General features: G+C 59.0%; 14 protein-coding genes and 1 pseudogene. 2 read left to right on the forward strand and 13 right to left on the reverse strand.

Annotated features, from left to right (window positions below):
* On the reverse strand, positions 1-34,619 hold a 34,619-nt coding region (locus QQJ96_RS15425), incomplete at its 3' end, for a CARDB domain-containing protein (RefSeq protein ID WP_284332909.1).
* 172 nt (positions 34,620-34,791) lie between these two features.
* Complete coding sequence (locus QQJ96_RS15430) at positions 34,792-35,568, reverse strand: efflux RND transporter periplasmic adaptor subunit (RefSeq protein WP_284332910.1); 777 nt, start codon at positions 35,566-35,568, stop codon at positions 34,792-34,794.
* A gap of 654 nt (positions 35,569-36,222) precedes the next feature.
* Here QQJ96_RS15430 and QQJ96_RS15435 point away from each other — a divergent pair.
* Complete coding sequence (locus QQJ96_RS15435) at positions 36,223-36,462, forward strand: helix-turn-helix transcriptional regulator (protein ID WP_284332911.1); 240 nt, start codon at positions 36,223-36,225, stop codon at positions 36,460-36,462.
* A 479-nt stretch (positions 36,463-36,941) separates the two neighbouring features.
* Here the strand turns inward: QQJ96_RS15435 and QQJ96_RS15440 are convergent, their stop codons facing one another.
* From QQJ96_RS15440 to QQJ96_RS15460, 5 genes are all read right to left on the reverse strand, one after another.
* Positions 36,942-37,622: a hypothetical protein gene (locus tag QQJ96_RS15440; protein WP_284332912.1), complete on the reverse strand. Its 681-nt coding sequence runs from the start codon at positions 37,620-37,622 to the stop codon at positions 36,942-36,944.
* Between the two features lie 182 nt (positions 37,623-37,804).
* Positions 37,805-40,084, reverse strand: a complete 2,280-nt coding sequence (locus QQJ96_RS15445; protein ID WP_284332913.1) for an RCC1 domain-containing protein — start codon at positions 40,082-40,084, stop codon at positions 37,805-37,807.
* A 1,666-nt stretch (positions 40,085-41,750) separates the two neighbouring features.
* Positions 41,751-43,235 carry an RCC1 domain-containing protein gene (locus QQJ96_RS15450; RefSeq protein WP_284332914.1) on the reverse strand — a complete coding sequence of 495 codons (1,485 nt, stop codon included), beginning with the start codon at positions 43,233-43,235 and terminating at the stop codon, positions 41,751-41,753.
* Between the two features lie 317 nt (positions 43,236-43,552).
* A complete protein-coding gene (locus QQJ96_RS15455) occupies positions 43,553-44,347 on the reverse strand; it encodes a hypothetical protein (protein ID WP_284332915.1) in 795 nt (264 codons plus the stop codon).
* A gap of 242 nt (positions 44,348-44,589) precedes the next feature.
* Entirely contained in the window at positions 44,590-45,519 is a 930-nt protein-coding gene (locus tag QQJ96_RS15460; protein ID WP_284332916.1) for a hypothetical protein, read from the reverse strand.
* Between the two features lie 810 nt (positions 45,520-46,329).
* Between QQJ96_RS15460 and QQJ96_RS15465 the strand changes: the two genes are divergently transcribed.
* The gene (locus tag QQJ96_RS15465; protein WP_284332917.1) at positions 46,330-46,569 is read left to right on the forward strand and encodes a hypothetical protein; all 240 of its coding nucleotides are present in this window, start codon (positions 46,330-46,332) and stop codon (positions 46,567-46,569) included.
* 63 nt (positions 46,570-46,632) lie between these two features.
* Here the strand turns inward: QQJ96_RS15465 and QQJ96_RS15470 are convergent, their stop codons facing one another.
* The 6 genes and pseudogenes from QQJ96_RS15470 to QQJ96_RS15495 all read right to left on the reverse strand — a co-directional run.
* Positions 46,633-47,499, reverse strand: a complete 867-nt coding sequence (locus QQJ96_RS15470; RefSeq protein ID WP_284332922.1) for an Ig-like domain-containing protein — start codon at positions 47,497-47,499, stop codon at positions 46,633-46,635.
* Between the two features lie 15 nt (positions 47,500-47,514).
* Entirely contained in the window at positions 47,515-49,011 is a 1,497-nt protein-coding gene (locus QQJ96_RS15475; protein WP_284332918.1) for a cadherin-like domain-containing protein, read from the reverse strand.
* Positions 49,012-49,113: 102 nt separating this feature from the next.
* Positions 49,114-49,623 (reverse strand): hypothetical protein, encoded by a 510-nt coding sequence (locus QQJ96_RS15480; protein ID WP_284332919.1) that lies wholly within the window; start codon positions 49,621-49,623, stop codon positions 49,114-49,116.
* 193 nt (positions 49,624-49,816) lie between these two features.
* Positions 49,817-50,347: pseudogene (locus tag QQJ96_RS15485) on the reverse strand (Ig-like domain-containing protein); the annotation flags it as partial.
* Positions 50,348-50,588: 241 nt separating this feature from the next.
* Complete coding sequence (locus QQJ96_RS15490) at positions 50,589-51,092, reverse strand: hypothetical protein (protein WP_284332920.1); 504 nt, start codon at positions 51,090-51,092, stop codon at positions 50,589-50,591.
* A gap of 229 nt (positions 51,093-51,321) precedes the next feature.
* Positions 51,322-51,984, reverse strand: a 663-nt coding sequence (locus tag QQJ96_RS15495) for an Ig-like domain-containing protein (RefSeq protein ID WP_284332921.1), incomplete at its 5' end; no start/stop codon positions are given.

Raw genomic sequence — 51,984 nt, forward strand, 5'->3', positions numbered from 1 at the left:
CCGTCTTCGAGCAAGCTTAGCGATTGATTCTTCGCGGTCGGGGGCTGGTTGACGTAGGCGACGCTGAGATGGATGGTCGCGGTATTGGACTGCGCAGCACCATTGTCGAGCAGGTAGGTGAAGCTGTCGTCGCCGTAGAACAGATAGTTCGGCGTATAGACAAAGCTGCCGTCGGGATTGAGCGTGAGGGTGCCATGCGCGGGGCCGGTCACGAGCTTAGGTGCGGCACCAAAGAGGTCGGTGTCGTTGACCAGTACGTTACCGGTGATGGTGGTAGCCACGGCCCCGTTCTCCAGGCCATTGAAGGTGGCATCGTTGGCGTGCGGCACCGCGAAGGTGGCGACGTCGCTGATAGTCACATGGCTGCCCGAGGGCTCAAAGCCAATCAGGTCGAAGGACAGGTTCACCGCCGTGCCGGTGGGCACGTTGCGCAGGTCGACGATATACGTGCGGCTGCCGTCGGCGTTGTTGATGACGGTGATGCCTTGCGCCACATGCGAGCTGCCGTCGCCTTGCAGGTTGAGCAGCGCGTCGGTCTGGCTGAGGTCGAGAGCACCGGCCAAAGAGGTGCCGGTGGTGGCGTCGAGCAAGGCCACCTGGAAGGCGTCTTCAGGGCCATTGCCCGGATTTTGCAGGGCAATGCCGCTCACGGTGAAGCGCAGGAACTTGTCCAGGGCACCCAACTGGAATTGCTGATTGATGCGGGTCTGGCTGGCTGACGAGTCGCTCAAGGTGGCGGCTGTCGCGCTGGTCGACACGTTGCCCTCGGTACTCCAGGCGGCGGTATTGGAGAAATCGCCCACAAAGGCGGCCTGGCTGGTTGCAGGGGCCGCCTGGGCGACGACTTGTGTCGTCGACAATGCCTGAGTCAGGCCAGCGGACACCACGACATCGCCTGAAGCCGATGCGCCGCTGGTAGCCGTGGTGATGATGGTAGAGCCAAAAAGATCGGCAGCAGACGGCAACTTGCGCACACCGGGATCGAGCGTTGCATACATTACATCCTGCGGGTCGCTGCTATGTTCAAGACCCAAGGCGTGACCGAACTCGTGCAGCATCGCGGTGAACAGGTCCAGCTTTCCATAGGCGGGCGATTGGCTGGTGCAGGTCCATTCATTGCCATCACGCGGACCATCGAAAGCGGCGTTGCCTGTCGGATTGGGATCGACGAACCAGCCATGGCCGCCTCCGCTGGCATCCATCACGATCTGTTGACCGGTGGTATCGCCCACATCCCCGCCCTGCAAGTTGCCTACCGACACCGTCACATTGGCGAGCACCGATGGATCCGCACCGGCCGCTTGCCAGGCTGCACGCACCGCAGGCAGAAGCTGGTCGACATCGGCCTGCGTAATCGAACTGGTCGTGGACGGCGTAGCAGCATCGCTCACCTGTAGTGCGGCGGTCCCGACGAACTGCACGTTGTCTAGGTGCACGATGTCACCCAGCACAGCTGCCGATTCGCCAGCTCCCGGCTTCACGACAAACTCCAGGCGGCCCTGTTTGGTACCTTGGCTCGCTATCGCCGAGAGCGAGAAGTCATGGAAATTGCCATCAGCAAAATCCTTCAGCGAGATGCCGCCGCCACTGATGTCAATAGCGTTGGAATTGGGGTCGTTGGTATTAGCAATGCCGTCTCCGCCATTGACCTGAGGAATCCAGTAAACGAACAGTTTGGAATTGGCATCGGTCGCCGTCGTGGTGATTTCGAACGAAAGCGCAGTAGCCGTCGGCGGAATGGCCATGCGATTGTGCGTGACCGAGTAGTTATTACCCTGGCCCAGCGCATAGCTGAGGTCCCAGTCACCGTCGGAATTCAGCGCGAACAACGAGCGAATCAAGCTGAGGGTGATGGGCGTGGCTTGAGCCTCGTCGATCAACTGTTTTCCTACTTCCCCAGAGAGGCCTATCACTACCCACGAATTGTCACCCGTCAGGTCAATGCCGAGCCGGTCGCGTATGTCGCTCGTTGACATGCCGAGATTTTGGGTGATGGCTTTGAGCTGGCTTTCAAGTCCGGAAGATTCGAGAGTGGCGACAAGATTGGCGATCATTGTCGCGATGGATACATAGTTCGGCGTGCCGTGGGCAATGAACTGAATTGCCGAGTTGTTAAAGCCACGCTCGATGGGAGAACTGTCGATATCGGCGACAATGCTCGCGTAATTGCTGGCGACAGCCGCATTGAGCTGCGGTGAAATCTGCCCGGCAATCAGGTTGAACAGATTGTTGATGGCGGCGCTAACTTGCGGGTTGCCCGCATTGCCAAAAGCCTTGCCGAATTTGTAGACAAAGTCGCTTAGGTTCCAGTTTGTGCGCAGATCAAGGAATTGCGTCCGGCTGGCGCGGTCGTCATGGCTGCCGACATAGGTGCCCGTAAGCTGCTCGCCATTGTCGAGACTCCAACCGGGGACGTCGTATGACTCCAGGAAGCGATCAGTGAAGCCATTGCGGCTTTCCTCGAAGCTGCCGTTGAAAACCTGCAAACCGTTGTTGGTGATCTGCTGGCCGTTCTCGAAGCTTTGTAGGTTCGAGCCGCTTTGGGTATGCAGTATCTGGACGAGCGGTCGCTCCGAATTGTTGTAGTCATCGGGGATCTGCTGGGTCTGGGGACCGGTTAGCAAGGCTGGACGCAGCGACGAACCGCCACCGAGGATGGAATAGAACCAGCCCTCGCCACCGCCCTCCCATGAAACATCGGAATAGGGGTAAGGATTGGAGGTGTTGTAGTTGTTGCTGTTGTAGTCCATCACCTGCTGTGTGGTGTACATCACAGGTTGATTCGTTGCGCGAGCAATATTCTGCCGCTGCGAGATGTACCAAGGCAGGTAATTGGGGTTGAAGCCCGCGGCCGCGAAGGCAACGGACAAGGCGGAGGGTAGGTTATTCAGAATCGACGGATCCAGAACGTAGGCATCGTTGTAGGCCGTCGAATCGGAGAACTGCCGCCAGAATGGCAGCCCATCAGCGGTCTTGTCGTCTTTCATCACCACGGGTGCATTGAGATCAAGTGCGCCCGTACCTAGGTACCAGTCTTGCACTAGCCCGTGGGGGCCCGCCGTGAAGGCCTTCAAACCCTGCAGGAGGCCATTGGGAAAACCCGTGAAGCCGGGTAGCCCAGTGAGGTTGAAGTCTATGTTGGCATCGCTGATCAGGTACTTGAGGCCGCCTTGTAGCCAATCCTGGTAGCTGGGGTTTGACAGATCGTTGCGTACCTGCGGCTGCTCCGAGTTGTCGACGAGAGACCGACCGTTCGGATTGATATGGACCAATGCGCTCTCGTCGGCTTCCCGTTCGTAATAGTTGTCCAGGAAGTTGATGTTGTTCCAGTCCAGCACGTTGGGATCGGCAAAATCGGTGTTGTGAAGATGGCCAATGCTCAAGGAGGACTGGTAGAAATCATGCACGTCCAGATCTGTCATCTGCAGATTCTGGGGCTTGATACCCCACTGGCCGAGACGCTGGGCAATCAGGCTGTTGACCACCGTGCCGCGACTGTGCGCGAGCAGTTGGATGGGGCAGTTCTTTAGATCATCAATGCCGATCTGCAACAGGCTGGCGAAGATCGAGTCGGCAGCTGCTTCGGTAAAACCGGTAGTCGTCATGCCGGACTCGGAGTACCAATCCGAAATCAGGAAGATCGGCTTGCCCTCCGCCTTGTACTCCTGCATCGCCTTCTGATTGGCTAGTGCCGTGGCTTGAATGTCACCGGGTACCACGTGTAAGGGGTCGGCGAGATCGAGGTTGGCTTGATTGGCGTCGTATTCCATCCAGATGCCAGTAGCCGGGTCGTACATGAACAAGCCGCCCCCAGTACGTTGTGCCAGCTCTCTCCCGGTGTTGTAGCTCAGGGTTTGCTGCGCGCTGCCCTTTTCGATGGCGGGCTGATAGCCATGCGTGATCAGGGTGATCGACGCATATTGGCCCGCGGGTGCGCGGTAGGACGGCGTGGTGAACTTATAGGACTTGCTGATGGCCACACTGCCATCGGCCGGCGACCGGTACTGGATGCCCCAGTAATAGTCTTGCGAAGCCGTGAGCGCGAAGTTGGCGAGCGTGCTGGTATCCAGTGTGAACACCAGTTTGCCGTCAACATATTTTCCATCGACTTCGATCTGCAGCGTGCGACCTGCGTGGCTATCCACTTGGTTGGCATCGCCGTCAACGATCGGCATATGCGAGGTGATATCGGTGGGCAGCTGGGTGCTGCTCAGATTGCCCCACGGATCGTTGGGATTGGGGAACAAGCCGTTGTTCTCATCGAACACGCTGATATACATCGTGCACTTGATCGGCTGGCCGGGTTGATAGTCCTTGTCGTAGATGGACCAGGTGAAAGTAGGCTGGATCAGCTTGGTAGGATCGGTGTAGCTGTCGATGCCGCTGACATTGTGGTCCTGCAGCTCAGGCACATACGGCTGGCTGCCGAGGGCATTGGGGAAGCCGATGGGCAGCAGGGTGGCAGCCGGGCTCTGCGTCGACTGGGGCGGCACGTAGTCAATCGGCAGCTTCTGCGAGGTACCATTCGCGTACGCCTTTTCCGCCAACGAGATCAAGGTGTTGACGTCGTACTGCATCAGGCCGGGCGGGTTGTCGACATTGAACAGCTGCGCATACAGCGTCGTGCCATCCGGCGTGACGGTAAGGCCGCTTAGCGCGCCGCCGTCGATGGGGCTGGTCGCACCCAGGTAGACCGGGGTACCGAACGGGTCCCTGATCACACCGATCTTGCCGCCGATGTGGTCCAACGCGATGTTGTCGCCGAGGTCCATGCCATCGAGCTTCTGACTCTCCAGGTTGTAGTCGTCGACGAACGCATATTTGAGGTCCGGCGTGACGACGATGCCTTGGGCCTCGTTGATGTTCTGCCAATAGCTGTTGTAGGTCATGTTCGGGACCGACATGCTGATCAGCGGGTTCGCGCTTGCGCTTACCAGGTCACCCGTTTTGTCGTCCGTGCTCACCGAGAGGGTGAGAATGCCTTGGTTGAAGCTGCGGGAACAGGAGACGATGAATTTGTCCGGGTCCGAGGTGCCCTGGATGAACAGGGGTGTGACACCTTGGAAGCCGTCGCTTTGATCGACGACGAGGTAAGGCGTGGTCTTGGTCTTGCCGCTATCGTCTTTCGCCAGCAAGGTGCCGTTCTCATCGAGCGCCTGCAGGTCGATGATCAACACCTTGCCCGGTGAAGTGTCACCTCCCCGCGGGAATAGCGTGTACGCCTGGTTGGAGACCGTGGCGAGCAGGTAGCGTCCGCTACCGCCCACCGCCAGGCTATAGAAGCCCCATGGTGCTGGCGTCAGCGCATCGGTCTGGATCTTGATGATCCCGGAGGGCTGGTCATAGTCCAGCGATGACGGATCGACGTCGATCTGGTAAATGCCGTTCGAGTTCGTACCGGCATAGCGGCTGCCCAGTGCAACATAAAGCTTGTCATCCGCCACTACGAGCGAAGTGATGTCGGTGGAAGCGCCCGGCGTCGAAACTTGATAGGTATCGAAGACTTGCAAGGTCGTAGTATCGACCGCGTAGATGAGACCGTTGAAACCGGCAATGTAAGCACGCGCATTGTCGCCGGAGAAGGCGACAGCATTGGTGTGCCAGCCCAATACGTTAATGGGCTGGCCGTTTTGGTCGACGGTAAGGGTTTTGATGACCTGGTTGTTCTCCAGGATCAGGATCTTGTTGGCCTGAGCGGCAAAGGTGAGGTCATCGTGTGGAGCGAGCTTGGCCGTATTGCTGGCCAGGTCGGTCTCACTCAACTCGGAGTCGCCGCTAGGTGTCAGCGTCTGTTGCCAGACTTCACGCACCACGCTGATCTGCATCCCGCCCACCGGAGTGTTCGCAGGCGGTGCAATGACGATCTGATTGGCCGAATTCCCGGCCGGGACCTTGACGTCTTTGTAGGTACCGGTAGGTGATGTGAACCGAACGACCAGAGGCCCGTAAAGTACGCCAGGTACATCAGCGCCAAAATTCTGGCCGTCGATGGTGAGTTGGCCGCTGGTTGGATCGACGCTGAGATCGGTGATGGTCGGTTGCGCTGCTTGCAGCCCTTCGGGTACGTCCGGGATGAGATTGTCGAGGCTGAGAACCGGCGTGCTTGGATCGTGTGTCGGAATGGTTGCCTGGGTTACGTAGGTGGCGCCCGAAGCAAAGGTATAGCAGGAGATGGCCTGGGTGGCCATGATGGCAATGGAATCAAGTGCGATGGTGGTGCCGGCCAGGCCACTGGCCATCATGCCGACCATGCCGGCTGGGTTGAACAGCAATTCCGGCTTGATGCCCAGTGCAACCTGGCGGCTGCCATCCTCCGGATTGATCTTCACCGCGGCGACGTAATAGCCCGAGTCGGCGACGCCGGCATAAGGCGGCGAACTGGTATGGATGAAGCCATCGCTGCCCACTACGCCATCTTCGACAGCTAGCCACATGGGCTGGCTTACGCCCTTGTCGTTGAGGAAGGTGGTGTACTTGTAGATGTAAACCTTCATGCCCGCCGTGGCGTTGGCCGGGGCGGGTATGGCGAGCTGCACCGGTACCTTCAATTCCGTGCTGCCGAGCTGCAGATTGAAGCCGCCGGCATAGATGAAGTCCGAGCTTGGCAGGTTGGGAGGCGGAATCGGCAGGTCCGTGGCTTGCACCGCGGTGATCGAAACGCTGGTGCTGGTGCTCAGCGAGCCGGGAGCGATCTGGGCGAGCAGTCCGTTGCCGCCGCTCACGACACCGCCCGTAGCCGGATCGATGGTTTGTGCACCGGCTGCAGGTGCTACAACGACACGAACCTCGATATCACGCTGCAGGCCACCGGTAATCACGCTCACGATGGTGTCGCCGGCTTGCTTGGCCATGATCAGGCCATCTGCTGTGACCGTGGCAACGTTCGGGTTCTGCACGTAATAGACCACGCCGCTGCTGGCACCGGACTGGTCGCCATCCACGGTGGCATTGATGCGGATCTGACGTGTTCCCTGGTTTTCCACCAGGCTGACAGCACCTGGGTACACGTTGTAGTCCTGGTCCATGCTCACTTGGTAGAGGTCTTGGGCCGTGCTGTCCGACGATGACGTCAACGCCATATAGGCGCTCAGTCCGCCACCGCTGGCGGAGATCACCGCATTGCCGCCGCCATGCACGTACAGGAAGCCATTGGCATCCACCGTGGCGACCGCGGGGTTGCTGGAACTGAAATTCAGATAGCTTGCCGGCAGCGCGACCCCGGTCTGATCGGCAAAATCGCCGATCAGTTGCAGTTGCTCGCCGGTGCCTGGCGCCACGAAACCCAGCGTGGATGCGTCGATCTTGAGCAGCGGCGCAGCGCTGACGTTGATGTTGACGGTAATCGGTGCCGAGGTGTTGAAACCGTCATCGGCCGCCAGCGTGACGCTTGCGGTGCCGGAAAATCCTGCCGCGGGAATGAAAATGACCGATTTGCCGTCCGCGCTCAACTTGGCGCTGCCGTTGGTGCTACCCGTTACACGCCAGTAGATGGCATCACCTGTGTAACTGGTCGCGAGCTGATCCAACGCGATGGTGGTGCTCAAGCCGGTGTGGGTCAGCGGAGTCGGTAGATTCGCAGCAGCCTGCGGCGGAAGCGCGGCTTGGAAGTCGTAGTTGGCGTACAGAATCTGACGGTCGGCTTGATCGACGACGCCATCGCCATCGATATCGCCAGCAAGATTCGCCGAGACGAGATCCTGTTCGAATGCCGCGCTGTCGTTGCCGTCGACCTTGCCATCATGGTTGAGGTCACCGGCAATGGTGACACTGATCGTTGCAGTGCCAGTGCCCGTGAGGCGCAGCAGTTTCAGGCCGGCATCGGTAACGCGAGCCAGGATGGTGTGTACACCGTTGACGACGGTGTTGCCGAGCACGTCGCCCCCGACTACCTGCAGCGTGCTGTTCGGATCGCTGAAGCTGGCGCTGATGGCGACGATCAACGCACCGCTAGTGCCGGGCACCTTGATGGTCGAAGCCAGTTCGCTATCGCGGATGGTGAAGGCGAGGCTGGTGGTCTGGTTGGCCTGTAGCGCGCCGCTCCAGGTGTTGGCGGTGCTGTTGCCCATCCAATTGGCGGCAGTGCCCAGATTGGCGGTGATGGTGTCGGTCAGTAGCTGACCGTTGCTGTCGTAGCCATAAGGCGTGCCCATGGTGCTGCCGTCGAGGGCACGCGCCAGGACCAAGCGGTTTTGGCTGTCGTAGGCATACACCATGTTGCGGGTGTCGCCATTGGCATCGACTGGGCCACCGATGCGGACGATGTAGCCGTTGGCGTTGCGCAGGATATCGATGCGGTCGTTGGCGGTGCCGCCGACCAGGGCGATGCCTGCATCGGAGACTAGCCATTGCTTGCCATCGGTAAAGGTGACGCCGGTGATCTTGCCGGAAGCGTCGAGGCTGTATTGCGTGCCATCGGGGGCGGTCAGCACATAGCCATCGGGCACCCAGGGCAGGCCGGTGGTCTCGTCGTAGAGATGGCCGCCCTGGCGTTGCAGAGCGTTGCCGTTGGTAGCTTGAAGTGTCCAGCCCTGGTTGCTGCCGAAGTCGGCGTTGTAGCTCAGCGGTGCATTGGCGCTGCCTTGCATGGCGACTGCATCGGTGCCCAGGGTGAAGCTCAGGTTTTGCATCGACGCATTGGCATTGCCGAGATTGGCCGGGATCGATAGCCAAACGCGGCTACCGGTGGTCCAGGCGGCCGTAGCGCCACTGCTGGTGGTGGCAGCTTGATCGGTGGTCAGGCCCGTATCAAAGCCAGCGATGGCCCAATTGCCGAAATCGTTGCCGGTGCTACCAACCAAGCTGCGGTTGACCGTAAAGGCATGGCCGCCAAGCTGATAGGTTGCATCGGCAACGCTGTTCTGGCCGAAATTCTTCTGCGCGCTATTGATGATGACTCGCGCATCAATCTCGGTCGTACGGCCCTGCAGATCCCATGCGGTGAAGCGCAGCTGATACACCCCGTTGCTGAAGCTCTCCGGATCGAGCGAAGCGAAGTTCACTGCCTGGTTGACGTCGCTGGCGTCGTAGCTTTGCTGGCCCAAGGTTTGCCAGTAGTCGCTGCCGTTCGGGGCAATCTCGATGCGATACCCCATCAGTTGCAGTTCCTGCAGGTTGGCCTGCAGGCTGGTCAGTGTGTCGATCTCGACTGGCTTGCTATCGAGTGTGGCACCACTGAGCGCGCCGCTCCACGCAACCACGGGCGCGAGTGCGCTCGGGTCCTTGATCAGCAGGGAGCTGTCCTGCGTGGCGCTGAAGCCGTCGGCATCCGTCGCCGTCACACGGACATCGATGGTGCCAGGCTGTGTGGCTGTGAGGTGGACGCGGCCGCTGCTGTCGAGGGCAACGGTCTGCCACTGGTCGCTGCCCAGGCCAGTGCCGCGGATTTGCACGGCAAGACCGGTGATGGCGCTGAAGCTTTGCGCACGCACGGTAACCATGATGTCCTGGCCGGGCAGGGCTGGCGTGCTGGGTACGCTGTCGACCAGGATCTTCGGTGCATTGGCCGAGGCATCGGCGACCACACGCACGGTGAAGCTGTGCTGCACGACGTTGCCATGGCCATCGTCGACATTGGCGGTGATCACGAAGTCACCCACCTGGCCCGGGCCGGGCGTCCAGTTCAGCTGGTGCTTGCTGGTGTCGTAGCTGGCTCCTTGCGGCAGGTTGGTAAAGCTCACTGCCAGCGCTTGCGTAAGCGCATCGCCATCCGGATCGCTGGCGTAGATGCCTTGCTGCGTATCGGTGCCGCCGAGCTGGATCGGCAGGCTGAGCGTTTGACCCACCACCACCGCGTGGCTGCTCACCGACAAGTTTGGTGCGCGGTATACGCCAAGAACGCGTACTTGCACCGTTTGCGTGCTGGTGAGAGTGCCGTCCGTGGCTTGGAAGGTGAAGGTGAAATCCTTGGTCGGGCTAGTCGCCTTGTCTACCGTGCCGTAGTCCGGCGTCCATTCGAAGTAGCCTGTGTTGCCATCGAAGCTGATGCCGGGTGGTGTGTTGGCGTCGTACACCAGGCTCATGTGCACGGGGTTGCCGTCGGCGTCGACGCTATGCAGGCTGAGCGAGAGGGTGTTGCCCTCGCTCACGAGTTGCATGGGCAGTGGCAGAATCTGCGGCGCCTGTGACACATGCGCGACATTCACCTGGAGCGTGCGCGTAAAGCTCATCGCGCCATCGCTGCCGGTGACCGTGACGGTATAGACGCCGTTGTTGGTCTTGGACGCGAACATGTCCGGCGTCCAGCTGAGCGTGGCCTGGTTGCCGTTGGAGGCCGCAGGCACGTTCAGGCTCATGCCTTGCGGCAGGCCGGTGGCAGTCCAGTTGATCAGGTTGCCGGCGGCATCATTGGCGAATAGACCCACCGAAACGGGGTTGCCCTCGCTGGTATTGATCACTACCGGGGTGGTGGCGTTGCCGGTGTCGTTAACCGTCTGGCCGTTGACCTGGATACCGAGCAATTGCGGCGGTGTATCGCTGGCCACGACGACCACGTGGATCGTGTGCGTCACCACGTTGGGCACCGGATTGGCCGGATTGACGTAACCCTGGTTCTGCGGCGGCAGACCGCTGTCGGTCACAGTGATGGCGATGTCGTGCGGACCGACGTCGTTGGCGGTGGGTGTCCAGCTCAGCAGCGCCTGGCCATATTGCGTGCCCATGGTGAGCTTGGCGTCGACCGGTAGACCGTTGCTGGAGAGGCTCAACCCATCCTGATCCGCATCGGTAATGTTGATCGGCAAGCTGAGCGGCTGGCCGATGATCGCCACGATCTGCTGCGGCAGGGTGAATACCGGCGGTTCGGTAAGACTCGTCGCCGTGAGCACGAAGCGTTGCGACGCCGCCGTTCCGTTAGCGGTGTTCTGTGCTGTCAGCGTAATGGTGTAATCGCCGCGATCGTTGTCACCTGGCGCGAAATGCAGCGTGCCAGTGATGTGGCCATTCGCATCGGGCGGGTTTTGCGTGAACGTCGCGAAACGCGGCAGACCGTCGATCGTCACCTTTACGCTATCGCCGATATCGGCGGCGATATCGACTGGAATATCCAGCGTGTTGCCCTTCGCAACGGTGGCATCGGCGATCGCAGCGATGGTGGGCGCACGATTCACCTTCACCACGGTGATCGGAATCACCACGGTGCTGGTGATCGGCGTGGCGGCCGTATCGCCTGCCTTGCTTGCAACCACGGTGATGTTGTATTCGCCGGCCTGGCTGTAACCAGGCGTCCAATTGATTTGCAAGGTATCCGGATCGAAGGTCGCGCCTTGCGGCAGGCCACTAACCTGGTAACTGACCGTTGCCGGAATACTGCCGTTGTTCGGATCAGTCGCCGGGCCGCCGGCCACAGGGCGCTGTTCGGGTTCGAATTGGGGATTATTGGGGTCGAAGGCGAATACGCTGATGTTCAGCGGTTGACCTTCCAGGGTGGTCCAAGGCTTGCCCAGGCTGTCATCAAAGTGCAGGGCGCCATTGGCGTGCAGTACGGTCAGCTGTAGCGTTTGCTGCGTCGTGGTGGTGACGGTGCTTCCATCCGGCTGGGTGAAGGTGGCGATCAGGTTCACCTGCACGGAAAGTGTCCCTTCCTGTGCATAGTCCGGGGTCCAGCTCAACCAACCCGTGTCGCTGTTGATCGTCATGCCGCCAGGCATGTTTGACACGCTGTAGCTCAGGCTTACCGTACTGCCGTCGGCATGCTTCAGGCCGCCAGGGACGCTGCCAGCTAGCTGCAGGCCGAATGCATCACCTTCACGCAGCGTTTGCGCCGCGATAGGAGCGAGCACCGGACGCGGCCATGCCGGAGCGACCACGATGTCGAAGCTTTCGTGGACGATGGTCTTGCCGTCGCTGACAGTGATGGTGACGTTCTTGTAGACACCGGCCTGTTCGTAATTCGGTGTCCAGTTGAGGGTTCCGTTGCTTGCGTCGAAGCTGGCCCCGGCCGGCAAATTGGAGACACTGATCGTAAGCGGGTCGCCATCGGCATCCGAGGCGACCAGCGGCAGCGACAGTGGCTGCCCTTCGAACAACGATACGGTGCCCTGCGGTGCGATAGTCGGCGCATGATTGCCGTTGCTCACGGGAATGTGCAGGGTCTGCAAAGTGACGCTGCCGCTGGCATTCACGATGCGCAACACCACGACACTGTCCGCGTCTGCGTTCGCTGTGGGTGTCCAGCTCAAGGTTGCAACGGCATGGTGCTGGCCGTTGGCATCGACCGTGACGCTGGCTGGCGGAGTCAGTGTAAAGCCAGCCGGTGCCTGTACCACTTGCCAGTAGATCGCACTGCTGTTGTTGTCCACCGCTTCGACCTGAGCGGTCCATGCCTGCCCGATCGTCGCCGGCTGCGTGAAGCTATAGGGCGTGTCGGTGTTCGCGTTGACCGGCGTGACCGAGGGGGGCAGATCCGGCGTGGGTACCGCATAGATGCCTTGACCCAGGTTGAATTTGGCCAAGTCAGCCAATCCGCCAGCACCAAAGTTGCTGGCCGGCACTACCGTGACGGTTTGATTGGCGAGCGTCGCACCCGCGGCCAGCGTGCCGTTGGTGAGGCTGTGGGTGAGATCCAGCACCCACAGGTCCGATTGATCGCCGTTGCCCTGGGTGGCGCCGGTGATGCTGTCGTTGAAGTAGCTGCCCGGGTCGAGCAGCAGCATCAACGGGCCATGCAGGTCATCCGTGCCGGTATTGGTCACGCTCACGTCGTAGCTCACGGCACCGGTGCTGTCATCGGCACGGGTATTGCTGAACTGCAATTGCACGTGCGCGCTCATATCGAGCAAGGCGGTAAAGCTAGTGATGCTGTCCTGGCCGATGCGCAGCTGAGTCGCGCTGCGCAGGTTGCCGCTGATGGTCAGTTGGTAATGACCGGCGGGCAGGCCGCTGACATCGAGATACGCGGTGTGCGTGGCGGCATCCCAGCGGACCGCCGTGGGCGAGATCGCCTGGGCGCCGGCATCGCTGGATTGCAGCACGTAGTTGGACGGATCAAGCACGGACGAGCCATCGGTCAGCGCCGATTGCGGATCGCTGCCCAGCCACATGTCCTGGTCGAACTGCACCGCAATCTGGTTGAGCGGCAGCGGTACCAGTGCACCATCCGGCACGCTGGTGGCGATCACCTTCGGTGCGTGCGCGGGGGCGATTTCGTCGACGCTATTGGTCTGCGCGACCAGGATGCGGCCGTCGGCGGTGGTGATCACACCTTCGCCTTGCGTACCACCGCTGGCCACTTGCAGCACACGGCGCGATTGCAGCTCGATCATCCACACGGCGGAGCCGTGCGTGCTGTCAGTGATGCCGTTGATCTCCACGTGCTGGTTCAGGCCGCCGGTAGCAATCAGCAGGCCGTCCAGCAAGGAGCCGGCCTGGCCGAACGCGATGTGGTCGACCACACCGTTGATGGTGTATTCCAGTTCGGCGCGGCCGATGTCGGCGCCGCTCATCGGGAAGCTGATGATGTTCGTCGCGCCATTCGGGTCGGCCGCGGTGATGTTGCTGCCGCTCCATTGCACACCCCACAGCCGGCCATCCGGGCCGAAGGCCAGGGACGACACGCGGGTGTTGCTGAAGTGCTGCCACTGCTGCGTCGGATCGGTGACGTTGGGGTGGAACACCTCGATGCCGCTGCCATCGGAGACATAGATGTCGCCGGTGCCCGGTTGAATCGCCAAGGCATGCGTCAGCGGCTGGTTGCTCGGGCCTTGCAGACTGCGCAGCACGGCGCCGCTGTTCGGGTCCACTTGCAGCAACTCATTGCCGGTCATGACCCACAACTGACCCAGGCTATCGACGGCCATGTCCAGCACCGGTTGATCCAGTGTAAAGAGTGGCGTCGTGCTGTGGCCGCCATCCTTGGCGGAGTAGCGGTACACGGCGTTTCGCTCCGTGCCTGCGCTGACCAGCAGTGATCCATCCGGCATTTGCACCAGGGCCATCGCGCCGATATCGCCTTCGCTGGTGCTGAAGCCATCGGCCAGGTTGCGGGTGCTGAACGGTGCCAGCACGCTGGTGAGATCGCCTGGGTTGTTGCTGGCGACATTGCCTGGCAGCAGCTGAGTGGCCTGTTGGAACAGCGCGTTGCTGTTGTACGTGCGGTCCTGTGGCGCTTGCGGTGTTTGTGCGGTCTGATCCAGCGTCGGTGTCACGCCGAGGCCATCCAGCACCGCCTGGCGTGCGCCGTCATCCGGCAGTACGGCGTTGGTGACATTCGCAGCTTCGCGATTGCCGGCATTGTCGGTGGCGACGGCCAGGAACTCGTATTGATTGCCAGCAACACCCGTGAACACCGCCTCGGTGGTGCTGGGGTCGACCTGGCGCTGCCAGATCTGGAAGTCGCCGCCGTTGGTGGCCACGTAGACCGTGACGAAACGAATGCCGCTGGCATCGCTCTGCGCGTTCCACTTCACGTCGTAGGTCGGTGCACCTTGCGCGTTGTTGCCTTGCGAGGTGACCGTGACGGTGGTGGTCGGTGCCTCGGCATCGAGCGTGGTGGTCACTGGCGTGCTGTCGATCGGCGGGGCGCCATCGAAGAGGATGCGCGCCTGCGTGGTGATCTTCGCGCCGGTGCTGGCACCAGCCATCGCTGCCACGGTGAAACTGACGAAGCCGCCTTGCGCCGCGCTCTGGCCGGCAACCGGGGCGAGCAGGGCATTGCTGACGTCCTGCATCACTTCGCCGGTGTTCGGATCGATCGCCTGGATCAACCAGGTGGCGATGTGCGAAGCCTCGTCGATGCCGGCGCTCACGCGCAGGATGTAGCCCTTGCTGGCGGTGAAGTCGAAATCGGCCTGGAAGTTCGCGCGGTCGGCGGGTACGTGGATATTGATGTCGCCGATCTTCAGGTCGCCCAGTCGCAGCGAACGCGGATCGAGGCTCGGATCGAGCTGGGTGACAATGCGGATCTGGCCGACACCTTGTGTGCCGGGATTGCTGAAGGCGAAGCTGTAGGGCAGGGGTGTGGCAGCCGGCACATACACGCTGCCGTCGCTGGCCACCGCCGTGCCTTGCGGACCCTGTACGCTGATGGCCGACTGCGTGGCACCCTTTTGCTGCGCCACTAACTGCAGGTATTGCGCGAGGTTCAGGCTCTTGCCGGGCAGCGGATTGAACTGTTGGTCGAGCAGGCCTTCCGAACGCAGGTATTCCAGTTCGGACTGGTCGCCGACAAAGATGCGGAAGTTCTCGAACTGCAGCGTGCGGCCGACGCCTTGGTCGAAATCGGACGGGTTGGCGAGCTTGGGCACCGGCACTTCGATCGTGTCGCCATATTGATCGGTGCGCGTTTCGTAATGGTCGATCGCATCCTTGTCTGCATTCGGATCACCGGCATAGCTGGCAGTATTGCCATACCACTGCTGCACCTTGCTGAAGAAACCGGCAATGTCGGCTTGCGTGCGATACGTATCGCCACCGTTGGACAGCAGGATACCGGCTGCCAATGTGGCGTTGAGGCTGACCACTTGCGGGTTGGTGCTGATCGGCGGCGCCTGGTCGGCTGGTTGCAGCATGCCGGCCTGCTCCAGCGCAGCCAGGTAACCGTTCACCCATTGCGAAGCATCGGCAGCGAGCACGCTCAAGGCACTGGGCGCGTTCTTATCGGCCAGGATCGTGCTGCGCAGTTTCAGCGCATAGGTGGTCTGTTCGGCAACGAATTCGTCGCGCGTGAGCGCGGTGGCGGCACCCACCACGTTCATCTGGAACGATTCGGACAGCGACTCCAGGTCATCGAGTGGGCGCTGGTTCGGATCATTGAAGCGCTCGGCCAGCCCTTGGCTGATCTTGTCCAGATCGCTGACGCCATTGTCGAGCAGGCCTTCCGCCTTCCAGTCCGGATGGGTGGCGTACAACGCATCGCGCAAGGCATTGAAATCGTGATTCAGCCAGGCGGTCAGGCCCGGGTAGGTCTGCAACTGGAAGGTCATGCCCACGTTGCCGCTGTCGGCGACATCGAACGCATAGCCGGGGGCGAGGTTGTAGCCGGACGTGTTCTCGGTGCCGTCCAGCGAGGCCCACGGAATATCCGTACGCGCCTGCGTGCTGGGGGTCTGGCCGTAGCTCTGCGTATTGGCCGGTGCGTTGTCGGTATTGCCGAACGGCGAGCCGCCGACGTTGGAGGCGAACACCGCATACGGCAGGTTGAGGCTATCCAGCAGGTACTTGTTGTAGCCCATTTCCGTCGCGCCGATGTCGAAGCGCACGTAAGGCGTATCGACATTGGTGAGGCTTTGCAGCGTAACGCTATAGGTGCCTTCAGCGCCGGGATCGAGTGTGCGTGGGCCGCCGATGCCGATGGTCACATCGTCTTCGATGCCACGCTGTACCAGGTAGCGATCCGCTTCGGTGACGCTTTCGCCGTCCGGATTGGTGACGGTGACATCGTACAAGCCGAGCGGGAAGTTGCGCGTGTCGAAAATGGCGCGGATATGCGTGGCGTCGAGCACCTGCCAACGCGAAGGTTCGGCTTCGAACACGCCGGGGCGCGAGAGCTTGACGATCGCACCGGGTTGGAAGCTGGCGCCATAGATGTCCAAGGTCACCCAGCGATGGTCGTTGTCGCTGACGCCGCCGGTGTCGGGCGTGACTTGCGTGATCGACAGCGGCAGTAGGTCAGCGCGTAGCGTACTGGGTACGTTGGATCCGCTGAGCGAACGGACCAGGATGTAGTAATCGCCGGCTTGCGTGCTGGGTATCACCACTTGCTGGTTGCCCGAGGACGCGTTGCTGTAGGCCGCGTCATAGGCGAAGGTAGTGGGCACGTCGCCGTAGCGGATGTACAGCTCGTTGTCGCCGCTGGCTTCCAACGCGTTGAGCATGACGCGCAACGTCTGGCCTGCGGCAACGCTGACCTTGTACAGCTTCGTGTCACCGTTGGAGAGCGTGGTCTGCAAGGGGCTGGCCACGGCCAGCGATGGCACCTGCGTCTGGATGGTTGCGGCGGAAGCGGTCAGCGTCTCCGGGGTACCGGTTTCTTCGTAGATGTCCGGGCGCACGATGATGCGCCAGCTGCCGTCCTTCACCGGCGGCAGTTGGGCGGTGAGCGTACCGATATAGCTGCCATTGGCAGCCACGTCGCCGTTATGCACCACCTTGCCGAGCAGGATGTCGCCCACGCTCCAGGTGTTGTCCTGCGACAGGTACACCGCATCGGTCCAGCTGCCGGTGGCCGGGTTGGTGGAGTTGTTGGTGACGTTGTAGGTGACGGTGACTTGGTCGCCTACGTTCGCCGTCGATGGCACGCTGACGTTGCCTACCACCAGGTCGGCCGGCGGCGGCGCATTGATCAGCATCGGCTGCGGGGCGGCGGTTTCGTTGTTCTTGTCGACGCGGAATTCCAGCACATGGCCGTCCGGTCCGCTGCCGAACACGTTGGCAGGGTCGGTGACCACGAACACGTAGTACGGGCCATCCAGGCCCTTCGGTGCGGTCACGGTGAACTGCCCGTCATAGCCGGCGCCTGCGGCGAGACCGCCCGTGTGGCTCAAATAGGCCAGATAGGTATCGTGCTGCAGATCCAGCGTGCGATCGCGCGACAGATACACCATGTCGTACCACTGGCTCTGGTCATCCGGCGTGGCGCCGCCGTTGTTGTCGACGTGGTAATTGACGGTGAAGCTCTGGCCGGCAGTGACTGCTTGCGGTGCGGTGACGGTGGTGACTTGCAGGTAGGGCGGTGTCACCTGTGTGACGGTGATCGGGATCGACGTAATGCGGTTGACGCCGGTGCCTTCATACACCGGCACGGCACCGGGGCCGCTGCCGGTGACGACGTCTAGCCCTTCGCGGATCACACTCGGCGAGAGATATTGCCAATCCTTCACCGTGGTGGTGTCAGTCTTGACGACCACGTAGAACTTGCCGCCGATCGACTGCGGAATATGGAAGGAGGCCGTTTCGGTGTAGGTTTGACCCGGTTGCAGATAGGCCGGGTTGCCATTGGCGTCGGTGATCGAGACAGCCTGCACACGGCCCGGGTTGTTGTACAGCGAGCCTTCGATCAGCGGGTAGTCACCCGCTTCCAGCGAGCCATCCGGCGACAGGTACACGCCGTCGTTCCAGCTCGTCGTGCGGGTGGCACGTGTGCCGGTGTTCTTGACGGTCCAGGTGAGCGTCACCAGGTCGCCCGAGTTCGGCGTGGGATTGGAAATGCTGACGTTCTGGATCTGCAGGTCGGGTTCGCGGTAGGTGATGTTCAACGAGCCGCTGCCGATACGGCCCGTGGTGTTGCCGCCTTCATACGCATGGCGACTGTAGTAGTTCAGCTCGTTGGTGTTGTCGCCGCCGTTGAGGTCGTCGGTATGCGGTGTGTTCTTGGGCGACGGGTTCAGCAGCCCATTGTCGGAGTAGTAATCGCTATCGGCGATCACATAGATGTAATACGTGCCACTGGTACCTGGCGGCAGTTGCACGTTGGCGGTTGCCGTGTAGCTGGCGCCTGCGGCAAGACCGTTGGTGTTGTAATGCGTGAAAGCGCCGAGGGCGGTGGCACGGCTGGGAATGAAGGTGGGATCGGTGCTGATGTACACCGAATCCACCCAGCCATTGCTACCCGGCCATACCGTGTCGCCCTGGTTGGTGACCGTCCAGCTGATCGACGTGAGTTCGCCGGAGTAGTTCTGCGGCTGGCATTGCACGGCGGTGACTTGCAGGTTCGCCGGGTGTGCAGTGACGGTGCTGGCCACGGCTTTTTCGCGCGTGCGCCACGCTTCGGGCGCGTGTGTCCACGCGTTGCTGTCGGTCTGCACAATCACGTACAGGCCACTGATATCCGGCGCCAGCTGCAACGTCTGGTTGACGGTATAGCTCTGGCCATTGTTGAGCGTATTGCTCTGGTTGTAGTCGCCAAGCTTCCACACCTTGGTGGCCTTGGTGATGTCCGGATTGTCGGCCACGTAGACGGTGTCGACCCAGTTGCCGGTAAACGCATCACCCTGGTTCTGCACGGTGTAGCTGAAACTCAGGTTGCCGCCGGCATCGGTGCTGGTCGGCGCACTCACCTGCGTCACTTCCAGATCGGGCGGCGTGATACCCAGTACGCTGATCGCGCGGCCCTTGTAGTTATCGTTGTTGATCTGGGTGGGATCGTCCGGATTGATGTTTTTGGCCAGCTCTTTCTGCAGGATGGTGCCGTAGCTGTTGCTCCAGACGGTGATGTAGTACTGGCCGCTGAGCGTGTTGTCGGGAATGGTCACCTGCATGTTGCCCAGGTAGCTGTCGCCGACGTTGAGGTTGCCAGTGTGCACGGTGGAGCCCAGCAGCACGTCGCCCTTGTTGGCGCCGGGGCGGGTTGGATCCTTGGCCAGCCATACGGTATCGGTCCAGCTGTTCACGTCTGCCGTGAGCCCACTGGTGGGCGCACTGCCCAGGTTGGTTACCTGGTAGCTGACGTTGACGCTGGCCCCGTGTACTGCCTGGTCGGGTGCTACGACATCGCTGGTGACCAGGTCCGCGAACGGCACTGCATCGACGTAGAAATGCGCCGCCTTGGTGTTGTTGGCCTGATTGGGGAAGGTGTCGACGGTGTAGTTGCCGTTCGCCACCACGATCAAGTAGTAATCACCGCTATAGGTGATCGGCACATTGATGCTGGCGGTGGTGTTGCTGTAGCTCTCAGTACTGCCCAGCGCGCTGGTGTTGTCGAACGTGCCGACCAATGTTGCGGTGGCGTCGAGCTGGCCGCTTTGCGACAGGTACACCTTGTCCTGCCATTGGCCTGTCGCGGCTACGCTGCCGGTGTTTTGGATCGTATATTGGATGCCGACGCTGGTGCCGGCCGTGACGTGGTCGGGCAGGATGACGTTGCTGACGATCAGGTCCGGGCGCGGTTGCAGCACGACGGTGCAAGCGGTACTGCTGATCATTGTGGCGTCGCTGCGCACGGACGGATCTTCATACACCGCACCGTCCACATTGGCGACTACTTCAATGCGATAAGCACCCTGGATATGCGTGGGCAGGCGCACCTGCTTGTCGTGCGAATAGGTGATGCCCGGCGCCAGGGTCTGATCGTAGGCAAAGCTGCCCAGATCATAGGTCGGCCCATTGCCGTCGACCGGCACCAGCTTCAGATCGTCGTTCCAGGGACCGGTGGCGGGCGCCTGGCCCTGGTTCTTGACTGTCCAGCTTACGTCGATCAGCGAGCCTTCGGTGGCTTGTGCCGGGATGGTGATCGATTGCACCGCCAGGTCGGGCGAGGGCGACAGCGTGACCGGCACCGCCACATGAGCGACGTTGTCCTGGCCGTAAATGAATTCGTAAGGCAGGCCGGAATTGGCGGCGCGCACGTTGACGTAGTAAGTGCCTTGCAGGCCGTTGGGCACTATCACGGTGATGCTGCGCGCATACGTGCTGCCCGCGGACAACTGGCCGAGGTGATCGGCGTTGCCGAGCATCGCGATCATGTTGTTGCCGGCAGGATCGCTGCTCAGCCACACCTGGTCGGACCACTGCGTGCTGTCGGTAATGCCGATGCCGTTGTTGATCACCGACCAGTTCACCGTCAGCGGCTGGCCGCTGCTGGCGCTGCCTTGGGTGGTCAACGACTGCACTTGCAGATCGGCGTAGGGCTTGGGCATCACGTCGACGGTGTGCGAGGCCTGCGCGGTGTTGACGGCGGTCAGACCGTCCTGGAACACCTGGCTGTAGGCATCGCTGATCACGAACAGCTTGTAGCGGCCACTCATGCCAGGTGGCAGCATCACGTGCAGCTGGCCGGTATAGCTGGCGCCTTGCGCCAGGGCGCCGTTGTGCGAGACCTCGCCCAGGACGAGGTCATCGCTGTTGCCGGGCGCGTCATGCGTGGTTAGCACCACGCGGTCGACCCAATGCGTGCTGTTGCCGGCGCCAGTGCCGGTGTTGGTTACCGTCCAGCTCACGTCCATGGAGGCGGGGTCGGCAATCAATTGCGTCGGCGCCGTGACGGCACTGACAGCAAGATCCGCATAGGGTGCCAACTGCACTTGCGTGACCGCTTGCGCGCTGTTTTTGTCGTAGGCGTGTTCGTTGAGGACGTGGTTGGCGTCGGCGACCACCAGTACGTCGTATTCGCCACTGGCATCCAGCGGCAACTGATAGTCGTACGAGGCGGTGTAGCTAGCGCCAGAAGCCAGCGGGCCATTTTGTGCTACGTCCGCCAGCTTGGTGGTCTGGCCGTTATGCACCAGATACACGCTATCGACCCAGTTGCCAGTGGCATTGGCGCCGTTGTTGGTGACCGTCCATTGCACGTGCAAGTTGCTGCCCGATTGCAACGTGGCCGGGCCGGTCACATTGCTCACCGCCAGATACGGCTTGGCCACCGTTACGGCGTTGCCGGTCCCGATGTTGTGATCGGTGCCGCCGCGTTCGTAAATGCTGCCGTCAGCATTGGCGCGCACCACCCATGTGTAACTGCCTTCGGCGAAATCCGAAGGCAGGGTAAAGCTGATGCTGCGGTTGACGCTCGCATTGGCGGCGATGCCGTCGGTGTAAAGCTGGTTGGCGACTTCGATCAACTGGCCATTGCTCGCCTGCAGGTACACACGGTCACGCCACGCGCCGGTGGTGGCGGCGTTGCCGGTATTGTTGGCGGTATAGGTCAGTGTGATCGCATCGCCCGGCCGCACCGCGGCCGGGCCTGAGACACTGGTGACAGTAAGGTTCGGTACCGGTGCTAGCGCGATATTCATCAGGCTACTGGCGAGCAGGTTGTCGGCGGTATGGCCGTTTTCAACCACCGAGCCATCGCTGTTGCTGTAGACCAGGATGTAGTAATCGCCAGTCAGATCGCGTGGCAAGCTGAGCGTCGCAGTCCCGGTGTAGCTGCTGCCATTGGCGAGTACGCCGGTATGCGTGACGGCGCCGGCCAACACGATGTCGTCGGGCGAGGGCGTGCTGCTCTTGGCCAGTACGATGCGATCGTTCCACAGTGGCGAGCTGGTGGGCGCATTACCGGTATTGGTCACCGTCCAGCTTACGTTGATGCTGTCGCCGCTATTGACGCTGGTGGGCGCATTCACCGCCGTGATGCTGAGATCGGAATACGCGGCTGCCACGGCGATCGGATTGGCGGCGCTGGTGCTGTCGGCACGCGTGTCCGGTTCCAGCACTTCGTTGTTCGAATCGCTGACGACGTAGATGTAATAGTGGCCGTCATTGAGCATCGGCAGATTCACTGCCGCTGTCTGCGTATAGCCTTGGCCGACCGCGAGTGCGCCGCTATGACGCACGGTGCCGATCACGACGTCATTGCTGCTCGGCGTAGCGCTGGTGCCGAGCATGATCGCATCGCTCCAAGCATCGCTGGTGGAGGCGTGGCCGCTGTTGGTCACCGTCCAACTGATCGTCACCGGCTGGCCGCCGATGCCTGTCGCCGGCACGCTGACGTTACCGATCTTCAGATCCGCGTAGGGCGTAGTGGCCGAGACTACTGAAGCCGTCTGCGTGCCATTCTGCACACTGGTTTCGAACAGCTGCTGCACGCCGGCTGCGTTGCTATCGGCGGTTACGGTGATGCCGAGATTGCCGGCGCCGACCAGGCCGTCGGGCAAACGGAAGGTGAAGCTGCGCAGGCGATGATCGCCTGCAGCGATCGAGCCGTTGGCTTGGCCATTGGTGATCGCCGTGGGGTCGTACACCAGGCTGGTATTGAGCAGCACCAGCCCAGAGTCGGCGCGTGTTACCTGGATACGGTCATTGAATGCAGCGCCGGTGGCGCTGCCGCCCATATTCCAGTCTTCCCAGGTAATGGTGACCAGGCCACCTGCCTGGATCGTGGTGCTGGCGACTTGCAGGTTCTTTACTTGCAGCGCGGGGCCGACCGCCTGGTCGATCTCGGCGGTGTTGTCGGTCTTGACCGGATTGGCCTCGGCGATTTCATTGAGGCTGTCGGCGACCACCTTGATCGCGAAATTGCCGGCGGCATCGACACCATCGGGCCAGGTGAAGGTGGTCGTGCGCGTGCGGCTGCCGCCTGCGGCGAGCGTGCCTTGCGTATCACGCAACGTGACCGTGGCAACGACGTTGCCGGTGGTAGTGTTGGTGACCTGCAGCGTTTCACTCCATGGCAGGGTGACGCTGGCGGTGCCGTTGTTGGTCGTGGTCCAGGTTGCGGTGACGGTCTGCCCCGGCTGGAAGTTGCTCGCCGGTTGCAGCGTGAAGTTCTGCACCTGCAGATCGGGATACGGCGCCAGCGCCACGTTGATCTGGGTGGTGGCGGCGGTGCTGCTGATTTCCTTGAAAATGTTGTCCGAATCGGCGATCACCGTCACGCTCAGCGTACCGGCGGAGAGATTGCCGTCCGGCAGGCGAATTTGCTGCTGTCGGTTGCGCGCATCGTTGACGTTCAACGCGCCATTGCCGGTGGCACTGGCGTCATACGGCACGGTGACATCGGCGACGATCGCCCCGGTGGCGGTATTGCGCACGATGATGCGGTCGTTCCAGTTGCCGCTGGTCGGCAGCGTGCCCTGGTTGGTATCCACCCATTGCACGGTGACGGTCTGGCCGGTTTGCAGGCCACTGCTGGGGGTCACCGCCACCGAACTTGCGGCAAGCGCCGGGGCGGGCGTGGCGACCAGGGAGTTGAGCACGACCGTCGGCGGGTCCTGCACCTGGATCACATTGAAGGAGAGATTGGGTATCGCGTTGGTCCCGGGGCTCGGGTAGTCGACTACCAGGGTGTAGCGGCCGCCATCCGCCAGCGTACCCAGGTTGACCGGGTAGCCCTGGCCCACGTAGTACGTGGGCGATCCTTGCCATGCTTCGTAGCCCATGCTGCGCGTGCTGAGCACGACGCGGCCTTGCGGATCGAACAGGGTCCAGTTGGGCGCCTGGCCATAGCTGTTGGTACCGGTGCTGCTGCCCCCCAACACGTCGAGGAAGTATTGGCCTCCCGCCTGGGCGTTGAAGCTGTACAGCTGCACGCCGTGCGGATCGCTCACGTTGGTGGTGACCGGTGTGCCCACCGTCACCGGCGTGGCGTTGCTCTGGTTGAGCATGCTGAAACTATAGGGCTGCGCGTCGGCACTGTTGTTGATCATCAACAGCACGTAATCGCCAGCCTGCAGCAAATTGCTGGCATAGCCGTTGGCGGACATCACCACCTGTCCGCTGGCATTTACCAGCGACCAGTAGTTGCCGCTCGCGGTGCTCAAGTTGTGGAAGGCAAGGACGCTGGCTTGGTCCAGATGGAGCGTGTAATGCGTGGCGACCTGATGCGCCGGCAGCGTACCGCTGACCACGGTATTGAGCGGCAGCGGCGTCGCGCTGGTGTCGGCGTAGAAGTTGTAGCTGCTGCTGCCGTAATAGCTTTCCAGGAATACGTAGTAATTGCCGGCGTCCAAAGGCAGGTAGCCGGAGTTGTCGTAGATCGACTTGAATGCCAGCGTCTTACCGGACGCAGACACCAGGCGCAGCCTGGCGTAATAACTGCTGCCGGACAGGCTGAAGGAGAAGTCCCCGGCTTGTGTCAGGTTCAAGCGGTAGGCAACGATGCCGGGGTTGTTCACCGTGCCACTTAGCAGGGTGTCTGTCGATAGTAGCGGAGCGCTGGTGACGTCACTGACCAGCAGTGCCACGTTGCGGGTCGATGTATTGCCGCTGGCGTCGCTGAACTTGACCGTATACGTACCGGCTCCGGGCAATATGATCGCCTGGTTGTTCGCAGCGTTGTTGTCCTCGTCTGCCTTGGGTGTGCCCGAGTAGATCAACGCACCTTGCGCGTCATAGACGTCCACGCGCACGTTGGCATAGTAGTCGCCTGTGCTCACCCACAACGTTGAAGCCTGCTGCACGTTGACGCTGTAGCCGGTGCTGCCGTTCTGCAAGACGGCTGTAAAGGCTTGGCCAACCGGCAGCGCTTGCAATTGAGCGCTGACGGTGACGGTGAAATTGTAGGGCTGGCTGGTGGTGCTGCCGTTACCTTGGGTATCCCGCACCAGATAATAGGTGCCAGTGCGCGGCAGGTTGCTGATTGAGCCCGCGCCCTGTATCTGCTGTATCAGACGACCGAATTCGTCGTACAGCGACCAGCTGAAATTGCTGTCGTTGCTGGCAAGGGTGACGCTATTGCCAGCATTTGCAATGAAGCTATAAGCATCTGCGTTACCGAGTGTATCGCTGCCGCTCACCGCTACGCCGGAAGTTAGCGGCGTGGCGGCGCCAAGATCAAGCAGGCGCACCGTGGCGTAGTAGTTGGTGGCCTGTCGAGTGAATTGATAGTCCCCGGGCGGTAACTCCACCACAGCGCCTTGCTGGGAAGAGGTATAGCCGCTGGCTATCTGCTGCCCATGGCTGAAGATCGTCCAGGGCATGTTGCTGTTGTAGGGCTGCTGGACCATGTCGACCAGTACGTGCGTCGCGGCAGAAAGGTGGAACGTGAAGCTGCTGCCAGCGGCCGCCATGCTGACTGGCGTACCCATCGCTGTAGTCGCGGTATCAAGTGCAAACTGCACCGCGACCGGCGTGGTGCCGGTGCCGCTGTTGGTACGCCACGCCCACAAATAATGCCCGCTGGCCGGCAGAGTGATGTCCTGTGCGGTGCCGATGTCGCCGTTGGCCAGGATGGTGCCGTTGAGATTGAACAGCGTCCAGCTGCCGGTGAGGCTGCCCATGTTCGCAGGCGCATAGTGCAGGGTGCTGCCGGTAGTGCCCTCGAAGCTGTAGATCCGGCTGCTGCCGGGTGCAATGGTGTCGGTGATGGGCGAATTGACGCTGACCGCCGTGGCGTTGGCGACATCATCGAGCAGGAACGAAAGTTGGCCGGTGCTATTGTTGGCATCCGGGCGCACGCTGAACTGGTACGTGCCCGCCTGCAGCTGGAACACCTGCGGTAAGCTGCCGCTGCTCCATTGGCCGCTGGACCATAGGCCCTGCCCGCTGAGCAGCCAATCGAATGTAGCATTCGCGCTCATGCCACTGAGCACCACGCTGGCGGGTGCGCTCAGCGTGAAACTGTATAGCTGCGTGGTAGCCGGTCCGCTGGCGCTAACCGATTGCGCGGTTCCAAGGGTGATCGGCGTGACGTTCTGGGGTGGCGTCGTGTTGAACTGATAGGCGTAGCTGACATTACCGCCGCTAAGGTTGGTCGAGGCGGGATCAAGATTCCATACCAGATAGTAGGTACCGTCCGCGGGCAGTGGCGGCAACGCATCGGTAGCGTTGGAGGCGTCATCCCACACGTAATTGCCGTTGGCATCGTAAAGCGTCCAATGCGCCGCGCCGTCTTCGCCATTCTGGGGCGTGTAGTACAGTCGCTGGTTGGCTGCGCCTTGAAGACGATAGACAGCCAGCCCGGCGCTGTTGAAGGTCACATTGCCGCCGGTATCCGGCGTGATTTGTGGCGCATTGGCGTCGAGTGCCTGGAACAGCAAGCTGTACGTGGTCGTATTGGCGTTGCTGTTGGTAACGACAACGGTGTAATTGCCGGCGCCCAGGCGAATCGGGGCATTCCCGTTGGACAAGGTTTGCTGACTTAGTCCCGGGCCCTGCAGTGTAAAGGTGAGGCCCGGCGTGCTGGGCAAGCCGATACTGACGAGCGAGCTGCCGGATACGGTCAGGTTGTAGACATCTGTGCTCCCCGCAGTAAGGGAGCCGTTGGCGATCTGTCCCAATGAAAGGGGGCTTGCGGTGGCGATATGTAGAGAAGGGCTGCTGCCGCCCTGATTGACCACGATGTACCAGGTACCGTTCGCGTCCGCGTGCAATTGCTGCAAACCGTTGCCGTTGCCCGTGTAGGCTACGGACATATCCTGGCGGTAAACCGTGTAGTTCACAGTTCCCGTGCTGCTGAAGTAGTAATCCTGCCCCGCCGAAACCGGGAGGGCATAGACACCGGAGTTTGCGGGAACGTCTGCGCCGCCAGATGCGACTGCGATGGCCTGGGCTTGGGTCAGCAGGGTGAAGTCGACGTTGGCCGATGGCGGCGTTGTTCCCGACGAATTCGCGTCCACCTGCATCGTATAGGTGCCCGCGGCCAGGCGGATGACGCCGGACGAGGTCTGGCTTTGGGAAAAATTGCCGGCCAGCAGGACACCGCTTGCATCATGCAATTGCCACTGCGCGGTGTTGCCGGTAGCCAATCCGCTCACGGAGACGAGCGACGTCTGACTCAGATTGAACGTATACAGCGCCGGAGACGTTGGGGCGACAGACTGTTTTACCTCCTGCCCCGGAACGAGTGCCGAGATGGTCGGCGTAGGCAGGTCCGTATGGCTGGCCAAACTTGCATTGATCGTAACGGACAATCCTGGATCGGCATACGTCACGATCACGGCATAGTTGCCGGCCTTGGTCAGCGGCAACGTTGCGTTGCTGGTGGCCTGGCGCGCCTGGCCACTGGCTACAAGATTATTGTCGGGGTCGATCACCCACCAGTTCGTATAGTCGGTGGAGTTGGCCGTTTTCGAATCCCTCATATAAATCGAGAGATTGAGCGTATCGCCGGCATTGGCCGAGATATGCATCGTGCTGAGATCGTAGACCGAAATAAACGACACGGTCGCGGGCGTGCCCACCGCCAAGGTGGCGCCGGCGTCGACGTCGATCAGGCGGAAATCGGTCGTGACCGCGGCATTGTTGTTTTGGCTGCCATCGAAACGAAGCGTATAGCTGCCAGCCTGCAACTGCAGCGGCGGGACGTCGCCGGGCGTACTGACGGAGTAGGGAATCTGGCCGCTTGCGACTTGCACGCCTTGCGCATCAATGATGCTGTAATGGGCGTTGATTTGCGCGACATCGGGCGGAACCAGGATGAAGCGGCCCGCCGAAGACAAAGTGAATGTGTAGTTGGCCCGGTAACCGGTTGCCGGGGCGAGCGTGAGCGATTGAGTGCTTCCCAGCGTCAGCGCGGTAGTGGGGATGACGGTCGGACCGAAAGTGGTGGTATAGGCCAGCGCGTCGGTGCCGGCCGTGCTGCGATAGACGACCATGCGATAGTCGCCGCTTTGCAGTACTTGCGTAGAACTGCTGGCGTTGTTGCTGCTGGCAACGACGCCGCCGCTGCTGCTATACACAGTCCAGCCTATACCGCTGCCGGTGCTGGCCGCAGCGCCGAACGTCAGCGGCGATGTGCCGTCGCTGCTGAAACTGTAGATCGCGGCGGTTTGACCGGCGCTCAATTGCGCCTGCACAGCAGTGCCGGCCGGCAGCGCCGGTGCGTTCGCGAAGTCCAGCACGGCGAACTGATAATTCAGGTCGTTCGAATCGCCACGGATGACGATGTCGCTATCGCCTGAGGAAAGGGTATAAAGCCCCCCGCGACCGATCGGCATGGACGACTGCACGGTGCCCAGCATGCTGCTGCTGATGCCGCTGTTGCTACCGGTGTCGTACAGCAGCACCTGGCCGCCGACCGGCAGGCTCAGATGGAAGCTGGTTTGCGGGTTGTTGCTGTCCAGCGTCCCGCTGATCGTCTGGCCGAGGCTGCATGCTGGTGGCGCGAATGGCGTTGCTGTGACGGTGTACGCGACGTCGCTTGGAGTGGTGCCAGCGACAGGCTGGCCTTCGAGCACCAGCGTATATTGGCCGGCGAGCTGGGCGGCCACGTCGGCGTTCGCGCCGGTTTGGCCCGATGCGACCAGGACGCCGGATGTGCTGTTGTACAAAGACCAGCGCAGGGCGGGTGGGGTACCTGTGCCGAAACTCAGATGGATGGCTGAATCTTGCGCCAGGTTGATGCTGTAGGTGGTCGCACTTTGTCCGCCCGTGAGGCTGCCGCTGGTCGCACCCGACAATTGTGGCGCGCTGTTGAGGTTCAACAGCTGCAAAGCGTAGTTGGCGGCATTGCCGTTGCCGTTGATCCACAGTTGATACTCGCCCGCGTCATAGCCGGCGGCCTGCGAATCGGTGCCGAGCGTATTCCAGGTGGGTGCGGCGCCGACCGGCGCGATGCTCCAACTCAGCCCCGGGGCGGAGCCGGCGCTATGCAACTGCAATACTGTATGGACTGGCAGCTCGAAACGATAGACACTCAATTGCGCATTGCTGCCGAGCGTGCCGGTGATGAGCGCGGATTCGCTGGCGACAGGTAACGGTAGCGGCTGTACATTGAGCGTGTAGTTGGCGCTGGCCGTGGTCGATGCACGAGTGATCAGCAGCACATAATTGCCGCGATCGAGCAGTGGCGTATCGATGGCGTTGCCCGCTGCTCCGCTTGCCACCTCGTTGCCCAGCGTGTCGTACAAGGCCCAATTGTCGGCACCGCTCAGGGCAACGCTCAATGCTCCTGGATTGTCCTGGCTGTAACGATATGCGATGGCTTGTTGTCCAATCGCGAGTGTGGCGCTGACCGGACCGCTGCCAAGCAGGGGGGCTTGTACGCTGTCGATCGTTTGCAGCGCATAGCTCGCGTTGTTGGCGGTGGCGGCGATGGTGAGGTTGTAGTCGCCGGCAGCGGGCAGCAGGGTTTGGTAGTAGGCGGGATCCTGGTCTTGCCAAGGCGCGGTGGCCGCACCGACCGCGGTGAGCTGCCAGTGGATGCCGCTGGAGCCGAGGTCACGCAGCAACTGAGCGAACGGCAGCTGCTGTCCGTAGTTGATCGTGAGTCGATAGGTCTGGCTGTCGCCGATCGCGGCCAGGCTGCCGCTGAACGACGCGCCCAGGCTCAGCTCGCTGGATGTGGTGGTACCGGACGAAGCGCTTTGGGTTGCGGTGAGCGTGTAAGTGGCCGCACTGCCGCCATCGATCACCACATAGCGCGTGGTGCCGTTGGCTACCCCGTTGGCGATGCTGGTGAGCGCCAGCGCATTCGCACCGGACGCGATGAGATTGCAAGCTCCATCGTAGACATAGATCTGCGCGCCGGCATTGGCTGCCGCGGCGACCTGCAAGGACAGCGCGGCTTGATCGGTCGTAGCCGTCAGGCTGTAAACCAGCGCATGGCCATCGGTGATGCTGCCTTGCGTGGCCTGGCCGAGCGGCAGGGCGGTCGCGCCAGCCAGGTCGACCACGCGCAAGCCGTAGGCGCCCAATGCACCGCTGCTATTGGCTTGCACTTGCAGCGTATAGGCATCCGGCGTGAGCACCAGCGGCGAGATCGTGCCAAGCTGCCCGGAGGCGACCACGTTGCCGTTGCTGCCACGGAGCGTCCATTGTTGGTTGAGGCCGGTGAGGCCATCGACGAACAGCTTGGTGGGCGTATTGAGCGTGAAGCGATAAGTGTCAGGCACGCCGACCGTGCTGGTACTGCCCTGGATATCGCTGCCTAGCGTAAGCGCGCCCTGCTGTGGCGTAGTCAGCTTGGCGCTGTAGGTAATGTCGGTTTCGGCGGTGTTGGTGACGTCGCCGGCCACGATCAGTTGATAAGTGCCGTCGTGTGGCAGCGCCAGTGAAAAGTTGTCGGTGCCGGTGAGCGCGGTGGTGGCGAGGATCTTGTTGCCGTTCGCATCGACCAGCGTGACGCTGGCGTTGCCGCCGGTCAGGCTGCTGACCTGCAAGCTGAGGTAGTCGCCGGCATGGGCGGTGATGGCATACACCGAGCTGCTGTTGCCGGGTACCAGCTTGATCGATTGCGCGCTGCCGGTTACGAAGGCCGGCGCGGTCGCCATGTCGATCAGGTTGAAGGCGAAGTTGCCGGTGGCGTGGCCCACCGGAATGATCAGCAACTGATATTTGCCGATGGCGTTAAGGGCAATGGGGCTGGCGGCATTGCTGCCTTCGGTACCACCCAGCGTGGTCGGGCTGATAAGGGTGCCATCGGGGCCGAGCAGTTCCCAGGTGATATCGCTGCGAGTGCTCAAACTGTTGAACAGCACGCTGGTAGGCGCGCTGAGCGTGAAGTCGTATTCCTGGCGCTGGCTGATGTTGGCGATGCTTCCGCTTACCGCCGTGCCCAGTGTCAGCGGCTGCGCGACGGTAACGACGTGGCGCAGCGCGAAATCCACCCCCATGCTGGGAGTACTGGGCGATTCCCAGGTCAGCAGATATTGCCCGGCGCTGAGCTGGAAGGGATTGCTGCTGGTGTTGGATATCCAGCTGCTATCGACGGTCTGCCCTTGCGAATTGCGAATACGCCACACTGCATTGGGGCCGGTGTAGGGCACATCCATGCTGTAGCTGCCATCGGCAGGGACGTCGAGCACGAAGCCCTGCGCCTGGCCGTTGCTGGTGAAGGCGGCATGCGTGGATTGATCGGTCGCAAGCACCGGCATGGTGCTGGTGTCGGTGAGGCTGAAATCGAAGTTGCCGGTGGACAGATCGCTATAGGCCACCGTCAACACATAGGTGCCGGTGGGCAGCGTCATCAGGCTGGAGCCATTGTTGAAACTTTGCAGCGAGGTTTCCGTGCCGCGCGGGCCGGTGAGGCTCCATTGCAGGTTGTAGCCGTTGAGCGAGGGATTCATCAGCACCGTGGTCGGTGCGTTGAGCGTAAAGCTGTACTGCACACTCTGGCCGGGTTGGGCAATGCTGCCGGCCGTATCCGCACCCAGCGTGAGGGCGGACGTCGTCGTGGTGCGGTGACCGAAGGTGAAGCCGATCGTGGTGTTTGCGGCGGGGTAGTACTGCTGCGTAAACACCAGCATGTACTCGCCGCTGGTGGTGATGGGAATGTCCGGCGAGTCGTAATAGCTGGCGCCGCTGTAGACGACGTAGCCATCCGAGCGAACCAGCGACCAGTACACGCCGTTGCCACCCTGGCTCGCATGATAATAATAGTGGTCGCCGGCATTGGCGGTGAAGCGATACATGCTTACCTGATCGCCGGTGACCGTGGTCTGCACCGGCGTATCGAGCGTGAGCGCCTGCGAGGAATCACGATTGCGCAATTGGAACGAGAAATTGCTGGGCGTGTCCACCATGTTGCGCAACACCAGGGTGTATTGCCCGGCGGCCAGGAATAGCGATTGGCTGTTGCTGAAGCTATACCAGCCGTAAGTGGCGCCGCTGCTGGAACGTATCAGCCACTGCAGGTTGTTGGGACGTTGGCCGTTCGCATTGAGCAGGGCGTCCAGCGTCAGGTTCTGCGGTTGATCCAGCGTGAAGGTGTATTGGGCCAGGCTTTGCCGCCCGGTCAGGCTGCCGCTAAGGGTATCGTTGAAGCTCAGCGGCGCGGTGGTGACATCCTGTTGGCTGATCGTGAAAGTGTCGGTGCGCGATGCTGTGCCATCGTATTTGTAGCCGACGTCCAGCAGCGTATAGATGCCGTCGGCAGGAATGCTGTAGATGTTGCCTGGGGTGTCGCCCTGTTGCGAAGGCAGCACATGCCCATAGGCGTCGACCAGCTCCCAATTGTTGTAGTAATTGAAGCTCCCGTTGAGCACGAGCTGGGTGCCTCCGGTGGCCTGAATACGGCAACCTGCGGTGGCACTGGCCGGCGAACGAGTCAGCGTAGTGAGTTGACCCAGCTGCGCCATCGGCAGCGTGGAGGTGTCCGTCACCGTGAAGGCATAGGCCCCGTTGCCGGAGTAGCTCCACGAATACTGCCCACCTTGCAAGGTCAGCGCGTAATCACCGGCGGGCAGGTCGAGGACGGTGGCGCTATTCCAAACGCTGCCTTGATTGAATTCGACGCCGCGCGGACCGGTCAGGGTCCACACCACGCTGCTGCCGTTGGGCAAGGTGCCGTCGAAAAGCAATTGGGTGGCACTGGCAAGCGTGAAGCGGTAGGTCTTGGTGGCATCCCAGGTTGCCAGGGTGCCTGCCGTGGCGCTGCCCAGGGCCAGGGTATCGCCTGTCGGCAGCGGCGTTGGCGCGACGTTGCCGGTAGTGTCCAATTCCACCTGGTAGTTGAGCGGCGTAGTGTTGCCCGTCGCGCCTTCGATCAACAACGTGTAGCTGCCACCCAAAGCGAGACTGATGGCATTGCTGTCGCTGGCCAGGTTATTGGCGCCGGCAACGTCGCGGCCGTAGGCATCGACAATGCGCCAGGTGGCGCTGCCCCCGCTGACGCTGATGCTATGCAGCTTCACGTTGTCACCGGCCTGGGCGGTGAAGCGATAAGCCACGGCAGCATTGCCGGGATTGAGCGTGCCGCTCACGGGCGTGCCCTGGGTCAGCGCAGCAGCGGCGGCAAGATCGTTCAGCGCGAAAGCGTAGGCGCCGGTGGCATTGCCAGTGCCTTGGACGGTGAGCGTGTAATCGCCTGCCGGCGCGGTGATAACGCTGTAAGCACTGCTGCCGTCGCTCTGGCCCAGCGAGCGACGCTGCACGAGTTGACCATTGGGGCCGGTCAGCGACCACACGATGTCGTTGCGCGTGCTCTGCGTATCGAATGCCAGTTGCGTGGCCGTGGCGAGATGGAAACTGTAGACGGTTGATTGACCGGGCAGGGCAACGTTGCCCGAGGTGCTCGCACCCAGCGTCAGTGCGGCCGCCAGATCCGGCACGTTATAGAGTTCAAACCCGTAGCTTACGTTGGCAGTCGCAGCGTTACCGGCGCTGCCCTGCATGACCAGCCAGTAATCGCCTGCAACGGCAGCGGTGAAGGGATCGCCGTTGTTACCGAGCGCACCGGAGTTCACCTGCACGCCATAGGGATCGAGCAGGCGCCAGTTGACGCTGCCGCCGGTGGGCGATTGGTCGTTGAGATACAGCTTCTGCCCTTGGCTCAGCGTCACCTTGTAGAGGCGCGAGCCGTAAGGATTGTCGAGGCTGTCCGTGACCGCGGTGTTGGTACTGAGTGCCTGCGTCGACGCGCTCGTAAGCAGGCGAAAGGCGTAGTTGCCGGTATTGCCACCGTCGTAGTTGATCGACAGGGTATAGCTGCCGGCACCGAGCTGGAGCGCGCTCGGCTGCTCCTGGTAGGAATGGCGATTCTGCACGATCTGGCCGTTAGGCCCAAGCAACGACCAGTTGAAGCCATCGGCACTCAAGCGATCGAACAGTACCGACGTGTTGCTGTTGAGCGTGAAGCTGTAGTTGGCAGTCTGGCCTGATTGCGTAATGGCGCCGGTGGTGGACTGATCCAGCGTCAAGGCGTTCTGCGTGTCGTTGACTGGATTGAGCGTGAACGAGTAGTTGACCGGCGCGGTGTTGCTCTGCGCGCCTTCCACCAGCAACAGGTATTCGCCGTTGCGCTGGACAGTGAGCGGGCCGCTGTTGTAGGCGAGATTATTGACATAACCTTCCTGGCGGCCGTAAGGATCGATCAGGCGCCAATTGACGTTGGCATAGCTGCCATCGGTGGCATTTACGTTGCCCGCGTTGAAAAAGAATTTCTGTCCGGCGGTGGCATCGAAACGGTACACGCTGATTTCGTTGCCTTGCACCAGCGTGTCGCTGACCTTGGTGCCCGGCGTAAGATCGGCCGCGGCGCTGGCATCGACGATACGCATGGCATAGGCACCGGTGCTGTCGCCCGAGGCGCTGATCGTCATGGTGTAGGTGCCGGCGCTCAGGTCGACGAACGGCTGGCTGTCGTCGGAGAAGCTGTGGCTGGCCACCTGTCCATTGGGTCCGGTCAGCGACCAACTGATATCGCTGCGATTGGTCAGGCTGTCGAAGACGACGCGCTTGTCGTCCTGCACCGTAAACTGATAATGATTCTGCTGACCGGGCTGGCTCAGGGTTCCGCTGATGGAAAGTGCCGCGGGATTGACGTCGCCAGAAAGCAACACGCGCGGCTCAAGCGCTTCGAAGCGAATCGCCGGAGTGCTGCGCTCGGTACTGTCTTGGGTGGCGTTGTGCTGGTTGCCGATGCTGCCGTTTTCCATACGGGTTCCCTGTTTTTTTGCGGTGGTTCAGACCGCGAGACTGAATTCAATGAGTGCTGCTGCGAGCTAGATCGTCTGACGGCATCGGCTTTTGCCTGGCGCCCGGTCCGGAGTGCTCCGGAATGACGAGCGGGGGAGACATAAAGTCGCCCCATGCGTCAGGATCGGATGTTCAATTGCGCAAAGCGGCCTTGCACTTGACGCCGGCGGGCAGATCAAGCTTGGGGTTGGGTAAATCCATGAAGACCACGAAAGTGCCGCTGGCGGCGTCGACGATGCGGTCGACGCTGGTGACCTTGGCGGAGTAGGGCGTGTTCGGCTCAATTTCGGAGGCGACCGACGCGCCCGTGCCGACGTGGACGTCGCCGAAGGCACGCAAGGGCATCACCACCCTGACGCGTAATGGGTTCAACTGCGCGATTTTCAGTACCGCGTGCTTGGTGGCGCCGGGTTCGACGATTTCGCCGGGCCACATCATCTGGTCCACCACCACGCCGTCGAACGGGCTACGGATCGTGCGCAGATTGAGCTGGCTCATTTCGTGTAGATAATCGAGCCGCGCGACTTCGCGGTTTTCCTTCGCCTCGGTCAGTTCAGCCTGTGCCTGTTGCAGCTCCGACTCGGCGTCGTCGCTGTCTTGCTTGGCCATCAGCTGCGCTTGCGCCAGGTCGTGGCGGCGCTCGAATTTACGTTGCGAGAATTCGATCTTGCTTTGCGCAAGCTCGGTAGGACCGTTCAATTGGGATTTGTAGTGGGCAAGTTCGGCCGCGGTCTGTTCGACGTGCGACTCCAGGTTCGCCAACACCTCATTGCGCGTGATCTTGTCACCACGCTTGACCGTGACATGTTCAAGCAGCCCGCTGACCGGCGTGCCAAGCTCCACCGTTTGCGCGGGCTCGATCAGGCAGTCGTAGGATGCTACGGTCGTGTTCGACCACGCGGGAGCCATTGCGAACAAGCTCCCCCAAACAGCTGCGGCAATGGGCCACCGCATCCTGCTTGGTTTCTTGTGCCGTGCACAAGCCAACCCAAAGCTGGGCTCCACGAATGTCCCTCTCCCTGCGTATTGCGGCCATGAGCATCGAACCACTCGACGCCCCCTGTCATGACTCCTCCTAAATTACCCTGCGGTTGTGTGAACGGCAACAAGGAACTGCGTCGCAAGATATGATTGGTATGGCAATCATCGCCTTAGCAAGCTTGCTGCAGGTATCAGTTCACCCGGCGCGCCGAGCCGCATGGCCTCCTTACAAGGGCGATAGAACCAGCATAAAGCCCCTGGATCTTGAGATCCCATCGTCTTTTATGGCCGCAGATCAATGAGTTGAGGCAATCCGAAGGGGTGGGCTAGTGATCTTGGGAGTTTTTACTCATCCGGATGTCAACATTGAGCTGAGGCGCTGCCATCCGTTGTGTCCGTGAAAGCGGAACTAGTCCAGGGTGTCCCGGTTTCGCCGGGGAGGGTTGAGGAGAGGGTGCGCCAACTCGGCTCTCTTTGAAGGAGGTCAAGATATGGCACTTGAACGATATAAGCCGGTAGCGCTGGATGTTGAGACCACGCGTAAGCGCTGGCGCAAGAAGCCTGCCTTTGCGGCGGCTTACGATGCCATGGCTGATAAGTTCGCGGCTTTGGCCGAACTCGCGCGCGCGTCAGCGGGCCGAGCTGACGCAGGCGGACGTGGCGGAACGTATGGGCGTGGCACAAGCCTCAGTGGCGCGGCTGGAAGCCAGTGCAGGCAGCCGCAAACATGCGCCCTCGATGGCTACACTAAGGCGCTATGCCGATGCCGTAGGCTGCGAATTGCGCATCATGTTGACCACCAAGCGAAAAGCGTTGAGGTAAATCGGATTCAAATCCAAAATCAATTGATCATCTGCACAAATGAGTGACCCATTGCCACATGGGCCGGTAGTAATGGAAATGCCGAACTACAGAGGTGTAAAGCCCCGCAATAGAGCATTCTGCTAGCTCCAGTAATCGTTCTCCTACTAAAGCTTTACGATGCTTAGACGAGCGGCCAGTGTAGGTGTCTTTGCCTCGGTCCTTCCATTTCAACTTAAGAGATTTTCCACTCCTCGGGCTCGCACAAGCTTTTAGCCGTCGAGCGCAACACGGTATAGAAGTGCCAATATCGATTGGTGTGGTGGCTCTGTGACCTTCAACGTACTTCAAAACCGGCGAGTTGCTTTCAGGCGCCACCTACATGCCATTTTTGCTTCGCCTTGCTGGTCGTAAAATTTCGAGTGTAGTGGGAAAAGTTGCTTTGAATCTCTGCGATTTATCGTTCAATGGTGCTGGTTTTCCATGGCAGTCTCCGCCCCTCAGCCACCTACTCCGTTGTACAAATACGCCTCCTGCTTAACCATCGGGTAGATTTTCCAAAGGGTTGCAGTCGTATTGCAGGAGCTGTAGGTCAATGCTATCGGTGCCTCGTCGACTTGATCGTTAATCATATCTGCTGGAAAGTTATCCAAATAACCAAGCTTCTTTGCACCCTTGTCGTTCACGAGTAAAACCAGTGTCTTCAAGATCTCGCAGCCGGGATCGGAATCATTGTCGAATGGTTCAAACTGCTTTTCCTCGGGAATGAAATAGATCTTTCCAGCCGATTTCAGGGTGATTTCAAAAATTTTTCTGAGATAAGCTTTTTTGATCGATTGGTCATATCGATCGGTAAGCTCCGATATTTCATCAACGTTCGCCTTGAGCATGACGGGCTTGTTGATATTTAAGTCCCTGGTGCTAAAGAGCAGGATTTTTTCGTCATCGTCCGAAAAAAAACTGGTTTGAAACTCTATAAGTCCATTGCTTTCAAGGAAGGGAGAGGGCGGCTTGAGGGCAAGGCATCTTCCCGGTCTTGGCTTCCCATAGATCCATAAAGGCTTCATGGTGCCGCAGGTTCCGCTAATTTCCGTCGTGTTATCCAAGGGCATTTCAGCTATGTATTGCCCTTTATCGTCACGAGATATGAGGGCAAAAGACAAGCCTTGGATGTGGCTCATTCCCTCAGGCGGATTACTTGCGGATGATGGGACTGGTATAGGCAATAAAATGAGTAGGAGCGTAGCGATAATTATGCATCTCATGAGTTTGTCTCCACCAGTCGTCTTTTTTCCAAATCGAGGCTTGTGATGGCCTGGAGCCCATCCATCTTTGGCAAAGGCATGATGGCAGCCCATTGTGATCAATGACCATGTTGAGGGGCTTTGTGAGTCAACGATTGCATGACCGTCTTGCCCAAGGGAGTAAGAAATGGTGCGACCGTCTTCCAGGGCAGGGCGATGTCTTCGTCGCAGGCCTGGATCACATGAGGGAAATCGGTTGAAAAAATCAGGCCGTTCTTGTCCATGTGCAACAAGTAACCGGGGCTAATGCCAGAGTCCAGCGAATCTGAGCAGTCTCCTGTGCCGGCATTGTCTTCGTTGAATCGGGCAGTGAGTATTTCGTTGAGCTTCGGAGGTGGGCGTCGACTACAGTTGTTGGCGTTGTCACAGTGGTCGACCTCCTTGACATAGTCCCACTTGCTATCTTTGAGAAAGTCCCATGGGTCAACGGTCTTGCCGGTCTCAAGATTCCATATCGAATAACCCGCGGTGCCGCCGGAAGGATGGGCGCCTCCGCAATAAACCGAATAGCTTTCTCTGGCCACCAACCATGGTGGGGACAAGAAGCTAATGTCATAGCTCTCATTAAAATCTGCGGAGCCCCCGTTGCTGAGTGCGCAGTCGTAGTAACCGGCAATCTCTTCGGCAAGCCAGGCGCGCATCGCGTGGTTGAAGTTATCGGCATTAGGTACGGAAGCGGGTAGTTCGGTCATGGAAACGTGGCCGTCCAGTGCGCCGATTCGTCTTAGGCCGCCTGGCATCTGCGTTATGCTCAATTTTTGTGAGGCCACGCGTGGCGCGTTGAATGCAAGCCGAGACGGATCGTTGGGCACCGTCGAGTCACAGCTTGCACCGTTGCCAGTATCGAGGCTCATCACGCGGACAAGATGAATCGGTAGCGTGCGGGAGCCATCCGCCGTTTTCCATATGCCGTCCATACGGCGTCCTGCCGCCGGTTGCAAGGTCCATACGGCGGTCGGTTTTGAGTAATCGAATTCACGGCCGTTGGAGGATGCCTCGTTCAAGATCGCCCCCGAATTATCGGCAAAATCCAAGGGGATGCTGAAGCCGTGACGCAGATAGTAGTAGCTCGACTGGGAAAAGGGCTGTTCCGCTTGCAAGCAGACCATCACCTCAGCATTGCCAATCGTACCGCGCCAGACGCCTCCCCGCATTTCTACGCCGGACATGTCGTTCGGGTCATCCGCGACGAATCCTGGATGATCGGGGCACGTGTTGACATCCTTTTTGCAGGGAAGCGTACAGCTCAGCACGCCGCCCTGCATCACAGCGCAGACGCGGGTAGAGTCGAGAGCCACAAAGTTCACTTCTCCGGCGATTGCCACGGTGGCTTTGAGTACATCTTTCTTGGCAGGCGCGATGCCCAGTTGACCTTGCCAGTTGGCGCCCCAGCACTGCAACGAGCCATTCGCCTGTGCGCAGGTTTCATTAGCACTTGCAAAGACGGCGGTTACACCGTGATCGATGACTTTGACCGGATGTTCCACGGTACAGGTTAGTTGAGTCCATTGCCTATGGCACGTTTGATCGCCATCCATGAATGTTCCGGCTACACCTGCAGTTTGAAAACTCGGCGAATGCTGGGCATGATCAACCGAAATGCCGATACCGACTTGCCCGTGAGTGTTATCGCCCCAGCACCACAAGGTGCCGCTGACGATCGCGCAAACGTGATGGGAGCCTGCTGCCACAGTGGTGACCCCACGCTCAAAGACGCGTAGTGGTGGGTGATCACCATCCCAAAGCGCCTTGGAATTAGCGTCGCTGGCGAGTCCTGTATATCCCCAACACCATAGTGCGGCCTGGGCAACTGCGCAGCTAACGTCGCCGCCGGCCGCCACACGCGTGACGCCGCTTGCGATTACCGGCCAAGGTTTGGTTTGAACGGTGCCATTGTGATAGTCATCTTCGTGGTGGCCCACCTTTCCAGCGGAATCGGAGCCCCAACACAGGGCGGCACCATTGGCAACCGCGCAGGCATGGTCATCGCCTACCGCAATGTCGGTTACATGGCTAGCGATAATCTGCTGAGGCGGGGCGAGTTTCTTCCCGGTAGCGGGCACGTCTTTCCAGCAATCGAGCGCATCGTCCACAATCGCACAAATGGCGAATTCGCCCGCAGTAAGTCGTGTCGCGCCACGCGGAACCATTTGAACTGGACGATAAGTGATCTCGCCGTCCCCGCCGCGTGATTCGCCAAGATACGGGCTTTCACTTACGCAATCGACTGAGCCGTTATTGCGCAGCGCGCAACGATGTTTATAGCTAAAAACAAGCTGTGAGATGTTGTCGCTGTCGCGTGGCAGTGCATGCGCCGCACAGGCTGCTACGGCCAGCATGAGGAAGCACACTAGATGGGAAAGGCCCCTATGCATATCGTTCAATCCTGGATCGTATTTAATTCGAGTTTGAGAAGATCTTTTTGAATTTGTAGCGCCAGAATCCATAACCGGAAGGCATGAGCAAACCGTAGTCGGTCATAGCAGCGGCGCGTTAGCACGGCAGCTGTTTTTTGCAATTTCTGGCGTCCACGAATACGGCCGTAGCCAAGACCCGCCACGATAGGATGAGAACGAGTGGCGCTTCTTCTTTCCATCGACCCCAACGACCAATTTACTGTAGGAACTAGCGCCATCTTCCTCTGTGCGCACGTCCCGATTGTAGCTTTCAAGACACTGATTTGTCGCCAGAAGCATAAGCATAAACCCCTTATGTCAGCTCCCCTGGGGCGCGATACGAGCTCGGAAAGGACGGCAAGCACTTCCCAGGATGTTGTCAAATCCATCCGGGCAGCGGAAGTTTCGGCCACGGCAGCGTGGAGCAATCCCAATAGGGCGAAGTCCCCCGTGCGCACCCGATAGGTCTTCCATCAGGTGCCATTTCCATAGCTGGGTCCCCTGTCAGCTCCCATAGCTTGCAATCAGCGCATGGCGGCTGGCATCTCAAAAAATGGCATATCGATGGCAGCTAAGGTCGTCCGGCTGACAGGCGTTCACCAATGTTTATGCGGAAATGGTTTGTGCGGTCGGAGAGTAGAGCACCTCCTATGACAAGCTTTGGCAACCGGCGAGACTGCGGGGTGTCAACAGGCAATTAGCCTATGGCGTATTGAAGGCCGGAGCGGCTTGGCCGGCAGCCATGGCCGGACTCGATGAGGGCGTCGTCAATGAGCGTTAGTTTCGGGTACACCCCGGTGCGGCACACCGACCTCCGGCTGGTATGCCGCAAAGTAAGAATCACTGGTATACGCGTTGCCTATCGGTTCCGCTCAGCTTGCAACAGCCCATCGCTGTGCCGGCGGAGGAAATACAACGCGGCGCGCAGCCCCTCCACTTGAGTAGGGCTGAATGGGCATGTGCTGGTAGGAGGCAGGCTATAGGTCAACTTCGTCCAGCGGGAAACCTCGCTGCACTTCAGAGATTCCGGATGACGCACATCGCCAGAGCAGTGCCGGTGACGCTTATGAGGTCGATGTGTCGCCTGGCCAGCTCGGGGTCCGAGGGCAGCTCGGTCTCGTGGATGAGCCAGAAGGGTGTATATGCACGTGTGCGTGCCTTACTATTCTCGTTAGCCATGATCAACATCCCGTGTGTTGGTTAGGGTCAGCGGTCCGTGTGAGGTCCTACGCTCATGCGGGCCGCGCTTTTTTCAATGCATTGCTGCAAAGGTCATCGGCGTAGCAAGAAGGCAGATTGCGCCGGTGACAAGGTGACCGTAACAGTTGGAGCGGGTGTTTTATGTAGGCTGTCGACGACTCGATGTGTGCGAAATTGCACGCATACGCCGCATGAAAAACTGGACGTTGAAAGTGCAGATAGTAGCGGCACGATGACCGAATGGATCAAAGCCTGAAACGGTCTGCCAGGGTGGCCCCGTTACGCGGCGAAAGACGGGTTTAGCAGCAAGTCGTACCGCGAGATACAGAAAGGGTTTCGCGTCCCAATTTCGCCGCGGGTTAACCATGTGCCATTTCCCAATTTGGTGCTCGTCTGCTGCGGCTTGCCGTTATGGGGCGCTCTCTGCGGAAGGTGCAAATCCCATCACAGGGTAGGAAAGATAGCGCCCGCCTTCACTTCTCCAATTGGCGAAACTACCAAGTCCACCTGCATAGTTTCTTCCCCAGCAACTTAATCCGCCGCCTTTGATGACTGCGCAGCCATGATCAGGGCCAACGCTGATCTGAATCGCATGGGCGATGCCAGAGACGTCCATTATGTTTCGATAGTCACTTTGCGAAGCATATTTGTCGTTCCAGCAGCGAACGGTTCCAATCTCTAGCAGGGCGCACATGTCTTCTTGGTTGCCGGAAATGGCCATTACGCTATGTAGAGGTAGCGATATGGGCGGATTGAGAGGTTGATTTGGGATGCCTCGATAGGACCAGCAACTGACGGTGTGATCCACCAGAAGCGCGCAGTCTTGCTCGCGCCCGGATACAACGGAAAGGGCGCCCTGGCTTAGCGGAATCCTTACGGTCTTGAACAATTTGAGTGGGGCACCATTGACGACGGGTGGGCTAAGGTTTCCATATTGATCCTCCTGATGAGGCCATAGATCACCCTTGCATCCAATGCTTCCGTCTGCGGCCACCTTGCAGCGATGCGAAACGACGGACAGTGATGCCCTATTTTCAACAGGTTGCTTGAGCAGGGTCACCCTGTTAGTGCGTTGAATGCATGGCCGGCTACCATCAGCGGTGGTTTGGCAGGGATCGCCTTGGTCGTATCCTGCATCAAGCTGATGCTGATCAATCTGTGCCGGATGATCACCGGTGCCGTGAGTTGGGCCACCGCCCCATCTATGTAGCTTTCCGTTTGACAGTAGCGCATAGCTTCTGAAATCGTCGACTTCCAATGAGGTCACGTCGGTCAGGGTGACTCGAGCGACCTGCGAGCCTTGATCTGAGCCGACTGCGCCATAGCTGTCATCGCCCCAGCATCTTGGCTGATGAGTGTCAAGTAATGCACAGGTAAATCCACTCCCGGCAGCTACTGACAGCGCATGAAGGATGGGCGCGTGAGGGTTGGCTTTCAATGTGAAGGCATTGAGGCCGCTGCCCAAAGCAGAGCACTGAAGAATTGGCTCAGATGGCAAATACAATCTATTGATATAAACCGGATAGAACGCCTCATTTTTTGCTTCGGATCGTTTGACATGATCATTCAGATGATTGCTCGGTGTATACAGCGATGAAAAATTCCATATGCCTAAAATTTTTCTCGCGCTGTCATACTCAATCATCGCCCCGCCTCCTTGGGATTTCAGGCGATGAGTGATGCTTCCGTTCTCATAATGCACGCTGGAATAATCAGGGGAAAGGCAAAGCAAATAGGGGCCATGGGGGCTGGCATATTGCCCGTAAAAAAAGCCATTTGTCCCACCGGCGTGAGCAGTTACTATGGTTAGGCTGGCAACCAGCCCCCCGAGCGTTGTTAGCAGCTTTCTATGGAATCCCATGACAACTCTCGGTAAAAAAAGTAATAGTGCCATCTTCTCAAGTATTGCAAGGTGGGATGCGCGCCTGTCCGCGGGCGGTTTAAGTGATCACCCGTCATTCGTTGCGGGTGATTCGGTATCAATGGTTAGATTTTTAGGGCCGTCAATCGGTATTGGTGCGCACCTGGGGTGGAGTTGGGAGGAAATAGATCGGAGCGTCAAAGAGGTTCGAATCTGTAAAGCATCCGTAGCCCGCAGCATTGGCGTCAGGGGTGATGTTCGCCGCTTTACCGCCCGTATTTTCTCCGCACACTACCGAACCATCTAGCGTACCGACGCCGAGATGGGTGTTGAGCGAAATGAATCCTGCGTTAGTCAAGTTGGCCGACGGCAAAGCTGGCAGGAAGGGGCGCGTCGGGCGTAAAGGAGGTACCAGCGGCGCCCTCGACCTCGGTTTTAGATATCTTCCACTCGTCCGGATCGCAAAAACCTTGGGGATTAGTTCTCTGATCGTAAAGTCCCTCCGTCCAGACTTCGATGGTGTAGTAAATCTTGATCTTCAAGCCATGCCTTTCGATCTGCATGACAAAGGTATCTTCCCCTGAGTAACCCTTGTTCGATAGGTAGTAATACCAGCCCTCATCGGCGGCCGAAATGTTGGGCCCGGTATTTGGATCCCATATCAGTTTGCCGTGTTTAGGGGCGCTCAGGGTTGTAATCGTGGCGTGTTCGAAAGTGGATTGATCCGTGACGTGTTCTCTCAGAGGTGAGCCGCTCTGATTTTGATATTCTACGATGTAGCTGTTGGCGTCAGATATCGGGTCTATGTGCGTCCCCGGTGAATCCGTTCCAACGGTTATAGTATCGACAACATCGCACCTTCCCAGCGCGTAGTCCGATGTGGCATGTGCCGTTGCTGCGCTCGTGGCGGACAGCGCTACGCTAAGTACTATGCCAGTCAGCCATTTTGATCCTGACGTCGCCATCCCGTCGTTCTCCGTTGAGGTCGATTTCGGCAGCATTGTGGCGTTGGATGATACGTCGCTCGCCGCTCCTAGCAAACGAGCGCCGTCACCGCTGATGGCGATAGGCGACGGTTTCAGCGTAATACCGAATGGGTTCTGGTACCCCGTGGCAGCTTTTGCGAATAACCCGAGTGACGCCATGGCCGCGCGCATGTCCTAAAAAGGGGGGGCGAAAAGGGCCACTGGGCGTACTTCACGGCCGCTCCCGCGCGAAGTACGCCGCTTTTTTTAGAATCTCATTCTCCTCCTTGAGGCGCGTCAACTCGCGCTTGAGCACCGTTACGTCGTCCTGGCGGTCGCCATTACGGACCGCTCAACTCCGCTGTGGCAAGTGCTTGTTTGGCGCCAGCGACAGCTGCTGGGTGGCAGACAGGTCATCGGTATTAATACCACGCGACACCATACGCTTCTGGATCCAGAAGGGGGTCTGAGGGGGTGAAGGATGCCCAGGGAATTGGATGCGTTGCTAGCGGACGCTCGATTGTCTTTACGCGTTTACAGTCGTTGCGAAATTCGATTAGAGTGTTCTTCGTTAAAAAGTTAATGGAGTAGCTATTTCCGTTGCCAATGGAGCCGTCAGTGCACCCGGAAAGTGTTTTATGATCGTGCCCTGATAATATCCATTCCCCTTCGACTAGCTTAAATCTGAATATATCCGAGTCTGGCATCGAGGCGCTCCCGGACGTCGCCTGAAAATGAAAGGATTCATTGGAGTCGGCTACAAAATTCTCTACACCCCATCCATATCTCATGGCGCTTGCATCGGCTTGAAATGGCTGGGACTCCATAACGGAGATATTTTCACGATGTTTTTCAATGATGAAGAGAAAACCTGATTCGGATAGGTCTGACGCCTTGTAAAATATCCCAAAGGTCCGATTTATATTTTCACTTCTTGCTGCGCTAAAGCCTGTGCATTGCTTAATGTCTGAGTTGTTTGGTGAAATGACGCATTGGTAGCCCGTCGGTAATTTTTTTAGCGTACTTTCGACGTATGCCGATACATCTGTATACAGAGTTGGCTCATCTGATTTCGAGGCAAGAGGCGTTTGCGTTGTTCCGTCCATCGAGTTCTTGCTGGGCGTGTCTGTCTTTGCCAGGACTGTCCCGTAAACACAAAAGGACACAAGTGCTATAAGCATTGTTCGGACGGCATGGTGCGAAGCATGATCGTGTGACCTAGTCTTAAATCCAATTGCGCTCATGACTGGGTTATTTTCTACCGAAATTTGTAGGGGTGACTCTGGCGCGGCCACTATCTGGTTGCATGCTTCGGTAGCAAATTGTGCCAGGAGAGATGCGAAGAGGTTCATATTGATATTCCAAGATATCCAGCGGTCGTCAGTTGAATGTTTGTCATGGGTGTCGCCTTGACTAATGTCTATGAGCCGTGGCAGGGAGCCCCGCTGCCACGGCTCGATTGTCTCACTCCATGCGCCTGACGATTAGCCCGCTCTGCGCGGCCAAAGGGGATATCACGTGCGGAGGTAGCTATGGCCGGTCGCATCACAAAGCAATTATCGCGCGTCGGAACCAACCCGATACCCGGCATGTACGTGATGATCGCGCTGCGCAAAAATAGGCGGTGCGGCGATGGATGAAGTCGATTTCTAACAGAGCACGCAAGCGAAAGGGGTCGGGATTTGATCGCTTTCGCTCGCTGGCTTTCAAGAAATCATCCAGTTTGCGAGGGATTTTTTTGCTTGGCGGACGCGGGCGAGGCAGTGGCCCCGATGGCCTCTATGCCTAGTGGCGGATGAGCGACATGCCGTCAAGGGTGGGCTGGGCGAGCAGGGCTTTTCCCCATCTTCTGCCTGATCTGGTCAAGTGCGGGACCTTCCGCTTCGAACATCCTATTCAGAAGCGAACTCAGTTCTTTGGCGCTGTAATGGTTTGTCTTGTCGGAATGATAGCCGCGCGCTGTTGTCTCCACCGTACATGGGGTGCATTGTCGGTTAGGGTATGGCGAATTTATCTCGTAGGATACCGATCCTATTGGGCCGTTTGGGTTGTTTTTGTCCAAAAATTCAAAAGCCAATCGCGTTGATTTTGTTCCACTCGAATCGATTTTTGAGGAAATATGTTTGAGTCGAAAACCGGCATCGATATACGATTTTTCAAACGTGGATATCAAGCGGCTTGGGGGTGTGTTCCGGTATGCTGTTTCTTCGGTCATTCTTTGTGCTTGGGCTCTGGCATTTATGTTTATTGAAATTATTAGCATTGAAAATGCTAATCGTGATATTAATATAGATGATTTGTTATGTTTTTCATGTGTCATATTCATGCCTTTTAGGGGTGGTCTTGCTTATGAAGCGGATTTTTATAATTTTGACGATCTGCCTTTTTTCATGACGTCATAAGGCCTTGTTCCACACGGCGATAAGAGCCGTGACAGAGAGATCCGCTGCCACGGCTCGGTGAGTTCAGTCCATACGCTTGACGACTAGCCCGCTCTGCTTACTTAAATCGGCCACACCAAGCATAGCGTCATTGAACAGTGTGCCCCACCAATTGCCGTCAGCCGCCGTCGTGACCCCAAAATCGGTATCGCTTGAGCCACTCCAATCCAACTGCGATGCCGAACCTTCATCATCGATATCCTCACGACTGTGCCTGTTGATAATGATGTAGCCGTTGCCCTGGTCTTCGTCGTCGTTACCCTGAGTTTTCGCTGAGACAATGATGGTGCGACTGCTCCAGCAGCCATCGTCATCATCGTCGTCATGGCGGACATCCAGCGTGATCGTGGCTGATGCGCTATTTATACCGTCACTCACTGTGTAGGTAAACGTGTCGACGCCGCTAAAGCCTTGATCGGGTTTGTAATGGTAGACACCATCATCCTTGTGGATCAGCTGGCCATGGCCCGGTGCCTTGACGCTGATGACAAGCTTTGCTTCGGCGTTTTCGTCCGGATCATCGACCAGGCAGCGCAGGTCAATACGAACAGTACCGTCGCTGTCTACGCGGAACTGCGCATTCTCTGCGGTCGGCATCGGCACCACCTTGATGTGCACGATGGCGATGTTCGACTGCGCTTCACTGTCGTTTACGTCGTAGCTGAAGCTGTCGTCACCGAACCACTCATCCTGCGGCACATAGGTATAGTTGCCGTCCTCATTGCGATGCAGGCAGCCATGGCTCGGGCCATCCACGATATGCGCGGTGAGAGCTTGTCCGTCCGGATCACTGGCGTTGGCCAGGAGATCGATGGACGACGGCTTTTCTGACGGCACACTGATGGTCACATCGTTCGCGATCGGTGGACGTTTGGGCGGCAGCACGGTGATGGTGACAGTGGCCGGCTAGGAGTCCAGCTCGCTGGTGCTCAGCGCATAGGTGAAGGTGTCGGTGCCGATGAAGCCGGCATCCGCCGTATAGATCCATTGGCCATCGTCGCCCTGCGTCAGCTTGCCATGCTGTGGCTGGCTGAGAATCTTGGCGAACAGGTCGTCATCGCCGTCGCCGTGATCACCATCGCCGTTGTCGTCATCGTCGTGGTTGTCGTCACAACGACGAGCATGTTCGTCGGGCACCAGGTAGATCGGGGTGGACTTGCCGGTGCGTACGCTGATGCCTTCGTCCTGGGCCATCGGGCGCGGATCGACGTCGAGGTGGATCGTGGCCTTGTTCGAGTCGTACTGCGTGTCGTTAGCCACGAAGGTGAAGCTGTCTTCGCCCATCCAGCCGGCGGTGGGCGTGTAGGTGTAGGTGCCATCCGTGTTCAACGACAGGGTGCCGTGACGCGGACCACGCACGATACGTAAGGTCAGTGGATCGCCATCCGGGTCCAAGGCGTCCTGCATCAGATTGATCTGCTGCGATTCGTTTTCGGCAACGTAGACCTTCTGGCCCTTGGCATGCGGTCGGCGGTTGCGGGCCTTCACGTCAATGGTGGCCGTGGCGACGTTGGAATCAGCCTGACCGTCGTTGACGATATAGCTGAAGCTGTCGGCACCCACATAGCAATGATCCGGCTTGTACGTATAGGTACCGTCGGCATTGAGGATCAGATCGCCGTGCTGGGGTGCGCTGACGATACGGAAGCTCAGTTTGGTGCCGGGCAGGGTCGTGGTGTCGTCGGCCAGGTTGAGCGTACGCGTCCAGTTGTTGTGCAGCCAGAAGCTGAAGTTGGCCGCCGTCGGTGGCACCAAGGCCACGTTCAAGCTGACGGTGGCGACGTTGGAATCCAGCTGCCCGTCATTGGCGACGTAGGTGAAGCTGTCGTTGCCGTAGTACAGATCCGTGGGCTTGTAGGTGAAGGTGCCGTCGGTGTTCTGAGTGACGGTGCCGTGCTGCGGCCCCTGGATGATGCGGTAGGTCAGGGGGTCGCCATCCACGTCGTTGGTCGACGTGTGGAAGTCCACCTTGACGTTGCCGTCTTCGAGCAAGCTTAGCGATTGATTCTTCGCGGTCGGGGGCTGGTTGACATAGGCGACGCTGAGATGGATGGTCGCGGTATTGGACTGCGCAGCACCATTGTCGAGCAGGTAGGTGAAGCTGTCGTCGCCGTGGAACAGATAGTTCGGCGTATAGACAAAGCTGCCGTCGGGATTGAGCGTGAGGGTGCCATGCGCGGGGCCGGTCACGAGCTTGGGTGCGGCACCAAAGAGGTCGGTGTCGTTGACCAGTACGTTACCGGTGATGGTGGTAGCCACGGCTCCGTTCTCCAGGCCATTGAAGGTGGCATCATTGGCATGCGGCACCGCGAAGGTGGCGACGTCGCTGACGGTCACATGGCTGCCCGAGGCCTCAAAGCCAATCAGGTCGAAGGACAAGTTCACCGCTGTGCCGGTGGGCACGTTGCGCAGGTCGACGATGTGCGAACACGGCGTAAGTCATCGCCCTGCTCGGAGGGCAGGCTTCCCGTTATGCCCCCCCTTGCGTCCCGTGGGTTTACGTGGCTACGGTGAGCCATTGTCATTGACCGGTGGAAGGCTGCTTCCCAGCTGGCCGTTTATAATTTCAAGTGCTTTCCGATCCGCGGCAGCCATCTTCTCAATTAGCGGCCTCAACCTAGTGTCCCATTCTTGGCGGCTGTGACTTTCATTGTCATCAATCGTGAATGGCCCTCTTTCTACCGTGCATGGATTGCAGGTGCTTGAATTAACGTAAAATATTTGAAACGAAGCCAATCCATTTACCTTGTTTGTGCCGTCGTGGCTTGGAAATGAAAAAGCAAGTTGATCTATTATTTCGCCATATTTGTTCTTTTTTGATGAAAAACTTTTAAGTGTGAATTCTTCACGAATGTATGCGTGTTTGAATGTTAATTCAATATTTTTCGGAGTTGTGTGCCAATAATTTACATTTGCAACTCTTTCTCTGGATAGGGTACTTGAACTTATAAACAATATCGTTATGGCAAATGCATATGGTAGGCGTTTTGTTAATTGTGTGATCTTGATGTTCAAAATGTAACCTCGTGGTCGATATGGATGATATGGATGGTTTCTATGATTTGTCGTCTTTACTGGAAAATGCGACTACCGTGGTTATGTATTGGGCTGCGCACGTCCTTGATTGGGTTTGTTTCTGTGGAAGCCTAGCCGTAGGGGTTGGCAAACGAGCCGTGGCGGCAAGTTCCTCCACCACGGCTCGATTGGCTTAGTCTGGGCGCTTGACCGCCAGGCCACTTTGTGCGCTCAAATCGGCCACGCCGAGCATGGCATCATCAAACAATGTGCTCCACCAACTGTCATCAGTCATCCTCATCGTCCCAAAATCAGCATCGCTGGAGCCACTCCAATCCAATTGCGCAGCTGAGTCTTCATCATCGAAATGCTCATGCTTGCGTCGATTGATGATGATGTAGCCGTTGCCTTCATCGTCGTCGTTGTTGTCGTGAGCCTCCGCCGAGACAAAGATAGTGCGACTATTCCAGCAGCCATCGTCATCATCGTCGTCATGGCGGACATTTAGTGTGATCGTGGCTGAAGCGTTAGTTATACCGTCACTCACTGTGTAGGTGAACGTGTCGGCGCCGCTAAAGCCTTGATCGGGTTTGTAAAGGTAAAAGCCATCATCCTTGCGGATCAGCTGGCCATGGCTCGGTGCATTGACGCTGATGACAAGCCTTGCTTCGGCGTTTTCGTCCGGATCATCGACCAGGCTACGCAGGTCAATGCGAACAGTGCCGTCGCTGTCTACGCGCTAGTTCTCGCTTACTGGCTCGAACTTCTCTTTGTCGTATCCGCCAGGTGTTTTGTCATCAAACGTGCCGATGAGTACGTTACTTACGACATAAACAATTACGCCCTGGACGGATCACGATTTCATGAACTCCTAAAAGCGAAGACAATCTGGACTAATCCCGATTATACTGATGCTAGAAAGCAAGGACATGGTGGGTCTATTGTGCTCTTTGCGAGCTTCCCCGCTAAAATTTTAAGTTAGCGCAAGTCGACGGCATCTCATCAGTGTTAGTAATTTGAGATACGACTGATAGGTAAAATTTAAGACTGTAGTGAATCAATAATCCGCTCTGATTCCGGACGTTAACGCCGACGACAAATGAGTCTTTTCCAATATAGTCGGTATTTGCGCGATAGGAGAAGAGAAAATGCTTTTTGTCTGCCTCGGTCTGAAACAGTGTGCCGTGCGATGGTGGAGTTTCTTCGGCTATCTTGAGGCTGTCTCTGACTTCCTTTGGAAGCTCATAGTTTCCCGTCGTTGTGCTGTACTTATAGCCCAATGAATCAAATACCGCTCCTCCGATAACGAAATTGTTATAGGCGCTTTCGGTATAGACATCTGAATTGCCAACTTCTCTACATTCAGATTCAAGAACAATTGTCTTTGATGGAAGTGTCTTCTGCGAATCCTGTGAGACGACCGTCGTTTGCTGCGCAAATGTATTAATGGGCGGGGGTAGGTAAATCATGCTATCACCATCATTGGGTAGAGTTTAAGCGTAGTCTATGACTGGATTGTCGTCGTATGCCGCAACAGAAGAGATGTCGTGATCATAGCGCGATAAGGAGATGTAGATCTGCATAAGAACGAAATCTCTATGTTTGAAAGCGAAAGCAATTGTCGGGGACATCCGATTTAGCAGCTAATAGCAAGGTAAAAGCCGTGGCAGGGCGCTTGTCTGCCACGGCTTCGTCTACTTAGTCCATGCGCTTCACGAATAATCCACTCTGCTCGCTCAAATCGGCCAGGCCGAGCATGGGCTCGTCGAACAGCGTGGCCCACCAGTTACCTTCGGCCATCGTCGTTGTTCCGAAATCGGTACCGCTGGAACCACACCAGTCCAACTGCGGCGTAGAGTCTTCATCGTCGATCTGCTCCAGACTGCGTCGGTTGATGATGATGTAGCGATTGCTTTGACCTTCATCGTCGTTCTCGCGAGCCTCAGCTGAAACAAAGATGGTGCGACTATTCCAACAGCCATCGTCGTCATCGTCATCGTGGCGGACATTTAGTGTGATCGTGGCTGAAGCGCTATTTATACCGTCACTCACTGTGTAGGTGAACGTGTCGGCGCCGCTAAAGCCTTGATCGGGTTTGTAAAGGTAGACACCATCATCCTTGTGGATCAGCTGGCCATGGCCCGGTGCCTTGACGCTGATGACAAGCTTTGCTTCGGCGTTTTCGTCCGGATCATCGACCAGGCTACGCAGGTCAATGCGAACAGTGCCGTCGCTGTCTACGCGGAACTGCGCATTCTCTGCGGTCGGCATCGGCACCACCTTGATGTGCACGGTGGCGATGTTCGACTGCGCTTCACTGTCGTTTACGTCGTAGCTGAAGCTGTCGTCACCGAACCACTC

This window comes from Dyella flagellata, from assembly GCF_030160275.1.
Taxonomy (GTDB): domain Bacteria; phylum Pseudomonadota; class Gammaproteobacteria; order Xanthomonadales; family Rhodanobacteraceae; genus Dyella_B; species Dyella_B flagellata.

What these genes read in the sequence shown, in the direction of transcription:
- QQJ96_RS15430 (WP_284332910.1), bottom strand. Translation starts at nt 35,568, where the DNA reads ATGGCTCCCGCGTGGTCGAACACGACCGTAGCATCCTACGACTGCCTG.
- QQJ96_RS15435 (WP_284332911.1), top strand. Translation starts at nt 36,223, where the DNA reads ATGCCATGGCTGATAAGTTCGCGGCTTTGGCCGAACTCGCGCGCGCGT.
- QQJ96_RS15440 (WP_284332912.1), bottom strand. Translation starts at nt 37,622, where the DNA reads ATGAGCCACATCCAAGGCTTGTCTTTTGCCCTCATATCTCGTGACGAT.
- QQJ96_RS15445 (WP_284332913.1), bottom strand. Translation starts at nt 40,084, where the DNA reads ATGCTGGCCGTAGCAGCCTGTGCGGCGCATGCACTGCCACGCGACAGC.
- QQJ96_RS15450 (WP_284332914.1), bottom strand. Translation starts at nt 43,235, where the DNA reads ATGGCACTATTACTTTTTTTACCGAGAGTTGTCATGGGATTCCATAGA.
- QQJ96_RS15455 (WP_284332915.1), bottom strand. Translation starts at nt 44,347, where the DNA reads ATGGCGTCACTCGGGTTATTCGCAAAAGCTGCCACGGGGTACCAGAAC.
- QQJ96_RS15460 (WP_284332916.1), bottom strand. Translation starts at nt 45,519, where the DNA reads ATGAACCTCTTCGCATCTCTCCTGGCACAATTTGCTACCGAAGCATGC.
- QQJ96_RS15490 (WP_284332920.1), bottom strand. Translation starts at nt 51,092, where the DNA reads ATGATTTACCTACCCCCGCCCATTAATACATTTGCGCAGCAAACGACG.